The 45,703-nt window shown below is 49.0% G+C and carries 45 protein-coding genes and 1 riboswitch; of the genes, 29 read left to right on the top strand and 16 right to left on the bottom strand.

Annotated elements, in window-relative coordinates; all coding sequences use genetic code 11:
- Window positions 1-291 precede the first annotated feature (291 nt).
- The 13 genes from QMA09_RS13560 to ystJ all read left to right on the top strand — a co-directional run bounded on the left by QMA09_RS13560 (window position 292) and on the right by ystJ (window position 15,215).
- Window positions 292-717, top strand: a complete 426-nt coding sequence (locus QMA09_RS13560; protein WP_241666082.1) for a DUF4870 domain-containing protein — start codon at window positions 292-294, stop codon at window positions 715-717.
- Window positions 718-756: 39 nt separating this feature from the next.
- Window positions 757-1,545, top strand: a complete 789-nt coding sequence (locus tag QMA09_RS13565) for a YveK family protein (protein ID WP_290213489.1) — start codon at window positions 757-759, stop codon at window positions 1,543-1,545.
- Window positions 1,532-2,182, top strand: coding sequence for a CpsD/CapB family tyrosine-protein kinase (locus QMA09_RS13570; RefSeq protein WP_416145090.1), 651 nt, complete (start codon window positions 1,532-1,534; stop codon window positions 2,180-2,182). The genes QMA09_RS13565 and QMA09_RS13570 overlap by 14 nt, the downstream gene beginning before the upstream one ends.
- Before the next feature lie 41 nt (window positions 2,183-2,223).
- A complete protein-coding gene (locus QMA09_RS13575) occupies window positions 2,224-4,089 on the top strand; it encodes a nucleoside-diphosphate sugar epimerase/dehydratase (RefSeq protein ID WP_135500441.1) in 1,866 nt (621 codons plus the stop codon).
- A gap of 77 nt (window positions 4,090-4,166) precedes the next feature.
- A complete protein-coding gene (locus QMA09_RS13580) occupies window positions 4,167-5,531 on the top strand; it encodes a phenylacetate--CoA ligase family protein (protein ID WP_135500440.1) in 1,365 nt (454 codons plus the stop codon).
- A 150-nt stretch (window positions 5,532-5,681) separates the two neighbouring features.
- Complete coding sequence (locus QMA09_RS13585; RefSeq protein ID WP_241666084.1) at window positions 5,682-6,791, top strand: aminotransferase class I/II-fold pyridoxal phosphate-dependent enzyme; 1,110 nt, start codon at window positions 5,682-5,684, stop codon at window positions 6,789-6,791.
- A 140-nt stretch (window positions 6,792-6,931) separates the two neighbouring features.
- On the top strand, window positions 6,932-7,636 hold the full coding sequence (locus tag QMA09_RS13590; RefSeq protein WP_135500439.1) for a hypothetical protein: 705 nt from the start codon (window positions 6,932-6,934) through the stop codon (window positions 7,634-7,636).
- Between the two features lie 121 nt (window positions 7,637-7,757).
- On the top strand, window positions 7,758-8,744 hold the full coding sequence (locus QMA09_RS13595) for a LacI family DNA-binding transcriptional regulator (protein ID WP_158290557.1): 987 nt from the start codon (window positions 7,758-7,760) through the stop codon (window positions 8,742-8,744).
- 86 nt (window positions 8,745-8,830) lie between these two features.
- Window positions 8,831-10,111 carry a histidinol dehydrogenase gene (gene hisD / locus QMA09_RS13600; RefSeq protein WP_135500437.1) on the top strand — a complete coding sequence of 427 codons (1,281 nt, stop codon included), beginning with the start codon at window positions 8,831-8,833 and terminating at the stop codon, window positions 10,109-10,111.
- 142 nt (window positions 10,112-10,253) lie between these two features.
- The gene (locus tag QMA09_RS13605; protein WP_135500436.1) at window positions 10,254-11,570 is read left to right on the top strand and encodes a GntP family permease; all 1,317 of its coding nucleotides are present in this window, start codon (window positions 10,254-10,256) and stop codon (window positions 11,568-11,570) included.
- 84 nt (window positions 11,571-11,654) lie between these two features.
- Window positions 11,655-12,602 carry a 3-hydroxyacyl-CoA dehydrogenase family protein gene (locus QMA09_RS13610; protein ID WP_135500435.1) on the top strand — a complete coding sequence of 316 codons (948 nt, stop codon included), beginning with the start codon at window positions 11,655-11,657 and terminating at the stop codon, window positions 12,600-12,602.
- The gene (locus tag QMA09_RS13615) at window positions 12,602-13,366 is read left to right on the top strand and encodes an SDR family NAD(P)-dependent oxidoreductase (protein ID WP_135500434.1); all 765 of its coding nucleotides are present in this window, start codon (window positions 12,602-12,604) and stop codon (window positions 13,364-13,366) included. The genes QMA09_RS13610 and QMA09_RS13615 overlap by 1 nt, the downstream gene beginning before the upstream one ends.
- A gap of 616 nt (window positions 13,367-13,982) precedes the next feature.
- Window positions 13,983-15,215, top strand: a complete 1,233-nt coding sequence (gene ystJ, locus QMA09_RS13620; RefSeq protein WP_135500433.1) for an NADP-dependent malic enzyme — start codon at window positions 13,983-13,985, stop codon at window positions 15,213-15,215.
- A gap of 78 nt (window positions 15,216-15,293) precedes the next feature.
- Here ystJ and metC read toward each other — a convergent pair whose 3' ends face one another.
- On the bottom strand, window positions 15,294-16,466 hold the full coding sequence (gene metC / locus QMA09_RS13625; protein WP_290213490.1) for a cystathionine beta-lyase: 1,173 nt from the start codon (window positions 16,464-16,466) through the stop codon (window positions 15,294-15,296).
- On the bottom strand, window positions 16,463-17,584 hold the full coding sequence (locus tag QMA09_RS13630; RefSeq protein WP_135500431.1) for a methionine biosynthesis PLP-dependent protein: 1,122 nt from the start codon (window positions 17,582-17,584) through the stop codon (window positions 16,463-16,465). Before QMA09_RS13630 ends, metC begins: the two co-directional genes overlap by 4 nt.
- Window positions 17,585-17,663: 79 nt before the next feature.
- Window positions 17,664-17,766, bottom strand: a riboswitch (SAM riboswitch).
- Window positions 17,767-17,990: 224 nt separating this feature from the next.
- Here QMA09_RS13630 and QMA09_RS13635 point away from each other — a divergent pair.
- The 5 genes from QMA09_RS13635 (at window position 17,991) to QMA09_RS13655 (ending at window position 21,610) form a co-directional block, all read left to right on the top strand.
- Entirely contained in the window at window positions 17,991-18,296 is a 306-nt protein-coding gene (locus QMA09_RS13635; protein WP_135500430.1) for an antibiotic biosynthesis monooxygenase family protein, read from the top strand.
- Window positions 18,293-18,646, top strand: coding sequence for a hypothetical protein (locus tag QMA09_RS13640; RefSeq protein WP_135500429.1), 354 nt, complete (start codon window positions 18,293-18,295; stop codon window positions 18,644-18,646). Before QMA09_RS13635 ends, QMA09_RS13640 begins: the two co-directional genes overlap by 4 nt.
- 19 nt (window positions 18,647-18,665) lie before the next feature.
- Entirely contained in the window at window positions 18,666-19,319 is a 654-nt protein-coding gene (locus QMA09_RS13645; RefSeq protein WP_135500428.1) for a cobalamin B12-binding domain-containing protein, read from the top strand.
- Entirely contained in the window at window positions 19,297-20,055 is a 759-nt protein-coding gene (locus tag QMA09_RS13650) for an STAS domain-containing protein (RefSeq protein WP_135500427.1), read from the top strand. The genes QMA09_RS13645 and QMA09_RS13650 overlap by 23 nt, the downstream gene beginning before the upstream one ends.
- Window positions 20,056-20,602: 547 nt before the next feature.
- Window positions 20,603-21,610: an LLM class flavin-dependent oxidoreductase gene (locus QMA09_RS13655; protein ID WP_135500426.1), complete on the top strand. Its 1,008-nt coding sequence runs from the start codon at window positions 20,603-20,605 to the stop codon at window positions 21,608-21,610.
- Between the two features lie 93 nt (window positions 21,611-21,703).
- On the opposite strand, the gene QMA09_RS13660 is transcribed toward QMA09_RS13655, so the two are convergent.
- The 5 genes from QMA09_RS13660 to QMA09_RS13680 form a co-directional block, all read right to left on the bottom strand.
- A complete protein-coding gene (locus QMA09_RS13660; RefSeq protein WP_158290556.1) occupies window positions 21,704-21,874 on the bottom strand; it encodes a hypothetical protein in 171 nt (56 codons plus the stop codon).
- Between the two features lie 156 nt (window positions 21,875-22,030).
- Window positions 22,031-22,894, bottom strand: coding sequence for a hypothetical protein (locus QMA09_RS13665; protein WP_135500425.1), 864 nt, complete (start codon window positions 22,892-22,894; stop codon window positions 22,031-22,033).
- Between the two features lie 125 nt (window positions 22,895-23,019).
- Window positions 23,020-23,742, bottom strand: a complete 723-nt coding sequence (locus QMA09_RS13670) for an amino acid ABC transporter ATP-binding protein (protein WP_135500424.1) — start codon at window positions 23,740-23,742, stop codon at window positions 23,020-23,022.
- A complete protein-coding gene (locus tag QMA09_RS13675; RefSeq protein ID WP_135500423.1) occupies window positions 23,735-24,394 on the bottom strand; it encodes an amino acid ABC transporter permease in 660 nt (219 codons plus the stop codon). The genes QMA09_RS13670 and QMA09_RS13675 overlap by 8 nt, the downstream gene beginning before the upstream one ends.
- A gap of 98 nt (window positions 24,395-24,492) precedes the next feature.
- Window positions 24,493-25,275, bottom strand: a complete 783-nt coding sequence (locus tag QMA09_RS13680) for a transporter substrate-binding domain-containing protein (protein ID WP_483313559.1) — start codon at window positions 25,273-25,275, stop codon at window positions 24,493-24,495.
- A 161-nt stretch (window positions 25,276-25,436) separates the two neighbouring features.
- Here QMA09_RS13680 and pcp point away from each other — a divergent pair, with 161 nt between their 5' ends.
- Window positions 25,437-26,045 (top strand): pyroglutamyl-peptidase I, encoded by a 609-nt coding sequence (gene pcp / locus QMA09_RS13685; protein ID WP_290213491.1) that lies wholly within the window; start codon window positions 25,437-25,439, stop codon window positions 26,043-26,045.
- A gap of 44 nt (window positions 26,046-26,089) precedes the next feature.
- Here the strand turns inward: pcp and QMA09_RS13690 are convergent, their stop codons facing one another.
- A complete protein-coding gene (locus QMA09_RS13690; RefSeq protein WP_290213492.1) occupies window positions 26,090-26,464 on the bottom strand; it encodes a VOC family protein in 375 nt (124 codons plus the stop codon).
- An 18-nt stretch (window positions 26,465-26,482) separates the two neighbouring features.
- Window positions 26,483-27,142: an HAD family hydrolase gene (locus QMA09_RS13695; RefSeq protein ID WP_290213493.1), complete on the bottom strand. Its 660-nt coding sequence runs from the start codon at window positions 27,140-27,142 to the stop codon at window positions 26,483-26,485.
- Window positions 27,143-27,272: 130 nt separating this feature from the next.
- On the opposite strand from QMA09_RS13695, the gene QMA09_RS13700 reads away from it, so the two are divergent.
- Entirely contained in the window at window positions 27,273-27,545 is a 273-nt protein-coding gene (locus QMA09_RS13700; RefSeq protein WP_135500418.1) for a hypothetical protein, read from the top strand.
- Window positions 27,546-27,766: 221 nt separating this feature from the next.
- Here the strand turns inward: QMA09_RS13700 and yhfH are convergent, their stop codons facing one another.
- Genes yhfH through aceA form a run of 3 tightly spaced genes read right to left on the bottom strand, consistent with a single transcriptional unit; the run spans window position 27,767 to window position 30,811 of the window.
- Window positions 27,767-27,895, bottom strand: coding sequence for a protein YhfH (yhfH, locus tag QMA09_RS13705; RefSeq protein WP_135500417.1), 129 nt, complete (start codon window positions 27,893-27,895; stop codon window positions 27,767-27,769).
- Window positions 27,896-27,915: 20 nt separating this feature from the next.
- On the bottom strand, window positions 27,916-29,517 hold the full coding sequence (gene aceB, locus QMA09_RS13710) for a malate synthase A (protein WP_175580252.1): 1,602 nt from the start codon (window positions 29,515-29,517) through the stop codon (window positions 27,916-27,918).
- A gap of 4 nt (window positions 29,518-29,521) precedes the next feature.
- Window positions 29,522-30,811 carry an isocitrate lyase gene (gene aceA, locus QMA09_RS13715; RefSeq protein WP_135500415.1) on the bottom strand — a complete coding sequence of 430 codons (1,290 nt, stop codon included), beginning with the start codon at window positions 30,809-30,811 and terminating at the stop codon, window positions 29,522-29,524.
- Window positions 30,812-30,987: 176 nt separating this feature from the next.
- On the opposite strand from aceA, the gene QMA09_RS13720 reads away from it, so the two are divergent.
- Window positions 30,988-31,638: a LytTR family DNA-binding domain-containing protein gene (locus QMA09_RS13720; RefSeq protein ID WP_135500414.1), complete on the top strand. Its 651-nt coding sequence runs from the start codon at window positions 30,988-30,990 to the stop codon at window positions 31,636-31,638.
- An 80-nt stretch (window positions 31,639-31,718) separates the two neighbouring features.
- Window positions 31,719-32,213, top strand: coding sequence for a cupin domain-containing protein (locus QMA09_RS13725; protein ID WP_135500413.1), 495 nt, complete (start codon window positions 31,719-31,721; stop codon window positions 32,211-32,213).
- Between the two features lie 35 nt (window positions 32,214-32,248).
- Here the strand turns inward: QMA09_RS13725 and QMA09_RS13730 are convergent, their stop codons facing one another.
- The 3 genes from QMA09_RS13730 to QMA09_RS13740 form a co-directional block, all read right to left on the bottom strand.
- Window positions 32,249-33,433, bottom strand: a complete 1,185-nt coding sequence (locus QMA09_RS13730; protein ID WP_135500412.1) for an iron-containing alcohol dehydrogenase — start codon at window positions 33,431-33,433, stop codon at window positions 32,249-32,251.
- Between the two features lie 15 nt (window positions 33,434-33,448).
- On the bottom strand, window positions 33,449-34,297 hold the full coding sequence (ahlS, locus tag QMA09_RS13735; protein WP_290213494.1) for an AhlS family quorum-quenching N-acyl homoserine lactonase: 849 nt from the start codon (window positions 34,295-34,297) through the stop codon (window positions 33,449-33,451).
- Between the two features lie 581 nt (window positions 34,298-34,878).
- Window positions 34,879-36,243, bottom strand: coding sequence for an aspartate kinase (locus tag QMA09_RS13740; RefSeq protein WP_290213495.1), 1,365 nt, complete (start codon window positions 36,241-36,243; stop codon window positions 34,879-34,881).
- A gap of 121 nt (window positions 36,244-36,364) precedes the next feature.
- On the opposite strand from QMA09_RS13740, the gene QMA09_RS13745 reads away from it, so the two are divergent.
- The 3 genes from QMA09_RS13745 to thrB are packed head-to-tail and all read left to right on the top strand — an operon-like array spanning window position 36,365 to window position 39,617.
- Window positions 36,365-37,657 carry a homoserine dehydrogenase gene (locus tag QMA09_RS13745; RefSeq protein WP_135500409.1) on the top strand — a complete coding sequence of 431 codons (1,293 nt, stop codon included), beginning with the start codon at window positions 36,365-36,367 and terminating at the stop codon, window positions 37,655-37,657.
- Window positions 37,654-38,715 carry a threonine synthase gene (gene thrC / locus QMA09_RS13750; RefSeq protein WP_290213496.1) on the top strand — a complete coding sequence of 354 codons (1,062 nt, stop codon included), beginning with the start codon at window positions 37,654-37,656 and terminating at the stop codon, window positions 38,713-38,715. The genes QMA09_RS13745 and thrC overlap by 4 nt, the downstream gene beginning before the upstream one ends.
- Complete coding sequence (thrB, locus tag QMA09_RS13755) at window positions 38,712-39,617, top strand: homoserine kinase (protein ID WP_290213497.1); 906 nt, start codon at window positions 38,712-38,714, stop codon at window positions 39,615-39,617. The genes thrC and thrB overlap by 4 nt, the downstream gene beginning before the upstream one ends.
- Window positions 39,618-39,669: 52 nt before the next feature.
- On the opposite strand, the gene QMA09_RS13760 is transcribed toward thrB, so the two are convergent.
- Entirely contained in the window at window positions 39,670-41,094 is a 1,425-nt protein-coding gene (locus QMA09_RS13760) for an NAD-dependent succinate-semialdehyde dehydrogenase (RefSeq protein WP_135500406.1), read from the bottom strand.
- Window positions 41,095-41,366: 272 nt separating this feature from the next.
- Here QMA09_RS13760 and QMA09_RS13765 point away from each other — a divergent pair, with 272 nt between their 5' ends.
- The 4 genes from QMA09_RS13765 (at window position 41,367) to QMA09_RS13780 (ending at window position 45,550) form a co-directional block, all read left to right on the top strand.
- Window positions 41,367-42,566: a hypothetical protein gene (locus QMA09_RS13765; RefSeq protein WP_290213498.1), complete on the top strand. Its 1,200-nt coding sequence runs from the start codon at window positions 41,367-41,369 to the stop codon at window positions 42,564-42,566.
- Between the two features lie 18 nt (window positions 42,567-42,584).
- On the top strand, window positions 42,585-43,760 hold the full coding sequence (locus QMA09_RS13770) for an amidohydrolase (RefSeq protein WP_290213499.1): 1,176 nt from the start codon (window positions 42,585-42,587) through the stop codon (window positions 43,758-43,760).
- 22 nt (window positions 43,761-43,782) lie between these two features.
- Window positions 43,783-45,081: a M20 family metallo-hydrolase gene (locus QMA09_RS13775; protein WP_290213500.1), complete on the top strand. Its 1,299-nt coding sequence runs from the start codon at window positions 43,783-43,785 to the stop codon at window positions 45,079-45,081.
- A 175-nt stretch (window positions 45,082-45,256) separates the two neighbouring features.
- On the top strand, window positions 45,257-45,550 hold the full coding sequence (locus QMA09_RS13780) for an RPC34 RNA polymerase subunit family protein (RefSeq protein ID WP_290213501.1): 294 nt from the start codon (window positions 45,257-45,259) through the stop codon (window positions 45,548-45,550).
- Window positions 45,551-45,703: the final 153 nt, after the last annotated feature.

The raw sequence follows: 45,703 nt of genomic DNA on the forward strand, positions 1-45,703 counted from the left end.
CGCGTCCGCCTGAAGCGAAATGTATAACAACCATCTAAATTTCTCGACAGCCTGACAGCCCTGCCATCCCGGCGGGGCTGTTTTTGTTTGATGTTAACCCTTTTCATTACGCTCCAACGCACTTTCATGTGCCGAAGCTTTTTTGCAGAATATCGATTGCTTAATTTAAATAAAAATAAGCTAATTGCGCTTAATTTAAAAATATTTCAATAATTAAATCTATTTAACTTTGTTTTAACCTTGCCTCTTTAGTATTAGGTCAAATGATTGAGAATAAAGGAGGAAAAGAAAATGGTTGAAAACAATTTTAAAATCACAGACGATCGGCAGCTTGGCAATTTCGATAGCCAGACTGTATTTAAACGCCCAGAAGCGCTAAGAGCTTCCGGCCCCACTGGTACAGCCATCGGGCTGAGCGAAAATCATGCCGGATCGCTGGCTTACCTATTCGGTTTTGTAACCGGGTTCCTGCTCCTTATTGTCGAAAAAGAAAATCGCTTCGTGCGTTTTCATGCGCTGCAGTCGATTTTGCTGTCAATCGCATTCGTAACTGTATTCACCGTCCTTGGGATGCTTCCAGTCATCGGCTGGTTATCAGGAGTGATCTTATTGCCAATTGGTTTGGTGCTTTGGATCATCCTTATGTTAAACGCCTCTAACGGCAAATATTCAAAAGTCTTCTACATTGGACAATTTGCTGAAAAGCAATTGCGTTAAAAGCATCACAAAATTCATTGGAAACAGAGGTGTCAGGAAATGGAGAGTACATTCAACGTCAAAGAATTTTTAAAGGCTTTGCGCAAGCGGCTTCCACTGATTATTATGGTGACTTTGCTGTTCGTTGCGTTAAGCGGGCTTGTCAGCTACACCATGATGAAGCCGATTTATCAGGCTTCGACGCAAATTCTGGTCAACCAGAATACAACGGCGGCGCAGCCGTTCAATACGCAGGACATTGATGCAAATATCCAATTGATCAGCACGTATAATGTCATCATCAAAAGCACGACCATTTTGTCAGCGGTCATCGAAGAGCTTGGCTTAAACGAGACGGTCGCCGAATTGAACGAACGCATTACGGTATCGAATATCGAAAATTCACAGGTAGTGACGTTGGATGTGGAAGACGCCTCGATGGAAAAAGCGGTCTTGATCGCTAATACGACGGCATCCGTATTCCAGGCTGAAATTAAGAACTTGATGAAAGTCGATAATGTCAACATCCTGGCGCCGGCTATTGTACCGATTGATCCAGAACCAGTTAAGCCGGACCCGCTATTCAATATGGGTGTCGGGGCCATCATCGGGCTGATGCTCGGAACAGGGCTTGCCATTTTACTTGACCAGATGAACACCACAATCCGTACTGAGGAAGACATCGAAGCGATAGTCGGCCTTAATGTACTGGGCATCGTAAGCCGCACTGAGGGCGGCAAGGAAGAACGCAGATCTTCGACATTAAAAGATAAGAAGGAGTTGTTGGTAGATGTGGACAGCGAAAAAATCAAATCGATCGGTGGGACGAAAATTGGTGGTTCGTACTAACCCCCAATCCATAACTACTGAACAATACCGTACGATCCGGACGAATATCAATTTCTCTATGCCAGGCCCTGATACACAGACAATCCTCTTTACATCGGCAGCGAAAGAGGAAGGGAAATCGACAACTTCCTGCAATATGGCAATTGTGTTTGCCGAAGCCGGAAAACGCGTGCTGCTTGTCGACGCAGATATGAGGCGCCCGACATTGCACCATACCTTCCAGCAAGCGAATAAAGTCGGCCTGTCGAATCTTCTGCTGAAAAAAGGCAGGCTCCAGGATAGCGTGAAACGAAGCGGTGTGGTGGGGCTCGACTTGCTGTTATGCGGCCAGATTCCGCCAAATCCAGCTGAATTGCTCAGCTCTCCGGCGCTTGACTCATTAATCGAAGAGATGAAGGAAAAATACGATTTGATCATTTTCGACTCGCCGCCGCTATTGTCGGTAACCGATTCGAAAATCCTGGCGAATAAATGCGACGCTACTGTATTGGTCGTCAATACCGGCAGATCCGAGAAGGAAAGCGTCACTAAAGCAAGAGACGCGCTGGTGACTTCGAAGGCGTTCATCATGGGTGTGGTCATGAATAATTATGAAATCAGCAAAGATACTTATTATTACCAAGCTTACGGGGATTAATAGCAGCAGTAAAAAAACAGAGATGAGATGGGGTAATTCAATTGACGATTAAGAAAAGATACCTTTCATTATTCTTCATCGATTCGTTGATTATTATTTCTTCTATCTATGCCTGTTATTTATTCTTATATCCGTATGCCAGTGTATTAACAAACGAAATGCTGTTCATCAGCACAATCACGCTGTTCATCGCGTGGCACTCGTTTGCCTGGCATTACGGTCTGTACCGGAAAATTTGGGCATATGCTTCAATCGATGAACTCAAGTCGATTGTCATGGCAGTGACGTTTACCATTTTTGTAGCAGCGGTCATGCAGTATACGTATTCTGCACAATTATATGTGAGAACGCTGATGCTTTCGTGGCTGCTGCTGGTTTTCTTTTTCGGAGCTTCGCGGCTTTCGCTGCGCTTGATCCAGGAACAGGCGATCAAACGTAAAGCGGTTTTGACTAGCCGGACAATGGTTATCGGTGCAGGACAGGCAGGAAGAATGATAGCAAGGCATATGAAGGATAATCCGGAATGGGGAAGAAATCCGGTAATTTTTGTGGATGATGACAAGAAGAAATGGGGACTTGAGATGCTCGGCATCGAAGTTGTCGGCTCAATCGACAATATCCCAGCTTATGTCGTAGACCACCGCATTGATCAAATCGTTATCGCGATCCCTTCATTATCCAAAAAAGCGATGGCGGAACTGACAAAAAAATGTTTGGATACCGGCGCGAAAACACAGACCATTCCGAGAATCGAGGATTTGATGACCGGGAAAATCCAGGTCAGCGATATCCGCGATGTGAAAATCGAAGACTTGCTCGGCCGCGAGGAAGTCAAGCTGGATATGCAAGCGATCAGTGAACAACTGAGCGGCAAGTCGATCATGGTAACAGGTGCAGGCGGCTCGATCGGTTCTGAAATCTGCCGGCAAATCGCCAAATTCAATCCTGCAGAAATCCTGCTTTTGGGGCATGGCGAGAATTCCATCTACACCATTGATATGGAATTGCGGGCAAAAGTGCCGAAAACGACGAAAATTGTGCCAATCATTGCGGATGTCCAGGATAGGGAGCGCATCTTCCACGTCATCAAAACACTCAAACCGGATCTCATCTATCATGCTGCGGCACATAAACATGTACCGTTGATGGAAGCGAACCCGCTAGAAGCGGTCAAAAACAATGTTTTCGGGACCAAAAACGTGGCTGAAGCCGCTGATAAGTTCGGTGTAGGAAGTTTTGTCATGATTTCCACAGATAAGGCCGTCAATCCTCCGAATATTATGGGGGCGACGAAACGCTTTGCGGAAATGATCGTACAGAATTTGGCTGTCAACAGCAAAACCACTTTTGCAGCAGTCCGCTTCGGCAATGTTCTGGGTTCACGCGGCAGTGTCGTTCCGTTATTTAAGCAGCAGATTGCAGCAGGCGGGCCGATCACCGTAACGGATGAAAATATGACGCGGTATTTCATGACTATTCCGGAAGCTTCTAGGCTGGTAATCCAAGCTGGGCTGCTTGCTTCTGGCGGTGAGGTGTTCGTTCTGGATATGGGCGAACCGGTGAAAATCGTCGATCTTGCACGGAACTTGATCAAACTTTCAGGATTCGAAGAAAACGACATCAAAATCCAATTTTCGGGCATGCGTCCGGGAGAGAAACTATACGAGGAATTGCTTGATGAAAGTGAAATACAGACAGATAAGATTTTCCCGAAAATCTATATCGGCAAGGCGACTCCAATCAGCCAAGTCGAGATGAGCCGTGTCCTGAAACAGCTTCCGGATTTAGGTCCTGAGGAAACGAAGGAGATCCTGCTGAAACTCGCTAACCGCAAGCGGCCGGAAAATGGCCAGCCGCCTGAATGGCAAGATCAATGGAAAGCGAAAGCAGAGGGCAAGTTCGCATAGGTTTTTGAGAAACCGTCTGCCATCCTTGATGAAGCACCAATACTACTAGAGAAAATACATTAAAGGAGGAAGTGCGGATGCGTGATTTGCCCATGAGAATATACGACAATTCGCCGATTTACTTCCAAAACCTTTTTGCGAGCGTGGAGGGATACAGAAGGACAAAAAGCCGATATGGCAACATTTACTTCAAATACCTGAAAGAATTGGGCAAACGGGATTATTCTGATGCGGTTTATGAAAAAAACTATCAGCAGCAGGAACTCCAGAAGCTAGTCAAACATGCCTTTGAAAAGAGCCCATTTTACCAGGATTTCTACAAAGGGATCGACATCAGCTCAATAAAAACAGTAGATGACTTGAAGAGATTGCCAGTGCTGGAAAAGGAGATGGTCCGGGAGAACATCACTTCCATGTACACCATCCCCGAAAACTCCGCCATCGTTTCCCATACCTTGGATTCAGCGGGCATTCCGCTGAAATTCCTGTTCACTAAAGAGGACATGCAAAAGCATATGGCGTTTCTGGATTTTTTCAAAAAACAGCATGGCGTCACCAACTTGGAAATGAAAAGAGCTTCTTTCAGCTCCAATCGCTTTATACCAAAGCGGCAGCAGAAAAAGGTGTTCTGGCGCGACAATTATTCAAGCAAACAGCGCTTGTATTCCGCTTATTATTGCAATGAAAAGAACGCAGGTTTTTTTGTGGAGAACCTGGATGGCTATCAGCCGGACTTCATCGATGGGCTGCCTTCAGCCCTTTATGAAGTGGCGAAATACATCAACCAGCACCGGATCATCTTGTCGTTCCATCCTATTGCGATTTTTTCTACCGCTGAAACCTTGACACCGCAGCACCGCCGGGAAATTGAAATGGCATTCGATTGCCCGGTCCGCAATCATTATGCTTCTACAGAAGGCGCGCCGTTCATAACGGAATGTCCGAAAGGCAGGCTGCATTATAATTTGAGCTCAGGCATCATCGAAACAACAATTGACAAGGAAATGATCATAACGGGCTTCAATACGTATGGAACGCCGCTGATCCGCTACAAAACCGGAGAACGCATCGATATGGCGAAAGATGGTGGATATTGCGAATGCGGCAGCTCTCATCCGGTCGTCCATCCTTTACAGGACCGGGGGGATGATTATCTCCAATCGAAAAGCAAAGGCAAATTCACGGCTTTGTATATGTCTATGGCCAGCAGCCGTTTTTCCGACAGCATCCGGAAAATACAATTTATCCAAAATTCGCCGGATGTCATCGACGTCATGATTGAAGCGGCGGAAAGCTATACGAACGCCATGACAGAATCGATTCATGAAGAAATGGTTTATATTTTTGGCAGCGACATGCGATTTAATATGCGCATCGTAGAAGAGATTCCTGTGCAGCCGAACAGTAAATTCCGGCTGGTGATCAACAACCTGAATGGATAACGAACTGCTTGCAAGAAAAATAGGCGTAATGCTGGAATTTGATGGGGTGATTTATTGATGAAGATTTTACCGATTGAGCAAAACCAAAGCACAAATCTTTTCATCCAGGCACCATACCAGAAGGAAAAGATTTTCCTTTCTTCTCCTCATATGACCGGAAACGAAATGAAATACATCAACGAAGCATTCGATACCAATTGGATTGCTCCAATCGGACCGAATGTCGACAAGTTCGAGGCTGAACTTGCTGCGTATACAGGAGCGGCAGCCGGGGCTGCACTGAGTTCTGGCACGGCCGCAATCCATTTGGCTCTTCATTTATTGGGTGTCGGCAAAGGGGATCGCGTATTTTGTTCATCACTGACATTCGTTGCCAGCGCAAACCCTATCTTATACGAAGGGGCAGAACCGGTATTCATCGATGCGGAAGAACAGACATGGAACATGTCTCCGGCTGCACTCCGCAAAGCCTTTGTGGCATCGGCAGAAGAAGGCAAATTGCCTAAAGCGGTCATTGTCGTCAATTTATACGGCCAAAGCGCGCAGATGGACGAATTGCTTGAAATCTGCAACGAGTATGGCGTTCCCATCATAGAAGATGCAGCGGAATCGCTTGGCTCTCTTTACAAAGGCCGCAGCAGCGGAACCCTTGGCAAGTTTGGCATCTATTCCTTCAATGGCAATAAAATCATCACGGCATCAAGCGGGGGAATGCTGATTTCCAATGATGCCCAAGCGCTGGTGAAAGCCAGATTTCTTGCTTCCCAGGCAAAGGATCCCGCACCGTATTATAAACACCATGAAGTTGGCTATAATTATCGGATGAGCAACATTCTTGCAGGAGTCGGCAGAGCGCAATTAGAGGCGATCGAAGACCGCGTCAATGCCCGGCGTGCAATTTATGCTAGGTACGCGGAAGCCTTCAAGGACATCGAAGCTATTGAATTCCAGCCGGAACTGGAAGATACGCGTTCGAACCGCTGGCTGAGCGCCTTCACGCTTAACACCGATATTACCGCATTGACGCCTGAAAACATCAAGCGCGCCCTTGAGACAGAGGAAATCGAATCCCGCAATATTTGGAACCCGCTGCACCAGCAAGAATTATTCAAAGATGCGCCATTCTACAAAGATGGCGATGGCGAAGCAGTCAGTGAAAAGATTTTCCGATGCGGCTTGTGCCTGCCATCCGGATCGAATATGACGGCCGCACAGCAAAATCGAGTGATCCGTGTCATTAAAAACCTGTTCAATAATTGATAAGGGAGCTGAGGGGACATTCCGTTGAGGGATGGCCCTTTTGCGATTCAAGTAAGCCATAGCCAAAATGAAGCAAGCGCAGCTCAACAGCTAGACTTGCTTTTTATTGGCGTCTTATTCTGAGAAATGGGGAGATGGCTATGAAATTTACTCAGCTTATAATGATGTTGTTATTGGTCATGCTGCTCGCGGCGTGTGGAGCGGAAACGCCGCCTGAACCGGAAGTGCCGGAAAATGGCGGGCAGCCGCCGGCAGAAGAACCGGAGGAACCCGCAGAAGAGCCGGTGGTGGAACCAGAAGAACCAGAAGAACCAGAAGAACCGGCAATCGAGGAAAGCGACCCTTACAGCTTTTTCATGAAAGATGGCACCACCGCTCATTTTAGAGGAGACGGAAACGAATATGCGCAGCTTACGGTCCGCACTGTTTTTCTGGAAGAGAACCATATCGCGGTCTACGAAGACAATGGCGGAACCACAATTCTAAAAGTTTTCCGGATTGCAGACAGCGCGGCCGACTTGGTTCTTGAGAAACCGGAATTCTATGAAGAATACAATCCGCCGCTAGAAGAGCTCAAATCCTTGCAACCGATTTCCCGCTACTTTGAATTGCCGATTGAAGCTGGTGATAAAGTTGACGGCTTAGAGGTGGTAGAGATTGATGTTGCTGCGGAAACGCCTTACGCTAATTTCGAAAATGCAATTATGACCGAGAAACTTGAAGATGATGGTGCGACAATCCGCAATTATTACGTCGAAGGGCTCGGTGAAGTGAAACGGGAGTTTATCATGGGAGAAGGAGCGGATGAGTTCCGGGTGACGTCTTCTTTGGAGTCGATTGAATAAACCAGTAACCGGCCTGTGTGTTTACAGGCCATTTTTTATGGGATTATCCAAGAAATAAATGCCAAAAGCAGGAAAATGGTGTATTCTAGAATTCGATATCAAGCGCAAAGGAATGAAGAATATGAAGCACATGGTTACAGCGAATGATGTGGCGAAACTGGCCGGAGTATCCCAATCTTCCGTTTCACGGGTCTATTTTGAAGGAGCAAAAGTATCGGAGAAAACCCGTGCCAAAGTGCTGGCAGCGGCTGAACAGCTTGGCTATCGGCCAAATGAATTTGCGCGCAGCCTGATCACCAATAAGACCAAAATCATCGGCTTGGTGATGAAAGGGGTCGAGAATCCCTTTTATCCGCAAGTTTTGAAGCAATTCACGACCGCGTTTAAAAAACTGGGCTATAGTGTCTTATTTGTGCACACCCAAAATGAGGAAATCCAACCCGAAGATGTGGAAACATTGTTGAATTACAATGTAGCGGGCGTCATTATCACTGACGCTGCGATGTCGTTGAAAGTAGCTGAGGACTTCCGCTCAAACCGCATTCCGCTTGTGTTTTTCAACCGCAAATTAAACACGGATGAATTTTATTCGGTGTGCTGCAATAACCTGGATGCCAGCAGGAAAGTTGCGGAATACCTGATCAGCCAGGATGTAAAAGATATGGTTTATATTTCTGGCAATGGCAACACGTCGACGAGCCTGGAACGGGAAGCCGGTTTCATGGAAATCCTGCAGAAAACAGGGATTCCACATCGCAAATACGCTTCGGATTATACGTATACAGGCGGCTTTCAAACAGCTTTGGGCATCGTGGATGAAGGACGCGCTCCATCGGCCATTTTTGCAGCGAACGACATCATGGCGCTTGGCGTGATTGATGCATTAAAAAAGAAATCGCTGCGCATTCCAGAAGACGTAAAAGTGGTCGGATTCGACAACATCGATATGGCAGCATGGCTGGGTTACCAATTGACTACCTGGGAGCAGCCGATTGAAGAAATGGTGAAAAAAACAATCGAATACATTATGGCTGAAATCGCTGATTACACGGGGTTGGCGAAGGCTGTGGAAATCGATGGAAAATTAATCAAACGAAAAACTGCCTGAAAATTATTGACTTTCAAGATTAATTGCAATATTCTTCTTGTTAGCACGTGTTTTGCATACGTATTCAAAAAATGGAGGGAACTATTATGGTAAAAGTATTTAAAGCAGGTAAATCGCAAGAAGAAGTAAGTGCCAACGATTTTAAAGTATCTCAGATTGTTTCTGAAGCATTGAAAGACGTGGAAACGCGAGGTGACGAAGCAGTTCGTGAATTGTCGGAAAAATTCGATAAGTGGTCTCCTGAAGCATTCCGTCTCACTGAAGCGCAAGTAAATGAAATCGTTTCCAAAGTTCCTGACTCCGTGATTGAAGACATCAAATTCGCCCAAAAGAATATCAAGGCTTTTGCAGAAGCGCAGCTTGCTTCATTGAGCGATGTCGAAGTCGAACACATTCCCGGCGTTATTTTAGGCCATAAAAATATTCCCGTGAACAGCGTCGGCTGTTACATCCCAGGCGGCCGCTATCCGATGGTGGCATCTGCACACATGAGCGTGCTTACTGCAAAAGTTGCTGGCGTTAAACGTGTAATCGCTTGCACGCCGCCGATCAATGGAGAAATTCCGAATGCAACGATTGCTGCTATGTCATTAGCAGGCGCGGATGAAATCTATTTGCTTGGCGGAATCCAAGCAATGGCTGCAATGGCAATTGGCACTGAAACAATCGAAGCCGTCGACATGATTGTAGGGCCGGGCAATGCGTTTGTTGCAGAAGCAAAACGCCAATTATACGGCAGAGTCGGAATTGATTTATTCGCAGGCCCTACTGAAACTTTGGTTGTAGCAGATCATACAGCAGATGCTGAAATGGTCGCGACAGATATTCTTGGCCAAGGTGAACACGGACCGACGTCCCCAGGCGCGTTGATTACCACTTCTGAGAAATTGGCTGAAGAAACGGTCAAAGAAATCGAACGCCAGCTCGAAACTTTGCCGACTGCCGATGTCGCGCGCGTATCATGGGAAGATTATGGCCAGATCCTGATCGTCGACTCGATCGAAGAAGCACGCATCGAAGCGGATCGCCTGGCATTTGAACACGTAGAGATCCTGACGGAAAATCCGGATTATTTCCTGGAGAACATGACGAATTACGGTTGCTTATTCCTGGGGCCAGAAACCAACGTCGCTTACGGCGATAAAGTCATTGGCACCAATCACACTTTGCCGACAAAAGGCGCGGCACGCTACACAGGCGGCCTGTGGGTTGGCAAATTCATCAAAACCGTCACATACCAAAAAATCACGACACCAGAAGCAAGCGCATACATCGGTGAATATGCAGCACGCTTATGCCAGCTTGAAAACTTTGCAGGCCATGCAGAACAAGCATTATTGCGCGTAAGACGATACGGGAAAAAGTAATAGTTAATTAGGTGAGCTGATATTCTGCCAAACAGTCCCGCAAGGAAATGCGTTGCTCTTTGGCGGAATATCAGCTATTACAAAAACCCCATATTACATAAAAGCTATTTGGTATATCCCAAAGCTTGATGGAGGAAATTATATGATTGGCATGATTGGTTTATTTGGCGGATTGGCGCTATTGATTTACTTGACGATGAAAGGCATGAACTTGCTGATTGCGGCACCGCTGACTGCATTATTGGTGGGGATCATGAACGGGCTGCCATTGTTTCCGCAGCTTGCAGAAGAGGGCGCGGCCAACTTTCTGACAAATTACATGACCGGCTTCACGGGCTTTATCGCTTCGTGGTACCTGATGTTCTTGACAGGTGCGATTTTCGGTAAAGTGATGGAAGACAGTGGTGCAGCCGATAGTGTCTCGAAATGGATCGTCGGCAAGCTCGGCATGAAACGGGCGGCGCTCGCTGTCGTTCTTGCCTGTGCGGTATTGACGTATGGCGGCGTAAGCTTGTTCGTCGTGGCGTTCTCGGTGTACCCGATGGCACTCAGCTTGTTCAAGCAAGCAGACTTGCCGCGCCGCTTTATCCCGGCTGCCTTGGCTTTCGGTTCGACGACTTTCACAATGACGTCAGCGGGTTCACCTGAAATCCAGAACTGGATTCCGATTGAATTTCTCGGAACGACGCCGTACGCCGGCTGGGAAGTCAGTGCGATTGTCGCTGTGTTCATGATGGTCTTCGGCTATTGGTGGCTGAAAAAGATGATTGCAAAAGCCGTTTCGAAAGGCGAACGCTTCGTTTCGAGAAAAACAGATCCAACAGCGGATGCGCGGACGGAATTGCCGAACCCGCTACTCAGCATGGTACCGTTGCTGGTGGTTTTGATCATTTCGTTCATCTTCCACGATTCACTTGGCACATCGGCATTGATCATCGCATTAAGCGGCGGGATTGCCGCTGCATATGTGATCAACCGCAAATATTTCACGAATATCGGCAAAGCGTTTGGTGATGGTGCCCTTGGTGCAGTTATTGCCATAGCCAATACAGCAGCAGTAGTAGGATTTGGTGGTGTCGTCAAAGCGACTCCTGCATTCGAATCGGCTGTCGGCGTCATTACTGGAATTCCAGGCAGTCCGCTGATCGGCGGAGCGCTTGCCGTTGCCGTCATCGCAGGATTGACGGGTTCGTCTTCAGGTGGACAAGCAATTGCCTTGCCGCTGCTGGCTCCGCATTACCTGGATCTAGGCGTTGACCCTGAAGCGCTTCACCGGACGGTTGCCATTTCATCAGGCTCTTTGGATTCCTTGCCGCAAGGCGGTTATGTGGTCACGACAATCCGTTCGATTGCCGGCGAGACCCATAAGGATGCCTATCCGGCATTCGGAGCACTTTCTGTCGTGGTGCCACTTCTCGGCGCGGTTTTGGCAGTGGTGCTGTTCTCTTTAGGTTTATAAGATTCACGTGCCCAATGAGCTAGTTTTCAGCTAGTTTGTTGGGTATACTTTTTTTAGACTGACTATTTGGAAGAGGTGCAAAACATGGAAAAGATTTCGATTCTCGGCAGCGGCACGATGGGGCATTCCATCGCATTATCAGCCGCGTGGGCAGGCCAGACTGTGAAAGTCTATGGCATTAATGAGCAAGACCTGGAAACTGCAAACAACGGCCTCGCCAATAAACTCGGTGTGATGGTCGACAATGATTTATTCGATGAAGCGGATGCGAAGCGCATTAAAGACAGCATCCATTTCTCGACGTCTCTTGAAGAAACGGTCGAAGGTGCGACGTTCATCATCGAAGTGATCCCGGAAGTGCTGGAATTGAAGAAAGAAATGTACGCGAAGCTTGAGAAGCTGGTAAGTGAAGACGTCGTCATCGCAAGCAATACGTCGGGCTTCATGCCGAGCCTGCTGTCTGAAGATATGATCCATCCAAACCGGTTCGTCGTGACGCATTTCTGGAATCCGGGGCACCTGATTCCATTGGTCGAAGTGGTGAAAGGCAGCAAAACGGATGAAAAAACCGTACAGCGTGCGATGCAAGTTATTGCCGATATGAATAAGAAACCGATTTTATTGCAAAAAGAACTGCCTGGCTTTATCGGCAACCGGCTGCAGTACGCGTTGTTCCGTGAAGCGCAGGCGCTGCTGGATTCCGGAGCTGCATCAAAAGAAGATATTGATGCTGCGGTCACCTACAGCATCGGCCGCCGCTTGCCGGTGACTGGGCCGTTGATGACCGCCGATATGGGCGGCTTGGATGTATTCTCGGCAATTTCGAATTACCTGTTCGAGGATTTGGCGACGGACCAGCGTTCAGGCAAAATTTTGTCGGAACTTGCGGCAGACGGCAATCTGGGCGACAAGAGCGGCAAAGGTTTCTACGACTGGGAGCCTGCCGTATCCCGCAAACTCAATGCGGAGCGGGAACGGACGCTGATCCATTTCCTGAAAAACGATCTGCAGGCATTGGGGGAGGGCGAATAATGGGCGCATACTTTTCCGAACTTGCCGGCAAGACCGTCATTGTAACCGGCGGCAGCAAAGGGATCGGCCGGGACATTGCCCGGACTTTTGCGGAACTGGGGGCGAATGTGGTCATCTCCGGACGTAATCAGCAAGCGCTGGACGACGCGCTGCGCGAGCTGCATGGCTATAATCCGAGCTGCATCGCAGTGGCCGGTGATTTGAGCGAAGTTGCAGAAGTACGGAGGCTGATTGATACGGCAGCGGACACTTTCGGCACAGTCGATGTACTGGTGAATAACGCAGGCGTCAATATCGCAAAACCTGCAATGGACGTGACAGAGTCGGATTGGGATACGGTCCTCGATTTGAACTTGAAATCCGCCTTTTTCGCCAGCCAGGCAGCCGCTAAGTATATGCTGGCACAGAAAAGCGGTCGAATCATCAACATCGCTTCCCAAATGGCGTTTGTCGGCTATATCAAGCGTGCGGCCTATTGCTCGAGTAAAGGCGGCATGGTGCAGATGACCAAAGCGCTTGCTGTGGAATGGGCGAAAGACGGCGTGAAGGTCAATGCCGTCGCGCCGACGTTCATCGAAACAGAACTCACGGCGAAGATGTTCGAAGACGAAGCATTCAAGAAAGACGTCGAAAACCGCATCCTGTTGGACGGATTGGCGCGGCCGAAAGACATTTCAGGAGCCGTGCTGTACCTGGCATCCGATTTGGCGAATTTCGTGACCGGCGAAACAATCAAGGTCGATGGAGGCTGGACTGCTATTTAAAGCATAAAGATTCATCAGCCAATTGAGCTATATAAGTTGAACAAAAGAATTTCGATTTTTACATCGCTTCGGACGCTTTGGGCATGGCTCCCGCTATGAGCCGAGAAGAACACTCGTCTCCTAGCTCCGCCTAGCCCTTTGCCGCGCCTGCGCTAAGATATTTATCGATATGTAGCAAAGCAGCGGAGAAAACCTTACTGCTCCTGCAGCGCTATGCGCTTCGTCGCAAAGACTTGCCCTCGCAAGCTTCGGGTAAGTCTTGCCCGCGGCAATAAAAGATGTGCTCCTGCAGCCCTTCGTGCTTCGTCGCAAAGGTATCTCCCCAATTCTTGGGTCGATACCTGCGCAGCTGGTTTGCGGAATATCGAAGGTTATAAATATTAGTCCAACTTATACAATTGAAAAGACAGTGAAAACGATTCGTTTTCACTGTCTTTTTTGTTTTTATGTGTCTTACTGTAAAGGGTGGCTTCTGGGACTCTTTTGAGATGAAGGCGCTTTCATGGGAGATTCGTCTCAGCCTAAAGTCCGAATATTACAAGAAAAATCAGAAAAGTCTTTCAATTGGTGTTAAACGCTTTATAATGAACAATTATAAACAAAGGGAGATGAGGCAATGGCGAACCTAAGAAACGACTCTTTGCATCTGCATCGGGAACATCAGGGAAAACTCGAAGTCCGTTCAAAAGTGGCGGTCGGAAATGAAAGGGAGTTAAGTCTCGCCTATTCTCCTGGGGTAGCAGAACCGTGCAAGGAAATTGCGCAGGACACGGGGAAAGTCTACGAGTATACGATGAAAGGCAATACGGTGGCAGTGATTACAGATGGCACTGCAGTGCTCGGGCTTGGCAATATCGGCCCTCATGCAGCGCTGCCGGTGATGGAAGGGAAAGCGGTGCTGTTCAAGGAATTCGCAGGTGTTGATGCTTTTCCAATCTGCTTGGACACGACAGATGCGGAGACAATCATCCAAACCGTTAAACTGCTGGAGCCCGGTTTTGGCGGCGTCAATTTGGAAGACATTTCAGCGCCAACCTGTTTTATCGTCGAGCAGCGTTTAAAAGAAGAAATGGGCATCCCGGTATTTCACGACGATCAGCATGGAACGGCCGTCGTGACGCTTGCCGGATTGATCAATTCCTTGAAGCTGGTAGGCAAAAATGTCGACGAAGTGAAAGTGGTCGTCAACGGCGCAGGAGCTGCAGGGATTGCAGTCGTCAAGCTGTTGAGCAAGTATGGTTTCAGCCAATTGATCATGTGTGATACGAAAGGCGCGATTTTTAAAGGGCGTTCCTACGGAATGAACCCGTTCAAGGAAGAGGTCGCAGAAATGACCAATTATGGACGTTCTGAAGGCAAACTTGGAGAGGTTATCAAAGGGGCGGACGTCTTTATCGGCGTATCGGCAGAGGGAGCTTTGAGCGAAGAAATGGTGGCGTCGATGAATGCTGAACCGATCATTTTTGCGATGGCGAACCCGAATCCGGAGATTCTGCCCCACGCGGCAAAACGTGCAGGGGCTCGCATTGTAGGCACGGGGCGATCCGACTTCCCGAACCAAGTCAATAACGTTCTGGCGTTCCCAGGCATCTTCCGGGGTGCACTGGACGTCCGCGCCACTGAAATCAATGATGCGATGAAAATTGCGGCAGTGGAAGCGATTGCCGGGCTGTTGGAATTTCACGAACTCCACGACGAATACGTCATTCCAGCGCCATTCGACCTGCGCGTTGCGCCTGCAGTAGCAGCCGCAGTAGCGCAAGCGGCGATTGATACGGGAGTGGCTAAGCGGCCAATTGGCACGAATGCCTCCGCTGCACAGGAAGCTCTTTCAGGAAAAAGTATATAATAGAAGAAAGCCGCCCATTCATCTTTTAGAATGGGCGGCTTTTTTCTGGAATTTTGGATTGCATCAGCATGTGTGAATTTATTTCACCAGCTCAGGAGTCTTTGTTGCGCGTCGGACTTTTTGCAGAGCCTGTTCGAGGTCTTCCAGCAAGTCGTCACGGTTTTCAAGGCCGACCGATAACCGCAGGACGCCGTCTGTGATGCCGCGCTTTTCGCGGTATTCTTTCGGCATTGACGCATGGGACATCGTCGCCGGATACGAAAGGATGGTTTCGACGGCGCCTAAACTTACCGCGAAAACCGGAATTTCGAGGCTTTCCACAAAAATGCGTGCGGCATCTTTGTCCTTCAGGCGCAGCGATACGACTGCGCCTGCATCGCGTGCCTGGCGCTCATGGATCGGATTGCCGGGATGGAACGTGAATCCGGGATAATAGACTTCTTCCACGGCGGGATGGCTATGCAGATATTCCGCAATGACACGAGCGGAAGCAGATGATTGCTTCAAGCGTGCGCCAAGCGTTTTGATGCCTTGGATCAAAGTATAAGAATCGTGTGCTCCTAAAACCGAACCGAAGGTATTTTGAATAAAACCAAGGCGATCCGCCAATTCCGGATCTTTGACGACTGCGAGCCCTGCGATAATGTCACTATGGCCTGAAAGGAATTTCGTCGCACTGTGCAAGACGACGTCTGCCCCCAAAGCAAGCGGGTTCTGATACAGCGGCGTCATGAATGTATTGTCGACGAATGTCAGGCAGCCATTGGCTTTTGCTAATTTAGCTGCAATTTCAATGTCGGTGATATTCATGACCGGATTGGAAGGTGTTTCAATGTATACGACTTTCGTATTGGGCTTGATTGCTGCGGCCATTTCGCTGAGGTCAGTCATGTCGACAAAGCTGTAGGAAATGCCGAATTTGGTAAGCACTTCCGTTACAAAACGGTAAGTGCCGCCGTAGACATCTTCCGATACAAGGACGTGATCGCCAGCCGACAGCAGCATGAATGCGGAGGAAATGGCAGCCATGCCGGAAGCGAAAGCGAATCCGCGTGTACCGCCTTCGAGTTTGGCAATGGTTTCTTCCAGTTTTAACCGTGTAGGGTTCCCGGAGCGGCTGTAATCGAACGGTCCGAATTCGTCAAAACTTGGCTGATGGTAGGTGGAAGACAAATGAATCGGAACATTGACCGCTCCGGTTTCTTTGTCGACGCCGGCAGCGTGGATGAATTGGGTTTCCAAATGTGTCATAGATGAAGGACCTCCTTGTCCAGTTTTGCGAATGCTTGCGTCAGATCGGCTGTCAGGTCTTCACTTTCTTCGATGCCAACGGAAAAGCGCAGCAGGCGGTCGCAAATTCCGCGGCGCGTCCGCTCTTCATAAGGGATATCGGCGTGCGTCTGGGTGGCAGGATAAGTGATGAAACTTTCCACACCACCGAGGCTTTCAGCGAACGTGATCAGTTCCAGGTTTTCCAGAAACGGCCCGACTAATGCGGCGTCTTGCAAGCGGAATGACAGCATGCCGCCTTTGCCGGGATACAGGACATCCGTAACTGAAGGATGATGTTCCAGAAATGCGGCAGCTTCGCGTGCATTTTTTTCGTGCTGTTTCATGCGAAGCGGCAGCGTCTTCAAGCCGCGGATCAACAGCCAGGAATCGAACGGCGACAACACTGCGCCAGCTGAGTTGTGGAGTACGCCCAATTTCTCGCAAAGCGCTTCGCCTTTAGCGGCAACCAGGCCGCCGAGCACGTCATTGTGGCCGCCGATGTACTTTGTCGCGCTGTGCAAGACGATATCTGCGCCTAATGCGATCGGCTGTTGAAGATAAGGCGTTAAGAAGGTGTTGTCGGCAATGAGCAGCAAATCATGTTTTTTAGCCAGTTTTCCGTAAGCGGCAAGGTCGATTTCCTGCATCAATGGATTAGTCGGCGTCTCGATGAACAACGCTTTCGTTTTATCGGTGATCAAGCTTTCAGTATGGCTGACGTCATGGAAATCTGCGTAGACGGTGCGGATATTGTAAATTTCCGAATAATGCTGGAGCAGGCGATAAGTGCCGCCATAAATATCTTCAGGCACCAATAATTCGTCTTCCGGCCGGAACAGCGACAGCACCAGCTGGATTGCCGCCATTCCGGAACTACAGGCAAAGCCGGCATCCGCACCTTCAAGAGCGGCGATGCCTTCTTCCAGCACGGAACGCGTCGGATTTTTCGTGCGCGTATAATCATAGCCGGTCGATTTGCCGAGCCCTTCGTGTTCATACGCAGTCGATAAATAAATGGGGGTGCTGACAGCGCCTGTCGTTTTATCTGTTTTATTGCCTAATTGCACTAATTGGGTTTCAATGCCGAATTTTGTCATGGGAATCATCCTTTCAAAATGAAAAAACAGGGGCTTTCTTCTCGAATAAAGAAGAAAGCCCCTGTTTGGGAACAAATTCTTCTCATCTTCTAAGCCGAAGCCTATTGGAATTAGCACCGTAGCCAAAAGGCTGGTTGCTGAGACTTCACAGGGCCAAATCCCTCCGTCTCTCTAGATAAGAAATAAATTATGAAATTTTATGTGTGTTATTTGGATAAAGATTACTTTAATACACTAGAGCAAATATTACAAGAGAAAAGTGGAAATTGTTAAAAAACTAACAGCCAGCAGGCAGAAATAAAGGAACTGAAAGTGCACAGCTTTTCGAAGAAGCTTTGTATTGCTGTTAATTCGTATGTCGAAAGGGTATACTATACAGTAGAATTTAGCGGAAAGGGGCTTTTCGATGTATATTGTAACGTCCACTGTAACGGTGCCGGAAGAGAAAACAGATGATTTGATCGCCATTTACCAGCAACGGTCCCGCCGTGTGGATAAGGCTGAAGGATTTGTTTCTTTCCGGCTGATTCAGAATACGAAAAAATTGAACGAATTGACGGTGCATCTTGAATGGGCATCGAAAGAAGCATATCTCCAATGGGTGAGAAGCGACGAGTTCAAGGAAATCCATGAGCTTGAAAAGCATTACCCGGACCAGCAATTGGCAGGCATAGCGCCGAAAGTCCGCCAATACGAAGTGGTGGCCGAATGAACCGGGATGTAAAAATACAAATTGCTTCGAATACGGCTAAAAGCATCTACGAAGCGTATCCGAACTTATGGGAAAGATTCGGGGAGCGCGGCTTTTTGCGCACCGAAGAAGATAATATGCATCATCTTGATCATCTGGAAACTGCGTTCGAACTGCAGGACCAACAGGTTTTCATTGATTACAGCAAATGGCTTGAAACGGTGTTGACAAGCCGCAACGTTGAAACAGCTTTGATTGTCGATAATTTTGAACGGCTCATCAATGTTTTGCCCGGAAATGTGAATGCCAAAGAGGAAGAGTTTATGATTGCGTGCTTAGCGTGTGCAAATAAAGAGCTTTCCGCCCGGTAACCTTAAGGAGGTGGAATCTATGATTCATCCAGTGCAATTAGCGGAATTATTTCTAGAGGGCAATGATCGGGACGCTATCGGACATATCCGTACATTCCTGAAAACCCATAGCCAAAAAGATTTATATGATCAATTGCTGACGCCGGCGATGTACCATGTCGGCGAGCTGTGGGAAAATAATGAGATAACCGTTGCCGATGAACATTTAGCAACGGCGATCTGCGATTTCGTCGTAACTGCGGTTGAAAATCGTGGCCAGGCCGAAGTAGGCGAGGCGCGGAAAGTGATGGTGCTCGGACCTGAAGGCGAAGACCATTATATCGGTTTGAAGATGGTTTCTAGCTTGTTCAGGGAAAATGGCTGGTCAGTCAAATACCTGGGGCCGAACATGCCGCTCAGCCACGCTGTCGAAGCGGCAACTCGCTGGCAGCCGGATGTTATCGCGTTATCCGCAGCACTTGTCTACAGATTGCCGACGATTAAAGCGTATATCAAGGAATTTCTTGCACTTGAACCGGCGCCGACGGTCGTATTTGGCGGCAGAGCAGTGTCAAAAGCCAATATGGCTGCGCTGCATGAACAAGGTGCAATTGTCATTAAAGATTTAGACCAGTTGGAACGCTGGCTGACGATGGGAGAGGAACCGCAAGATGAATACGGGATATCAATTTGACGGTTTGCCACTCCCGGCGATTCAATTGAACAATAGCCTTTCCGTAATAAGCTGCTCGCAAGAGGCAAGCAGCTTATTCGGAGATTTCACCGCCTTAAGAGACATTGTCGATGAAGGCAGCCTGAAAAAAGCAGGGAATTTGTTGAAGCCTCAAAAGACACCGATTAAATTCGAATTGAATTTCGTGACAAAAGACTTAGAATTGATTTTGGCTGATGTTTATGGGAAATGGGACAGCGACTTCAGTTTATCTGTCATCATTGTTCCGAAGATGGATGAAATGTCTGGTGTTTCAACTCAGCTGCGCCTTTTGCAGAATCGGCTCCGTGAAACGGATTATGATTTATTCCAGGAAAAGGAGCTGACGCTCAAGCTTTTGGAGCGGGTACGCCTTCTTTCTGCGCCATGCATCCAATTGAACCAACAGCAAGTGCTGATTCCGCTGTTCGGCGATCTGACAAAGGCGAAAGTGATTGCCATCAGGGATCCGCTGCTTGAAAGCATCCATAATTTCAAAGCGGAAACGGTGCTGGTCGATTTTACAGCAGTCGACCGGATAGATGAGAAAGGGCTCGATGAATGGGAAGCGTTGCTCCAATCCTTAAAAGTGATGGGCAAAGAATGCATCATTACAGGATTGAAGCCCGAGCACGCGAAAAGCTTGCACTTGATGAACTCACGGCTGACGATGCGTTTTTCAGCGTCGCTGCTGGGTGTGCTCTCGGGTAATAGATAAAACCGGCTCCTGGAAAGAGGCCGGTTTCAGACTGTAGACAAAGTCTACTCAAAATGAATAACTGTGTAGAGTCCAACCGGTCTAGCCACTTCGCTTTCCGTGGGCTCAGCTTCAGCCTCCTCGTCACTGACGTTCCTGCGGGGTCTTCAGCCTTCGCTGTCCCACAGGAGTCTTCGTGGCTAGCCCGGTTGTCAGCATGTAGCTCTAATTGAAGAGAGTAACCAACTCATTCATTTTTCGTAAGCATTCTCTCAAGGATTCGGAGCACAATGCGGCGACTCCTGCGGAAGAGCGGAGTGATGAGACCCCGCAGGAGCTTGCGACGAGGAGGCTCAGCGCTTCGTCCGCGGAAAGCGTCCGCATGGAGTGCAGAATCCGGTATACCTAAGATGAAATGACTTTTAATTCTTTAAAAATATAAAAATTCATTTGTCTATTTCCTGAAACCGGCTCCTAAAAAAAGGGCCGGTTTTTCTATGCGCTGAGCAGGAACTGTGAAGAAAAAGGCAAGTACCGCTACACTTGTAAAAGTGAGGAGTGATGAACAATGGCAAATAAAAAATTTGAAAACATCCCGTTGGGCGTGCTGGACTTGGCACCTATCAATAAAGGCAGCGATGCGGCTCAATCATTCAAGAACAGCGTCCGTTTGGCGCAGCATGTAGAGGAATTAGGCTTCAGCAGGCTGTGGCTGGCTGAGCACCACAATATGCCAGGCATCGGCAGTTCAGCGACATCGGTGCTTATTGGCCATATTGCGGGGCAAACGGAGCGCATCCGTGTCGGTTCAGGAGGCGTCATGCTGCCGAACCATGCGCCGCTTGTCATTGCCGAGCAATTCGGTACGCTTGAATCGTTGTATCCTGGCCGCATCGACCTTGGATTAGGGCGTGCGCCAGGGAGTGACCAGGCGACAGCTTATGCGCTGCGCCGTACCTTGCACAGCAGCGGCGATGAGTTTCCGCAGCAAGTAGAAGAGCTGCAAAATTATTTTTCTGAAAATCCAAAAGGCAGCGTCCGCGCTTTCCCAGGAACCGGGTTGGACGTGCCGCTGTGGCTGCTCGGTTCGAGTGGATTCAGTGCGCAGCTGGCAGCAATAAAAGGCTTGCCGTTTTCTTTTGCCAGCCATTTTGCACCGGATTATACGATGCAGGCATTGCAGCTTTACCACCAGAATTTCAAACCATCCGCCGCATTGAAGGAGCCGTATGCCATGGTTGGCGTCAATGTTATTGCAGCGGATACGCAAGAACGGGCTGAATGGCTGGCAACATCCAGCCAGCAGCAGATGTTTGCGCTGATGAGAGGCATGCCGACCCATTTCCAGCCGCCGATCGATGACCTGGAAGCGGTTTGGTCTCCGCGTGAAATTTCCATCTTCAAAGAAAAACTGGCTTCTGAGTCGATGATTGTCGGCACACCGGATGTGGTACGCGAAAAGTTGCGGAACTTCATCCTGAAGACCCGGGCAAACGAAGTCATCGTCAATTCCCAAATTTTCCACCTGGAAGACCGGCTGCGTTCTTACAGCATTGTCGGCGATATGATGGATTAAATACGATGTCCCTGCTAAAGCAATCGCTTTAGCAGGGATTTTTTTGCACAAAATAAAAACACCGCCAAGTTTTGGCGGTGCTGCAAGCGCAAGTTATTGGAGCCGTTTAGCTTGCTGCGCTTCATTTTTGATTTCTTTTGGTGCGTCGTCATCCTTCGCGTTGGAATAGTCTGGTGCTCCTTCGCCGATCATGTTCTGGGCAGCATTATAATCTTCTTCGATTTCACGCGGAGTTTCCTGCGGATCGATTCTGATTTTTGCCATGGAAAAGACCTCCTTTCCGCTGATGTGTAAGTGATTGCCAGTGAAGGAAGGTGGACGTCTATATGCTTTTATTATACTGATTATTCCGTTAACAATAAAGCTTCAATGCTTAGGTTGAAAAAAATCCGCCAGAGCTGTGGCTCTGGCGGATTCTAATTATTGCTGTTTGGTTGCTTCGGCATTCAACAGGATGCTCTCGAAATAGACAGCAGGAGAACTTTCCTGCCATTCCTCTGCTATCGCTTCAGCGGTATCAGGAGATGCGCTATAAGCCATTTCTGTGCGCAAGTCATCAGTGAGGGGAATCTTCATCATCGGACCTTGCGGCGTCAGCCAGTTCAGCCGTTCGCGTGGATTTTGAGCGGCATGCGAGATCCACGCCTCCTCGTCTTGCGGCGTGCTGAAAAAGGGTTGCGGCGACAACATGAACCAGCTCTCAGCCTGATGCTTCGGCGGAAGCCAGAAGTTTTTCAGGAGTTTTCCTTCTTCGATTGTGAATTCCGCTATTTCATGGCGCAATTCTTTGACCGGATCGCCATTCCCAAGCTTCAGATTCCGCGAAACGTAAATATTGCCTTGCAGGATTTCAGTAGAGTCCATAGCGATGATGCCATATGGACGGGAAGTCGGGTCGTTGCCGTATTCCGGATCTGTTGTGCGCATGACAGGTTCGGTGTTCCAAGAACGCACATCTGGATCTCCAATGCCTGCTGTATTCATAGAGACGACGAATGGCAGCCAGCTTGTGTTTTCAAGATGATCGAAAACAATCGTGGTGCCATTGTCCAATTGGCGCTCTGTCAGCGTATAGCTGCCGAGCGGCAAGCTGAAGAGGGTAATATTGCGCTTGCCGTCTGCGTCCGGTTCTGCCAGCGTAAAGAAAGCGGGTTTTTCAATTTCCAGCTTTATATCGCCTTGCGAATAGATTTCTGTTGTATTGGTCATGAACATCATTCCGGTGAACATGATGAGCACCATGAAAAATGCGACTGCAAATAAAACAATGATTTTCCTTAACATTCGGGGGACACCTCAATTTTTTTCTTCATCGTTGATTATAGCATGGCTGCATGGGGAGCTGAGGCGGGAAATGGCAAGGGGATATGAACAAATCGACAAAAAAAGATGCCCCGGAAGGCATCTTTTCATAAAACTTTTTCTAAAAAATCACGGGCACGCTCGGTTTTCGGTGATGCGAAGAATTCCAGCGGCTTGCCTTCTTCAACGAGGATGCCATGATCCAGGAACAGCACGCGGTCGGCGACTTCCCGTGCAAAGCCCATTTCGTGCGTAACAACCGCCATCGTCATGCCGGATTTCGCCAAATCTTTCATAACGTCAAGCACTTCTTTGACCATTTCCGGATCAAGTGCGGAAGTCGGTTCATCAAACAGCATCAATTCTGGTTCCATTGCAAGCGCACGGGCGATTGCGACACGCTGTTTCTGGCCGCCGGAGAGGCTGCTCGGATAAGCTTTTTCTTTCTCAGCTAAGCCGACGCGCAGCAATAATGCGCGCGCTTTTTCTTCGGCAAGTGATTTGCTCTCGCCTTTCACTTTCATCGGGGCGTAAGTCAGGTTTTCAAGCACCGTCAAATGAGGAAATAGATGGAAATGCTGGAACACCATCCCGATTCCTTGGCGGATTTTCTGGACGTCCTTTTTCGGTCCTGTCAGATCTTGGCCATTGATGATCACTTTTCCGGATGTAGGGATCTCCAGCATGTTCAAGCAGCGCAGAAACGTCGATTTACCCGAGCCGGAAGGGCCGATGATGGAAACCACTTCACCTTTTTTGATGTCGGTACTGATGTCTGTCAGCACTTCGTTGGAGCCGAATTTCTTGTATAAATGTTCCACTTTAATCACTTTGCTTCAGCCTCCGTTCAAACATTCTGCCAAGTACGGTCAATCCCATGACCAGGCACCAGTAAATCAAGCCGACAAACAGCAGCGGTTCGAAGTTGCGGAACAGATCGGAGCCGACCACTTGTGCGCGGCGCATCAAATCGAGATAGCCGATTGTCGAAACAATCGCAGATTCTTTCGTCAATGTGATGAATTCGTTCATCAAAGCCGGCAGGATGTTTTTCAATGCCTGCGGCAGGATAATGTCTTTCATCATCGCGCGGTAGGGGATGCCGAGCGCTTGCGCAGCTTCCATCTGCCCTTTGTCGACCGCTTGGATGCCGGCGCGGATAATTTCAGAAATATAAGCCGACGAGTTCAGGCCGAATGCCAAAATCGCAGATAAGAAAGGCGAAATGTCATAGCCGGTCAGCTGTGGAATCGAGTAGTAGATGATCATCAATTGCAAAATCAGCGGCGTGCCGCGGAATATCGATGTATACGCGTCTGCGAACCAGCGCAGCGGTTTGATGGAGCCGATTTTGAACAATGCCAAAATCGTTCCCAGAATCGAACCAAGGATGATTGCGACGATGACGAATTTTAAGGTGACCCAAATCCCTTCTAAGATAAAAGGAATATAAGGAACCATTTGTGAAAAGTCCAAGTTCATAAGTTACAACTCTTTTCTGTTGGAAATTCATCCCGCAAAAGGGGATGTCCTAATAAATAGTGAGCGGCGGACTAGGCCCGCCGCTCAAAAGAATGTCTTTATTCTTCAATCTTCCATTTTTTCTTCAATTCTTCCATTTCGCCGCTTTCTTCCATTTCAGCGAGGACAGCGTTGACTTCTTCTACCAATTCGCTGCCTTTCGGGAAGGCCACAGCCATCCCTGGTGAAGAAGTTGTCGGATCATCGAATGCGCCCAAGTCCTGCGCTTCGATATAGCCTTTTGCCACTTCTTTGTCCATATAGGCTGCATCGATGCGGCCGGACAGGATTTCCTGGATCAATGCGCCTGAATCATCCAGCGCTTTCAACTCGAAATTGATGCCTTCTTCTTCAATAATGGCGTTAGCGCCTTCTTCCTGGATTGTTCCAAGCTGAACGCCGACTTTTTTGCCTTCGAGGTCTTCAAGCGTTTTTACGTCAGAATCTTTCGGGGTTACGAACATTTCTCCTGAGAAGTGGTATTCTGTCGAGAAATCAACGTTTTCTTTGCGGGCGTCTGTGGCGGACATGCCGGCAATGACCATGTCAACGCGGTCGTTCTGCAATGCGCCGATCAAACCGTCGAATTTCATGTCCGTAATTTTCAATTCATAGCCCATTTCTTCCGCGATGCGGTTAGCCATATCGATGTCGAATCCAACGAATTCACCGGATGCATCGCGTGATTCGAATGGCGGGAATTCAGCTGAAGTTCCCATTTCCAGGACTTTGTCTTCTTCGGACTCGCCTGAACCGCCGGATTCTGGAGTGTCGCTGCCGCAAGCTCCAAGAAGCAAAGCGGATGATGCAAATAAAACAGCCAATGTGTGTTTTTTAGTGATATTCAATGTTGGTTCCCCCTGTATAAATATATTTGGATAAATATTCATCTGTATGCATTTTAACAAATATCAGGGAATTTGCAAAGTTTTATTTTTAAAGAGGGCGACAGGTTTAGGATTTTCGGATTCTGGCGTATAATGGCGGAGAATGGAGGGGGATTATGAAAAAACTATTGCTTACAGGATTCGAACCGTTTCTGGCTTTTACCGTCAATCCGACGATGCGGATCGTTACAGAACTGGATGGACAGGAAATCGGCGGCTTTTCGATTGTCAGCAAAGTGATGCCAGTCGATTTTAATTCGTCGGGCCAGCATTTATTGTCATACATCGAAGAAGTCGAGCCGGACGCTGTCATTTCACTGGGGCTTGCAGCGGGCCGCTATAAAATCACACCCGAACGCATTGCCATCAATGTTAAAGACGGTGAGCCGGATAATGAGGGGCACAAGCCGGTGGACGAACCGATCAGGGAAAGCGGCAAGCCGGCATACCTCACGACCTTGCCGGCAAGGCAGATGGTTGACCGGCTCCAAAGCGAAGGGCTGCCAGCGGACATTTCCAATACAGCTGGCGCTTACTTATGCAATAACGTCATGTACGAAGGCTTGCATTACGCGGAAACGATGAAACCGGACATGCGCACGGGGTTTATCCACATTCCGGCTTCGCATGAACTTGGAATCGAACACGGCAAAATCCCTAGCTGGTCCCACGCTGACCTCGTCCGGGGCATAAAAGTCTGCATCGAAGTGTTAGGGGAACAATAAAAAGCAGCCGTCTATGGCAGACGGCTGCTTTTTACTCGAACATATTAACCTGCAATCGCTTCGTTCAGTTCGATCAGCGTGCCGGCGGGATCTCTGAAATGTGCAACTTTGCCGCCCTGGCCGCCTTGGACTGTCGGGGAAGTGATGAATTTCACAGAATGCCTTAATCTTTCGTAAGCGGCTTCTGTGTTTTCGACTTCAAAAATGACGGTTCCCAATGAGTCTGATGAAACCAGGGAATCTGGAGTTGGCACGATAAGGCTCCTTTCGGCCAATTCCACCGTACAGTGATTGAATTGCAGGTCCGCGGCTGCGGAATTCTCGTCGCCGGACTTCACGTCAAAGCCCAAGACATCGCGGTAAAAAAGAAAGCATTCTTTATAATTATCCACCAACAGGCGGGTGTGTGTCAGTTCCATAAAATTTCCTCCTGCAGATTAGATGATTTCCCAGTGGCGCTGCTCTGCAACAACCCGCAAACGCGGTTCCGGCCGCACTGCGACAGGATTGCCCACAAGCTCAAGCACAGGCAAATCGGAATGGCTGTCTCCATATGCGGAGCTGTTCGCCCAATCGACTTCTTCGCCTGCCAGGGCCTGTTTGATTTTTTCGGTTTTCAACGGGCCTTGGATATGTGAAATCTTGGCGCGGTGGTCAAGGATATTTTTTGCATAAGGAATTTCCGTGCCGATGATGGTGCGGATCGGCAGATTTTCCGTCACGGCATGCAGGAGCGGAGTGAAAGCACCCGACACGAGCATGATGTAATCGCCGTTCTGCACATGGCGCTTCAGCCGCTCGACGACTTCCGGATTGAAATCGCCATGCATGCGGTCAGCGATTTCGCGGAAATAAGTTTCCAGCTCATGTTGCGTAAAGCTTTCCAGGGCAGCCAAATAGGCCTGCACCGAACGTTCCCGCATTTTTGGGACCGACACGAGCTTCAGTTTCGAGCCGATATAAGGCGGCATGATGGCACGGTAAAACTGGCGGTAGCGCTTGCTGTGGAGAGGGTGGTTCTTCAGGTGCTCCATCATCAGCCCGAAAGTTTCTTTGGAATAAAGTGTTCCATCAAAATCGAAAATCGCAACGCGCATGGCATTCACTCCGGTTCATTAATTTTTTCCTTTCCCCATCATAACGGAAAGGCGCGGTCTCGGCTAGGGCAGGTTTATCCAGCTGGACGCCAGGGGTATAGGAAAAGAAATTATGCGGGAGGGTTTAATTATGGACATACAGCGCATTACAGTGGGATACGTTGAATTGACAGAACCGGAATCGGAACAGCTTTTCAATAAAGTGAAAAAAGACAAAGGCATCGACAGCTACGATGGATTGCAGGACTTGATGGAGGATTTCGATTCGCGCGTCATTGAACCTGCAGCGGTTATTGCAGACGATGAGTCCGGAAAAAGCAGCAAAGGAACGCGTTTTATCGAGGTATTCAATACGGTTAAAGACGATACCGTCTACCGCATCAAATCCTCCGACCAAACATGAAAATGAAAGATGGCAAGGCATTCCAGTGAGAACTGGGATGCCTTTTTCAGTGGGGGATTTTAAGTATTATTCTTCTGCGAAACGAAATACTGTCCCATCACTCGCCAATACGATCCGCTAGCATCGTAATACTGTCCTAATAATGACAAATACTGTCCCAGCAGCAACAAATACTGTCCGCAAGCAAAAAAGGCGCCCTCGAAAGGACGCCCCGGAAAACTCTATTCGTCTTTATTGGCGCTGCAGCGTTCACATTCGTAGTTGATCGATTCCCGCTGCTCTTTGATTTCACAACCGCATTCCTGGCATTCTTTTTTAGGGCGCATTCCGTACGTCTGCATGTTTTTCATAGTGATCTCCTCCAATTAGGTTAGTTTAGTAGTTGATACCCTGGCAGCGTCAAAAACTCGGCAAAATCACTTTGCAATGTGAGTTGAGTAAACAACTCGCGCGCTTCTTCAAAATGTCCGGATCGGTATTTCTCATCACCAACGGCTTCCCGGATCTTGCGATCTTCCTGTTCCGTTATTTCGTGGAATAAACTCACGGTGATTTTTCGGCCATCGTCGAGAACGCCTCTCGGATGGCGGATCCATTGCCAGACCTGGGAGCGGGAGATTTCGGCTGTGGCCGCGTCTTCCATCAAATTATTGATGGGAGCAGCACCGTTGCCGGACAGCCAGGATGCGATGTATTGGATGCCTACGGATATATTGGAGCGCAGGCCGTCTTCTGTAATGGTGCCTGCTGGAACTTCGAGCAGGTCTTTAGCCGTGACGTTGACGTCTTCCCGCTGTTTGTCAATTTGGTTGGGCGCCGGCATATGCGCGTCGAATTCTTCCATTGCCACGGCAACCATTCCTGGATGCGCGACCCAAGTGCCATCGTGGCCGTCAATCGCTTCGCGGCGCTTGTCTTCACGCACTTTTTGGAATGCGGCCTCGTTGGCTTCGGGATCGCCTTTGACCGGAATCTGTGCCGCCATCCCGCCAAGAGCTGGAGCTCCGCGCCTATGGCAAGTCTTGATGCAAAGCTGCGTATAAGCCCGCATAAATGGCACGGTCATGGTGACTTGTGACCGGTCAGGGAAGAGGTATTCTGGCCGGTTGCGCATGCGCTTGATGACACTGAAAATATAATCCCAGCGGCCGCAGTTCAGGCCGGCTGAATGATCGCGCAGTTCGTAAAGGATTTCATCCATTTCAAATGCCGCAAGAATGGTCTCAATCAGCACCGTCGCCCGGATCGTGCCTTGAGGGATGCCGATTTCGTTCTGCGCGAAAACAAAGACATCATTCCAAAGACGCGCTTCCAGATGGCTTTCGAGCTTTGGAAGGTAGAAGTAAGACCCTGTCCCGCGCTCGATCAATTCTTTGGCATTGTGGAAAAAGTAAAGGCCGAAGTCGACCAGGCTGCCCGAAATCGGCTTGCCGTCGATTTGAATGTTCTTCTCCAGCAGATGCCATCCGCGTGGCCGTACCATGAGCACAGCCGTCTCGGGATTGAGCTTATAGGCCTTGCCCGTATCCGGTGCTTCAAAGTCGATTTTGCGCCTGACCGCATCAGCCAAGTTCACTTGGCCATCGATAACATTGAACCAGTTCGGCGCTGTCGCGTCTTCAAGGTCTGCCATGAACATCTTCGCACCGGAATTCAAGGCGTTGATGAGCATTTTGCGGTTGGTTGGACCGGTGATTTCAACGCGCCGGTCCTGCATGTCAGCAGGCAATGGCGCAATCGTCCAATTACCCTCACGGATATGTTTCGTTTCGGGCAGGAAATCGAGCGGCTTTCCGGCATCGATTTCCTGCTGGCGAAGCTGCCGCCGTTCCAGCAGCTCTTCGCGGCGCGGATTAAACTGCACATGCAGTTTTTCAATGAACTCCAAGGCTTCGGGCGTCAAGATCTTGTCCATCTGCGGGACTGGCCCGCCTGTGATTAGAATCGTCGATTTTGTCAGCAAAGGGATCATCCTCTCATTTCGCCGCTGTGAATTGGGCTGCTTCTGTAGAACCGCTCATGGCCGTTGTCGAGCTTGTGCCGCCGGAAATAACCTGCGACACTTCGTCGAAGTAGCCGGTGCCGACTTCACGCTGGTGTCGAGTTGCCGTATAGCCTTTTGCTTCATTGGCGAACTCGGCCTGCTGCAGTTTCGAGTATGCGGCCATGCCATGGTCTTTGTAATCGTGCGCCAGTTCGAACATGCTGTGGTTCAAAGCATGGAAGCCTGCAAGCGTAACGAACTGGAATTTATAGCCCATCTTGCCAAGTTCGACTTGGAATTTCGCGATGGTTTCTTTATCAAGCTTCGCTTCCCAGTTGAATGAAGGCGAGCAATTGTAAGCAAGCAGCTTGCCAGGGAACTCGGCATGGATCGCGTCCGCAAATTGCTGAGCTTCTTCCAAGTTCGGATGCGAGGTTTCACACCACACCAAGTCTGCGTACGGCGCGTAAGCCAAACCGCGCGAGATGGCCTGGTCGATGCCGGCGTTTGTCCGGTAGAAGCCTTCTGGCGTCCGTTCGCCGGTGATAAATTGATGGTCGCGCGGATCGATATCGCTTGTGATCAAGTCAGCCGCGTCTGCATCAGTGCGGGCGATAATCAATGTCGAAACGCCAAGCACATCAGCTGCCAAGCGGGCAGATACAAGGTTTCTTACCGCATTTTGCGTCGGCAGCAAGACTTTGCCGCCCAAGTGGCCGCATTTTTTTTCCGAAGCGAGCTGATCTTCAAAGTGGACGCCGGCAGCGCCAGCTTCGATCATCGATTTCATCAATTCGAAGACATTCAGCGGTCCGCCGAATCCAGCTTCCGCATCCGCGACAATCGGTGCATACCAGTCAAAGCCTTCCGTATTTTCAACGCTGTCGATCTGGTCTGCACGCTGCAATGCGCGGTTGATCTTTTTCACTACGTCCGGCACGGAATTGACGGGATATAAACTTTGGTCCGGGTACATCTGGCCAGCGGAGTTGGCATCCGCCGCTACTTGCCAGCCGCTCAAGTAAATGGCTTGCAAGCCTGCTTTCACTTGCTGCACGGCCTGGTTGCCGGTCAATGCGCCAAGTGCGTTGACGAAATCCATTTCATGGATTGACTTGAAGAGGCGTTCAGCGCCTTTTTTCGCCAGTGTATGTTCAATGAGCACCGAACCGCGCAGCTTCACGACTTCCTCTGCCGTATAGGGGCGTTCAATGCCGTTCCATCTGCTGTCCTGCTCCCAGCTCTTTTTCAGTTCCTGTGCTTGCTGTTGTTTGTTCGCCATATCCAATCCATCCCTTTCGACTAAAAGTTTTTATTAACTGTATTAATACAGTTGTTGTTGATGTATATTAATATATAACAGAATAGTTTGACTGTCTTGAAAATTGGATAAAAGCGGATATGCAGCGACGAAAGCGGGGTTTTCACGATAAAAGCAGGCGGAAGGGGATCGGAAGGATGGAAAACAAAATATTGGAGCAGATGGGTTCGATTATTGGCGACTGGGTGCCGAAAGAGGCGTCAATCGCGATTGCGGCAGAAGGTTGTTATATCTACTATAAAGCGGGCGCCTATGACCTGAGGATTACGGAAGGGCAACCGGTCATAGCAGGAAGCATAGCGGCGCGGACCGGCAAGGAACAGCGGCGTGTCGAGATGCTGGTGGAAGAGTCGGTGCTTGGCACAGCGTATTATGGAATCGGCTATCCTGTTGAAATAGATGGCAAAAACGGTGTTGTCGTCATCATTCTGCCGCCAGATTTTGCTGTACGGAGATTGCAGCCATTGAAATTCCTGACAGGAAAACTGGAAGAAGCGTGGCGGCCGGTTTCGGTGGAGCGTGTTTCTCACATTGAAAGCAGCCAGAAGAAAACGTGGTTCTATACAGAAGATGACACTTATTGTTCGATTCATACCTTGAAAAACCTGCGCAATCAATTGCCGGACTTTTTCCTGCCAATCCACCGCGCTTATATTGTAAACATCCATCATATAGAAGAGATCACCCGCGATATGGCTTCGAACTACCAGCTGACGATGAAAGACGGCTCCGTCCTGCCTGTCAGCCAAAACTACGCGGCAAGCGTCAGAGGGAGGCTCGGATTTTAAGTGGACAAAGTTACAACCGACGCGATTAATAAAACCTTCCATAGGGTAAAGTCCCTATAAATGAAAGGGGCTGGCGCGTAATGGCGAATGAACAATTTTTCCATTTTGAAGACGATGGCGCAATACCGAACAATCCGGCGCTGAATGTTTTATTCTACCCCGCTGCATTCAAAGAAAATCCCCAGGAAATCGAAGAGGTGTTCAACCGCCATAATTGGCTCAATAGTTGGAGGGGCGGGGTTTTCGATTACCACCATTACCACAGCAACACGCATGAAGCGCTCGGGGTCAGCGCAGGTTCAGCGACCTTGCAGCTTGGCGGAGAGCAGGGCGAACAAGTGAAAGTGAAAGCCGGCGATGTCGTCGTGCTGCCTGCAGGCACTGGGCATAAAAAGATCGAAGCGTCTGCTGACTTTGAAGTCATCGGAGCTTATCCGAACGGCGTCAGCTATAATTTGAAGACCGGCGCCCCCGAAGAAAGGCCATACGTGCTTGAAGATATCCAAAACACGCCGCTGCCGCAGACCGATCCCGTTTTCGGCAAGAACGGCCCGCTGCAAGATCAATGGAAATAGGAAATCCCGAACCGCAAAAGCGGTTCGGGATTTTTTTAGGTGGCGGGTTCGACAGGGACACCATCGAATGCCGACTGATAGATTTTGCGGATATCCGATTCTTCGAGCGGCAGCGGGCTTCTGGCAAGAATCCGTTTTTGCTTGACGCCATCCGCTGTCAAACTGTCGAGCGCAGACTCCGGCACATCGAAACCGGACAAGGTCGAGGGGATGCCTACGTCTTCAACAATGCGCTTCAACTCATCGACGCATTTATAGGACGCTTCTTCTTCGGACAAGAAACTTGGGTTGCCGCCAAGCGCTTCAAGGATATCCGCCATGCGTTTCGGACAGCTCTTGCGGATATAGCTCATGACGTAAGGCAGCAGAACGGCATTGGAATCGCCATGGGGAATGTGGAACTGGCCGCCGAGCGGATAAGCGAGTGCATGGACGCCCGCGACGCCCGCATTGAAAAATGCCAATCCAGCCAAATAGCTGCCGTGGCTCATATCAGTGCGCGCTTGCTTGTTGCCGCCATCTTTGACGGCTGTGCGCAGAGATTTCGAGATAAGCCTTATGGCGTGCAGCGCCAAGCCATCCGTCGCAGGGCTGGCATTGATTGAAATATAAGCTTCAACTGCGTGTGTCAAAGCGTCGATGCCGGTCGCGGCGGTCACTTTCGGGGGTACTGAAACCGTCAGTTGCGGATCGACAATCGCAACACTCGCAATCATATTGTCGTGCGTGATGACATCTTTGGATGATTCGAGCGATAATACGGCGATGCTCGTCACTTCGGAACCTGTGCCGGAAGTTGTCGGAATCAGGACAAGCGGCAATGCTTTGTGTTCAATTTTGCGCGTTCCGGTCAAGTTCAGGTAGTCTGCGACCGGCCCTTCATGCGTCGCCATGATGGCTGCGAGTTTTGCCAGGTCGAGCGCGCTGCCGCCGCCGACCCCGATGACAAGATCAAAGCCGTTGCCGCGTATGAACGCTGCCAATTTCTCGCCGGTTTCCAGATGCGGTTCCGGTACGACGTCGGTGTAGAGCGTGACTTCATAGCCCGCGTCCCGCACCGGCTTCGACACTTGATCGGACAAACCGATTTTTTCGAGCATCGGATCGGTGACGAGGAGGATTTTAGTTGGCGCAAAGCGCTCGAGCTCCGGAATCAGCTGTTCGAGTGATCCCCAGCCGGTATAGCTTAAGGGAGCGAAAACCAATTTAGAAAAAGTCATGAATCATGTCCTCCATTATTCGTAATAGCCTTCAGTGGATTTTCGGAATTTGCTGAACTGCGCTGCGTCGTGCCCGAACCAGACGTCGGAATTCGTTTCTTGCGCAATTCTTCGAATGCGCTCGACGGTCGAGTTATAGCCGACTGAATCGTAGAGGATGCCCGGCGGTTTTACAGGCGGCCCGTAACTTTCTGCGGTGTAGATGGCATCTGACGCAAGAATGATCCCGCCAGTTTCCGGCAAATTGATGTGCAGCCCTAGCATTCCCCAGGCGTGTCCGCTGCCGAAGTTCAGGAGATGGATGCCTTCAGCAAGCTTCAAGCCGTCTTCCGTCCGGCGCACCGTTTTCCATTGGAGGTTATTTTTGATCCAAGCGTCGATATCCCCCCAGATATATGCGCCTTCTTTGGTGTTTCGTGCGTATGTTTGGAGAGCGCCGTTCAATTCGTCTTCATGGACGATGATGGTGGCGTTCGTGAAGAGTTCGAGACAACCTGCGTGGTCTAGGTGAAGGTGGGAAGCCACGACGTACTTGATGTCTTCAGGGCGTACGCCGAGTTCTTCCAGGCGATGGTGGAGGTAGCACTCTTCCGGCATATCGAGCGGGAACAGCGATTGGGTCGCAGTGCCCCAGCGTCCGTTCAAGCCGGTGGATTCCGGATTGCAGGCAGTGTCAAAAAGGATTTTCCCATCCGGATGATCGATCAGGACGGTGTAAACGGGGAACTTCACCAGCTCATTCGGCACATTCGGGTTTTCCGCGCTTGCCGGGTTGTGCATGGAAATCATGTAATTCTTGTCCATGCTGAGCTGGCCATTATCCATTACGTACAATTTCGGGTTCGGTTTGATAATTCCTGTCATTAAAAAGCCTCCCTTCAGAATGATTCCATAATATCATAATTTTCTGATTAATAGAAATGATTTCCTGCCTTGATTGGAATTAATTAATATCTTCGATATTCCGCAAAACAGCTGCGAAGGTATTGACCCAAGAATTGGGGCGATACCTTTGCGACGAAGCGCATAGCGCTGCAGGAGCACAAATGTTTTTGCCGCGGGGGAGCGCCAAGCCTCCTCAGTCGCTTCGCTCCTTCCGGGGTCTCGGCTGTCTCGCTTTCCCGCAGGCAAGACTTACCCGAAGCTTGCGAGGGCAAGTCTTTGCGACGAAGTGCGCAGCACTGCAACGTACTTTTTGTCCCGAAGCTAGCGAAGCGTTGCAGGGACAGGAGCAGTAAGGTTTTCTCCGCTGTTTTGCTCCATATTGAGATATCTCTTAGCGGAGGCGCGTCAAGGGGCTAGGCGAAGTAATGAGACGAGTGGTCTTCTCGTCTCATTGCGAGAGCCATGCCCAAAGCGGCCGGAGCGATTTGAACTATACTAGTTCAGTATTTTCAACTTTACTCACATAAAAAATCCCCCTGCCGATGTGCGCAGGGGGGAGTTCAGCCGGCGAATACCGGCGTGAAGAATTCGCTGTAAAGTTCTTGCAGGATTTTCGTTTCGTCTTTTTGCAATACGCCGAACACCAAGCTGACTTCTGATGAGCCCTGGTTGATCATTTCGATGTTGGCGCCTGTGCGGGCGATGGCTTGAGTTGCTCTGGCAGCGAGGCCAGTAGAGTATTTCATGCCTTCGCCGACGAGGACGACCATTGAAAAGCCGCCGCTGAATGAAACATCGTCTGCATGCAATTCATTTTTGATGCGGTCGACGATGCGTTGTTCCTTGCCTGGCGTCAATTGGTAACTTCTGACGATGACGGAAAGGTTGTCGATGCCGGAAGGGATGTGTTCATAGGAGACTTGTTCATCTTCCAAAATTTGCAGCAATTTACGCCCGAAGCCGATTTCACGGTTCATCAAATATTTGCTGACATAGAGCGTGGAAAAACCGCTGTCGGCTGAAATGCCTGTAACGGGCCGTTCGGAAAAATCCCGCTCTGCAACAATCATCGTTCCTTTGGAAAAGGGATTATTCGTATTTTTGATGCATACCGGAACAGATGCTTTAAAAGCAGGCATCAATGCTTCGTCGTGAAGCACAGCGAAGCCGGCGTAAGATAATTCACGCATTTCCCGGTACGTCATTTTCTCGATTTCGGCCGGATTATCCACCGCTTTCGGGTTTGCCGCAAACACACAGTCGACGTCAGTGAAATTCTCGTAAAGTTCCGCACCTACTGCTGCGGCCAGAATAGAGCCAGTGATATCCGAGCCGCCGCGGTCGAATGTGCGGAGCATGCCAGTTTCCGTAAAGCCGAAGAAACCCGGGAAGACGCAGATCGCTTGGCGGTTGCGGAGTTGGGAAAGATTGGCGTATGATTCCGCTAATGCTTGGACGCGTGCCGGAGGATTGTTAACGACGAGTCCCCCATCTTGCGGGTTGATGTATTCGGCAGGAAGGCCGATTGAAGTTAAGTATGCTGCGATCAACTTAGCGGAATTGTCTTCACCGCTCGCTTTTAATTGATCAAAATACAAGGAAGGGTTTTCTTTCGATGCAGCCAAACGGCGAGCAAGATCATCGGCTATGATGGAAGTTATGCCATCATCAAGCCCAAGGTCTAAAGCAATATCCCGGTAACGGGCCAGTACATCGTCCAATGCTCTATCTACCGGTTCGCCGGCCAGCGAGGCATTTGCCAGCCGAATCAGCAGATCTGTCACTTTCACATCATTGTCAAACCGTTTGCCGGGAGCGGAAACGACGACGATGCGGCGGCTTGGATCCGCTTTGAGGATGTTTGCCACTTTTTCTATTTGTGCGGCGCTCGCGACGGAAGTTCCGCCGAATTTACTTACTTTCATCTCATCAGATCCAATCTTTGTGGGAGTAAGGGGTTGCTTTCGAATTTATATAATACTATAATGTCCTTATGCAAAAAACAACTGTATTTTCACAGTGTACACAGCCTAGGGGGAATCGTCAATGAAAAATGAAATTTCAATCGGATTATTAGGACTGGGGACAGTAGGCAGCGGTGTAGCCACCATCCTGCAGCAGCATCAGCAGGATTTACGCCATAAATTGGGCGTCCAGGTAACCATCAAAAAAGTCCTTATCAAGGATATTAACAAAGAAAGACTATCCAGTCTGGATCCGTCTGTGTTCTGCACAGATATTCATGAATTATTGAATGATCCTTCATTAGATATCATTGTCGAAGTGATGGGCGGTATCGATGGCGCTAAAAATGCGATTGAAGAAGCCTTGAAAGCCGGCAAACAGGTAGTGACAGCGAACAAAGATGTCATGGCAGAATATGGCCATGAATTATTGAAGCTCGCCGATGAACAGAAATGTGATTTGTTTTACGAAGCGAGTGTAGCAGGCGGAATTCCAATCATTCGCACGCTTGAAGATGGACTTGCTTCCGACCGCATCAGCAGCTTGATGGGGATCGTCAACGGCACGACCAATTTCATCCTGACAAAAATGAAGAAAGAAAATATGAGCTACGCAGATGCACTCGCCGAAGCGACAGCGCTCGGCTACGCGGAATCAGATCCATCAGCTGACGTCGACGGACTGGATGCAGCACGGAAAATGGTCATCTTGTCATCGCTGGCGTTTTCCACCGAGGTCCATCTCGATGATGTGCTCGTCCGGGGCATGAAAGAAATCCGCGACGGCGACCTCGATATGGCAGCGGATTTCGGCTACACGATGAAGATGATCGGTTCTTCGAAAAAAGACGAAGATGGAATTGAAGTGGCCGTAGAACCTGTATTTATGGCGAATTCACATCCACTGGCATCTGTGAACAATGAATATAACGCAGTTTATATTCACGGCGACGCGGTCGGCGAGACGATGCTGTACGGTCCTGGAGCCGGTTCTTTGCCAACTGCGACTTCAGTCGTTTCTGATATTATCGCCGCTTGCCGCAACCTATTGCTGGAAGTCAATGGCAAGCGTGTCCATTCGGCGCAGCACGAGCGAGTCATGAAGCCTGAATCGAAGCAGTTTGCGAAGTATTTCCATCGCGTTTTGGTTACGGATGAAGTGGGGGTCTTATCGAAAATGACGTCGATTTACGGCAAGCATGGTGCAAGCATCCAATCGGTCATGCAGCATCCAGCACAAGAAGAAGGCAAAGCGGAACTGGTTTTATTGACACACCGCATTTCCCGCCAACAGCATTTGAACGTGCTCGGCGATTTGGAAGGGACCGCTAGCGTCATCAGCCATTACCGCATTGAAGGGGAGGAATCTGCATGAGATGGCCTGGATTGATCGAACAATACAAAGAGTGGCTGCCGGTCACTGAAAATACACCTGCTTTGACATTGCAAGAAGGCAACACGCCGCTTGTCCGCTTGGATAAGATGTCTGAACGATGGGACATCGATTTATACGTCAAGCTTGAAGGGGCGAATCCGACAGGCTCGTTCAAGGACCGCGGAATGGTCATGGCGGTTGCGAAAGCGAAAGAAGAAGGGAAATCGGTGCTCGTCTGCGCTTCGACAGGCAACACATCGGCATCGGCTGCCGCTTACGGGGCTAGAGCCGGCATGCGGACAATCGTCGTTATTCCGGAAGGGCGCATCGCACTCGGAAAATTGGCGCAAGCCAAAATGTACGGCGCTGAAATCCTGGAAATCAAAGGCAATTTCGACGAAGCGCTGCGCATGGTCCGTGAAGTTGGGGAAGAAGCCGGCATTGCATTGGTGAATTCGGTGAACCCATATCGCTTGGAAGGGCAAAAGACAATTGCATTTGAAGTGATTGACCAGCTCGGGAAAGTTCCGGATATCTTCGCGTTGCCGGTCGGCAACGCCGGCAATATTTCCGCTTCATGGAAAGGCTTCAGTGAATACGCAGAAAAAACAGGGGCAAAACGGCCAGAATTATTGGGCGTTCAGGCATCGGGAGCGGCGCCGATTGTCCATAACCGGGTGTTCGACAAGCCGGAAACAGTGGCAACAGCGATCCGCATCGGCAATCCGGCGAGCTGGAAGCTTGCGCTCAATGCATTAGATGAATCCAGAGGCACAATTTTGGAAGCGACAGACGAAGAAATTTTGGAAGCTTACCAAATGCTGGCTTCGACAGAAGGCGTTTTTGCAGAACCGGCATCTTGTGCATCGATTGCCGGCATCAAAAAACAGGTGGAAAATGGCAGCATCCAAAAAGGCGCAACGATTGTTGCTGTATTGACGGGCAATGGGTTGAAAGATCCTGAAACTGCGATTGCGGTTAATGCCGACAAGGCACAATTGGTCCCTGAAGACATGGAACGTTTCTGGGAGGATTTGAAAAAAGGGGTTCAGGTATGATGTGGACGGATTTTACAGTCATCGTACCGGCTTCGACGGCAAACTTGGGGCCGGGCTTCGACTCGATCGGCCTGGCTTTGGACCTCCAGTTGACGATCCACGTTTCCCGTGCTGAACAATGGCACGTTGAATACAAAGATGACAGCTACAGCCATTTAGCTGGTGCAGCCCAAAATTTAATCGTCAAAGCGGCAATGCACACTGCCTCTAAACTCGGCCGAACCTTGCCGCCGGCTAAATTGGTAGTGGAGACGGACATCCCACTCGGACGAGGCCTCGGCAGCAGCGCCTCCGCCATTGCTGGGGGCATTGAAATCTGCGTGCGTTTGCTGGGAATTGATATGCCGATGAAAGAAAAAGTAGCGATCGGTACCGAAATGGAAGGGCATCCTGATAATATTTCCGCTTCGCTTATGGGCGGATTGACAATTTCCTATGCAGAAGGCGAGGACTTGGAAGTGGTACACATTCCGGATGCTGCTATAGGAGTAGTGCTGATGGTGCCGCCGACTGAATTTCTGACTTCGGAATCGAGAGGGCTGCTGCCAGAAAGCCTTGCATACGGTGCGGCAATCTCTAGCAGTGCGGCCGGCAATGTTTTAGCAGCCGCATTGGTGCGCGGCGATTGGCGGATAGCAGGGCGCATGATGGAAAAGGATGCTTTCCACGAACCTTTCCGGCAAAGCAGATTTCCGGATTTTGCCGAGATTCGCCAGGCCTGCCGGGCGGCAGGGGCATATGGTTCGGCTATCAGTGGAGCAGGCCCCTCGTTGTTCATCGTGGCCCCCGAAGGCCGGGAGCAAGAAATCTGCAATTCTTTGAGTGAACAATTTCCACATTACGATTGCAGTTTTACTAAACCGAGCCCATCTGGCATAAAATCATTTGAGACAGTGGTCTAATCAGCATAAAAAGCGGTCCGAGGGATATCCCCGGACCGCTTTTTTGCGTTTATCAGATTTTGATGGAGATGTATTTGGTTTCGACAAAAGCTTCGAGGCCTTCTTGTCCGCCTTCTCGGCCAATTCCGCTTTCTTTCATGCCCCCGAATGGCGCTTGAGCGGTTGACGGCGCACCGTCGTTCCATCCTACAATGCCATAATCCAGGTTTTCAGCAATATAAGTACCGCGTGTCATGCTGTCAGTGAAGAAATAAGCGGCCAAGCCAAAGCGTGTATCATTTGCCAGCTTAATTGCCTCTTCATCTTTTTCGAATGTCATGATCGGCGCGACTGGACCGAACGTTTCTTCGTGCATGACCAGCATGTCGGAACTGGCATTCACCAGCACCGTCGGATTATAGAAATAGGAATCGTTTTCCGTTGAACCGTCTCCACCGATCAATACTTTCGCTCCTTTGGAAACTGCGTCCTGAACATGCTGCTGAACTTTTTCATAGCCGTCTTTATCGACCAACGGCCCAATCGTCACGCCTTCATCCATGCCATTTCCGACCTTTAGCTTGGAGGTCGCTTCCTGCAGGCGTTTGGCAAATTCATCTGCAATTCCCGATTGGACATAGATCCGGTTTCCGCAAACACAGGTTTGGCCAGCGTTGCGGAATTTAGAAGCCACTACGCCTTCTACAGCTAGATCGAGATTTGCATCATCGAGCACGATGATCGGTGCATGGCCGCCCAGTTCAAGAGACAGGTTAAGCATAGTTTCGGAACTCTGCTTCATCAATTCCTTGCCGATTTCGGTTGACCCTGTAAAGGTTAACTTCCTAACGTCAGGATGGCTGGTGAAGACTTTGCCGATTTTGCTGGCACTGCCTGTGACCAGGTTAATGACGCCTTTCGGGAATCCGGCTTCCTCCGCCAGCTCAAACATGCGCACGGCAGTGAGCGGCGTCAGCTTCGCTGGTTTGGAAACGAATGTACATCCCGCTGCTAGCGCAGGTGCCATTTTGCGAGCCATCATTGCTGCCGGAAAATTCCACGGGGTGATCGATACCACAACGCCTACCGGCTGTTTATTGATTTGAATCCGTTTGCCTTCCTTGCTTGCCGGAATCGTTCGGCCGTAAAGGCGTTTGCCTTCTTCAGCGAACCATGAGATGAATGAAGCGGAGTATTCAACTTCACCAATAGCTTCAGCAAGCGGCTTGCCCATTTCCTTTGTCAGGATTTCGCCGACTTCTTCTTTATGTTCCAGAAGCAAGTCGTGCCATTTCATCAAAAGTTCAGCGCGTTCATAAGCAGTCGTCTTGGACCATCCGGGGAATGCAGCAGCAGCAGCTTCGACAGCAGCGGTCGCTTCTTTTTCGCCGCCATTCGGAACCGTTCCGACTTGTTCACCGGTTGCTGGGTTCATGACGTTGATGACGCCATCTCCTTCTGTATTCCATTCACCATTGATATAGTTTTTGCCTTCCATTCATGCAGCCTCCTTCAATTTATAACTATTCTATCCACATACCTCTACTGGCAATAAATAAACCCGTTAGCATTTAGGGGAAAATAAAATACAGAAAAATTCATAAAGCATAAACCGCAATCTAAAGCCATTGTAAACGTTATCAAAACAATTGGCAATTTCTAAATTATGCATTTATTCTATTTTCTTGCGCAAATAATTATGCTAAGATGGCAACAATCCTTTATTGAAGTAAAGGATTTTGGTGGATATTGAATAGGAGGCAAAAAAGCATGGCTCAAATGTTGGCATTTTCGATTTTAGCATTTATTTTGTTTATCGGCGAAGTCGTTTCGATTCGCACAAAAGCATGGATTCCTTCTATTTTTATTAGTGGATTTTTATTCCTGCTGGGATATTGGACATTTTTCCCTCCAGAAATCGTAGCGATTGCAGGCATTCCGCCGGCTGTTGTCACGGTGCTTATTTATCTCTTAATCACTAATATGGGTACATTGCTGTCAGTTCAAGAGCTGAAAGCGCAATGGAAAACCATTTTGATCGCTTTGTCCGGAATCTTGGGGATTATTGCGGCTCTGTTCGGCATCGGTATGCTGCTGTTCGATTTCCAAACAGTCGTAGTGGCGATTCCGCCATTGGTCGGTGGTGTCGTTTCAGCATTGATCATGTCCGAAGGGGCAGAGGCAGCAGGCTTGCCGACGTTGGCGGTTTTCGCCATCGTCATCTACGTTATGCAAGGCTTTGCCGGTTACCCGCTGACGTCGATCATGCTGAAGCGTGAAGGCCGTTCGTTATTGGAAAAATACAGAAACAACGAATTGTCTTTAAAGCAAAGCGGACCTAAAGATGAAAAGGCTAAACCGAATGAAGAGGTGCGCGAACCGAAAATGTTCGCCAAAATACCACCTGAATACAATACGGATTTCTTCAAATTTTTCCGGTTGGCACTTGTCGGCTATGCAGCATACTTGGTATCTACTTTGGCTGCTCCTTATGTGGAAATCAGTCCATTCGTCCTGTGCTTATTCTTTGGAGTAGTTGCGCGCAGCATCGGTTTCCTTGAACGCCACCCACTCCAAAAAGCCAATGGATTCGGTTTCGCCATCCTTGGATTGCTGTTATTCGTCTTCGACGGACTGAAGAATGCAACGCCAAGCATGATGCTTGAAATCATTTATCCGCTTGTTACTTTGATCGCATTAGGGGTAGCGGGTATGTATGTATTTTCTTTCATCGTCGGAAAACTGCTGAAAGTCAGCAAAGAAATGGCTTTTGCCGTGTCCTTGACGGCGCTGTACGGATTCCCGGCGGATTATGTCATCACCGTGGAAGTCATCAATTCCCTGACAAAAGATGAGAAGGAACGGGAAGTGTTGACGAGCCATATGCTGCCGCCGATGCTTGTAGCTGGATTTATCACCGTGACTATTGTTTCTGTCATTTTAGCCGGAATATTTGTCGGCTTCCTATAAAAATGGAGGTTCTTACTAATGATCAATGAAACCATCAAAAAAGCGATTCAGGACAATAGCGATGAAATGATCGATATCCGAAGAAAGCTCCACAGCGAACCGGAATTATCGTGGGAAGAATATAACACTTCCGAATTTGTCTACAATTATTTGACAGGGCTTGGGATTGATTGCTGGAAAGCAGAGCCTACTGGCGTAATAGGTACACTTAAAGGCGGGAACTCTGGCAAAACCGTAGCACTGCGCGCAGATATGGACGCTTTATCGGTGCACGAATTAAATGAAGATCTGCCATTCAGGTCAGCCGAAGCAGGTAAAATGCATGCTTGCGGACACGATGCCCACACAGCTATGCTGCTTGCTGCGGCGAAAGCGCTTGTTGCTGTCAAAGAACAGATTCCAGGCAGCGTTCGATTCATTTTCCAGCCGGCAGAAGAGGTAGCGACTGGAGCGAAGGCAATGGTCAGCCAAGGTGCTGTCGACGGAGTGGATGATGTTTTTGGCATCCATATCTGGTCCCAAATGCCGACGCATAAAGTGGCGTGCCGGCCTGGCCCTTCTTTCGCTTCGGCAGACATTTTCAATGTGCATTTCAAAGGCCAGGGCGGACATGGGGCGATGCCGCAAGACTGCATCGATGCAGCCATCATCGCATCGGCCTTTGTCATGAACGTGCAGTCGGTCGTCTCCCGGACGATTGATCCGCAGCAGCCGGCGGTGGTGACGATCGGCAAAATGACCGTCGGCACACGCTTTAATGTCATTGCGGAAAATGCGGAACTTGAAGGTACCGTACGCTGTTTTGATCCGGATATCCGCGATCATATTGAAAAACAATTGAAAATTTATGCTGAGCACACTGCTGCTGTTTATGGCGGCACAGCTCATGTGGAATATATCCGTGGCACCCAAGCGGTGATCAACGGCGCAGAAAGCGCGGAGCTGGTCCAGCAGGTGGCTGTCGAAGCATTCGGCGAAGGTTCAGTGTACGATGAAAAACCGACAATGGGAGGAGAGGATTTCTCCTTTTACCTGGATAAAGTTCCGGGCAGTTTTGCACTGGTCGGCAGCGGGAATGCTGGCAAAGATACCGAATGGGCCCATCACCACGGAAAGTTCAATATTGACGAAGACGCGATGGCAACCGGTGCAGAATTATACGCTCAATACGCCTGGGCATACTTGACCAAATGACTGAAAGTAAAGGGGCATAAGCATGGCATTAGAAAATCCGGTTTATGAAGACTTGATGAACGGCTACGATCAGAACTTGGATCGTTCAGGTATTAAAGGGGAGCGGCTGGCAAAGCGCCTTTATGAACTTTCGAAAATCGGTTATACCCAAATCGGAGGCGTCCGGCGCCCTGGCTTGTCTGCCGAAGAAAAAGAAGCGAAGGAATTAGTGAAACAATGGATGGCGGAAGCTGGATTCTCCATAATCGAAGATGGAGCTGGGAACGTAATTGGCCGCTTGGCGGGAAAAGACAATGCCTCCAAAGCGATTGCGTCAGGATCACATTTGGACAGTGTGCCGAATGGCGGAAACTTTGATGGTCCGCTTGGCGTCTTGTCAGCATTGGAAGTCGCGGAAGCGTGGAAGGAAACTGGATATGTGCCAGAGAAACCCTACGAACTGATCATATTCACGGACGAAGAAGGCTCTCGCTTCAATAGCGGGTTGACTGGCAGCCGGGCAATGGCAGGCGACATCACCGAAGAAGAAATACAGCAGCTCCGGGATTACAATGGAGAAAACCTGGAGCAGGTGCTCGAACATTATGGCAGTTCCCTGGCTGCTTTTAAAAAAGCAAAGCGCGATGTTAGCGAATTGGAATTATTTGTTGAAGTGCATATAGAACAAGGAAAACGCTTGGAACAAGAAAATCAGCCGGTAGGCATCGTCAGCGGCATTGCCGGCCCAGCCTGGCTTGAACTGGAATTTACAGGTGAAGCGGGCCACGCTGGGAATACACCGATGATAGGACGCAAAGATCCGTTGGTAGCGGCTGCTGAATTTATACACGGCATTCCCGATTTTCCAGCACAAGTCAGCGGCACTTCAGTCGCAACTATCGGAAAAATGGAAGTGTTTCCGAATGGCATCAACGTTATCCCGGAAAAAGTTGTTCTCCACGCTGACATCCGTGATATCAAAGAAGAAACGCGGGACAAGCTGCTTCAACAGATTAAACAATACGCTGAAGAAGTTGCCGGCCGCCGCAATGTACAGTTGGCTATTAAGCAAAATACCAAAATCATGCCGGTGCCGATCGAAGAAACATTAAAGCGGAAACTGGAAGAGTCATTGAACGGGCTTGGCATAAAACCTGTCCATATTCCAAGTGGTGCTGGGCATGACGCAATGGTGCTCGGGCGTTATATTCCAGTGGCAATGCTCTTTGTTAGAAGCAAAGACGGCATCAGCCATAATCCGAAAGAATGGTCCTCGTTGACTGATTGTGTATATGGAATCCATGCTTTGAAAGATTTTATTGAAAACGCGATGAAAGATTGAAAAAATGAGTCCTGTCCTCTGAGACAGGGCTTTTTTTTTATTTATTTTTCACTAATATGAGGTAAACTATTAAAACTATAGAACAATATTCTGAATATGTTGAATAAATAAAGTGATTTAGGGTATATATGTAAATAAGATAATATAAAAGTTAATAAGTGGGAGGCGAGATAAAATGTCAGCCAGACATAATATTTACGAGACTCGGCCATTTAGAGAACAGAAAGTCATGAAGCAATGCATTAATTGTTTTGCAGGAGAACCAGACCGTATCGCAGAAATTGGACAAGCATTCATAGAATATTTTATGGAAAATGCAACTGCTGATGGCGTGCTGTTTAAAACGATAAAAGAAATCACAACGGACATGGATATACCGCATCAAACTTTATCCAAAGTGTTAAAAGCGCTTGAAGCTAATCGGATCATTTATCGGCGAAACGGCATTATCGGATTATGGGAGGATTAACAGGTGTAAGCCGCTTCTTAATTGAAGCGGCTTTTTATTATGTGGTGCCATCTCCCATTTATTACTATTCTATTGTCAGCTGTTCTAGCGATGTGGGGTAGATTTTGGATTTCAATAGATAATTTAAAATTTTTAAAAGTTTTGTGAGCTTCT

This window comes from Planococcus sp. APC 3906 (genome assembly GCF_030407685.1).
Classification (GTDB): domain Bacteria; phylum Bacillota; class Bacilli; order Bacillales_A; family Planococcaceae; genus Planococcus; species Planococcus koreensis.

What these genes read in the sequence shown, in the direction of transcription:
- QMA09_RS13560 (WP_241666082.1), top strand. Translation starts at nt 292, where the DNA reads ATGGTTGAAAACAATTTTAAAATCACAGACGATCGGCAGCTTGGCAAT.
- QMA09_RS13565 (WP_290213489.1), top strand. Translation starts at nt 757, where the DNA reads ATGGAGAGTACATTCAACGTCAAAGAATTTTTAAAGGCTTTGCGCAAG.
- QMA09_RS13580 (WP_135500440.1), top strand. Translation starts at nt 4,167, where the DNA reads ATGCGTGATTTGCCCATGAGAATATACGACAATTCGCCGATTTACTTC.
- QMA09_RS13585 (WP_241666084.1), top strand. Translation starts at nt 5,682, where the DNA reads ATGACCGGAAACGAAATGAAATACATCAACGAAGCATTCGATACCAAT.
- QMA09_RS13590 (WP_135500439.1), top strand. Translation starts at nt 6,932, where the DNA reads ATGAAATTTACTCAGCTTATAATGATGTTGTTATTGGTCATGCTGCTC.
- QMA09_RS13595 (WP_158290557.1), top strand. Translation starts at nt 7,758, where the DNA reads ATGAAGCACATGGTTACAGCGAATGATGTGGCGAAACTGGCCGGAGTA.
- hisD (WP_135500437.1), top strand. Translation starts at nt 8,831, where the DNA reads ATGGTAAAAGTATTTAAAGCAGGTAAATCGCAAGAAGAAGTAAGTGCC.
- QMA09_RS13605 (WP_135500436.1), top strand. Translation starts at nt 10,254, where the DNA reads ATGATTGGCATGATTGGTTTATTTGGCGGATTGGCGCTATTGATTTAC.
- QMA09_RS13610 (WP_135500435.1), top strand. Translation starts at nt 11,655, where the DNA reads ATGGAAAAGATTTCGATTCTCGGCAGCGGCACGATGGGGCATTCCATC.
- QMA09_RS13615 (WP_135500434.1), top strand. Translation starts at nt 12,602, where the DNA reads ATGGGCGCATACTTTTCCGAACTTGCCGGCAAGACCGTCATTGTAACC.
- ystJ (WP_135500433.1), top strand. Translation starts at nt 13,983, where the DNA reads ATGGCGAACCTAAGAAACGACTCTTTGCATCTGCATCGGGAACATCAG.
- metC (WP_290213490.1), bottom strand. Translation starts at nt 16,466, where the DNA reads ATGACACATTTGGAAACCCAATTCATCCACGCTGCCGGCGTCGACAAA.
- QMA09_RS13630 (WP_135500431.1), bottom strand. Translation starts at nt 17,584, where the DNA reads ATGACAAAATTCGGCATTGAAACCCAATTAGTGCAATTAGGCAATAAA.
- QMA09_RS13635 (WP_135500430.1), top strand. Translation starts at nt 17,991, where the DNA reads ATGTATATTGTAACGTCCACTGTAACGGTGCCGGAAGAGAAAACAGAT.
- QMA09_RS13640 (WP_135500429.1), top strand. Translation starts at nt 18,293, where the DNA reads ATGAACCGGGATGTAAAAATACAAATTGCTTCGAATACGGCTAAAAGC.
- QMA09_RS13645 (WP_135500428.1), top strand. Translation starts at nt 18,666, where the DNA reads ATGATTCATCCAGTGCAATTAGCGGAATTATTTCTAGAGGGCAATGAT.
- QMA09_RS13650 (WP_135500427.1), top strand. Translation starts at nt 19,297, where the DNA reads ATGAATACGGGATATCAATTTGACGGTTTGCCACTCCCGGCGATTCAA.
- QMA09_RS13655 (WP_135500426.1), top strand. Translation starts at nt 20,603, where the DNA reads ATGGCAAATAAAAAATTTGAAAACATCCCGTTGGGCGTGCTGGACTTG.
- QMA09_RS13660 (WP_158290556.1), bottom strand. Translation starts at nt 21,874, where the DNA reads ATGGCAAAAATCAGAATCGATCCGCAGGAAACTCCGCGTGAAATCGAA.
- QMA09_RS13665 (WP_135500425.1), bottom strand. Translation starts at nt 22,894, where the DNA reads ATGTTAAGGAAAATCATTGTTTTATTTGCAGTCGCATTTTTCATGGTG.
- QMA09_RS13675 (WP_135500423.1), bottom strand. Translation starts at nt 24,394, where the DNA reads ATGAACTTGGACTTTTCACAAATGGTTCCTTATATTCCTTTTATCTTA.
- pcp (WP_290213491.1), top strand. Translation starts at nt 25,437, where the DNA reads ATGAAAAAACTATTGCTTACAGGATTCGAACCGTTTCTGGCTTTTACC.
- QMA09_RS13690 (WP_290213492.1), bottom strand. Translation starts at nt 26,464, where the DNA reads ATGGAACTGACACACACCCGCCTGTTGGTGGATAATTATAAAGAATGC.
- QMA09_RS13695 (WP_290213493.1), bottom strand. Translation starts at nt 27,142, where the DNA reads ATGCGCGTTGCGATTTTCGATTTTGATGGAACACTTTATTCCAAAGAA.
- QMA09_RS13700 (WP_135500418.1), top strand. Translation starts at nt 27,273, where the DNA reads ATGGACATACAGCGCATTACAGTGGGATACGTTGAATTGACAGAACCG.
- yhfH (WP_135500417.1), bottom strand. Translation starts at nt 27,895, where the DNA reads ATGAAAAACATGCAGACGTACGGAATGCGCCCTAAAAAAGAATGCCAG.
- aceB (WP_175580252.1), bottom strand. Translation starts at nt 29,517, where the DNA reads ATGATCCCTTTGCTGACAAAATCGACGATTCTAATCACAGGCGGGCCA.
- aceA (WP_135500415.1), bottom strand. Translation starts at nt 30,811, where the DNA reads ATGGCGAACAAACAACAGCAAGCACAGGAACTGAAAAAGAGCTGGGAG.
- QMA09_RS13720 (WP_135500414.1), top strand. Translation starts at nt 30,988, where the DNA reads ATGGAAAACAAAATATTGGAGCAGATGGGTTCGATTATTGGCGACTGG.
- QMA09_RS13725 (WP_135500413.1), top strand. Translation starts at nt 31,719, where the DNA reads ATGGCGAATGAACAATTTTTCCATTTTGAAGACGATGGCGCAATACCG.
- QMA09_RS13730 (WP_135500412.1), bottom strand. Translation starts at nt 33,433, where the DNA reads ATGACTTTTTCTAAATTGGTTTTCGCTCCCTTAAGCTATACCGGCTGG.
- ahlS (WP_290213494.1), bottom strand. Translation starts at nt 34,297, where the DNA reads ATGACAGGAATTATCAAACCGAACCCGAAATTGTACGTAATGGATAAT.
- QMA09_RS13740 (WP_290213495.1), bottom strand. Translation starts at nt 36,243, where the DNA reads ATGAAAGTAAGTAAATTCGGCGGAACTTCCGTCGCGAGCGCCGCACAA.
- QMA09_RS13745 (WP_135500409.1), top strand. Translation starts at nt 36,365, where the DNA reads ATGAAAAATGAAATTTCAATCGGATTATTAGGACTGGGGACAGTAGGC.
- thrC (WP_290213496.1), top strand. Translation starts at nt 37,654, where the DNA reads ATGAGATGGCCTGGATTGATCGAACAATACAAAGAGTGGCTGCCGGTC.
- thrB (WP_290213497.1), top strand. Translation starts at nt 38,712, where the DNA reads ATGATGTGGACGGATTTTACAGTCATCGTACCGGCTTCGACGGCAAAC.
- QMA09_RS13760 (WP_135500406.1), bottom strand. Translation starts at nt 41,094, where the DNA reads ATGGAAGGCAAAAACTATATCAATGGTGAATGGAATACAGAAGGAGAT.
- QMA09_RS13765 (WP_290213498.1), top strand. Translation starts at nt 41,367, where the DNA reads ATGGCTCAAATGTTGGCATTTTCGATTTTAGCATTTATTTTGTTTATC.
- QMA09_RS13770 (WP_290213499.1), top strand. Translation starts at nt 42,585, where the DNA reads ATGATCAATGAAACCATCAAAAAAGCGATTCAGGACAATAGCGATGAA.
- QMA09_RS13775 (WP_290213500.1), top strand. Translation starts at nt 43,783, where the DNA reads ATGGCATTAGAAAATCCGGTTTATGAAGACTTGATGAACGGCTACGAT.
- QMA09_RS13780 (WP_290213501.1), top strand. Translation starts at nt 45,257, where the DNA reads ATGTCAGCCAGACATAATATTTACGAGACTCGGCCATTTAGAGAACAG.